At 71.1% G+C, this 56,793-nt stretch carries 54 protein-coding genes and 1 tRNA gene (2 of these 55 running past the window's edge); 21 read left to right on the top strand and 34 right to left on the bottom strand.

What is annotated here, in order from left to right; all coding sequences use genetic code 11:
- The 3 genes from ahcY to ACX80F_RS04300 form a co-directional block, all read right to left on the bottom strand.
- Positions 1–696, bottom strand: the beginning of a protein-coding gene (ahcY, locus tag ACX80F_RS04310) for an adenosylhomocysteinase (RefSeq protein ID WP_459335151.1). 804 nt of this gene lie to the left of the window's left edge; only the first 696 of its 1,500 coding nucleotides appear in the window; the start codon lies at positions 694–696; its stop codon lies off the left edge, out of view.
- Positions 697–754: 58 nt separating this feature from the next.
- Complete coding sequence (locus ACX80F_RS04305; RefSeq protein WP_459335150.1) at positions 755–943, bottom strand: Trm112 family protein; 189 nt, start codon at positions 941–943, stop codon at positions 755–757.
- A 112-nt stretch (positions 944–1,055) separates the two neighbouring features.
- Complete coding sequence (locus tag ACX80F_RS04300) at positions 1,056–1,442, bottom strand: DUF3499 domain-containing protein (protein WP_459335149.1); 387 nt, start codon at positions 1,440–1,442, stop codon at positions 1,056–1,058.
- Between the two features lie 137 nt (positions 1,443–1,579).
- On the opposite strand from ACX80F_RS04300, the gene ACX80F_RS04295 reads away from it, so the two are divergent.
- Positions 1,580–2,074: a metallopeptidase family protein gene (locus ACX80F_RS04295; protein WP_459335148.1), complete on the top strand. Its 495-nt coding sequence runs from the start codon at positions 1,580–1,582 to the stop codon at positions 2,072–2,074.
- Between the two features lie 24 nt (positions 2,075–2,098).
- On the opposite strand, the gene ACX80F_RS04290 is transcribed toward ACX80F_RS04295, so the two are convergent.
- The 3 genes from ACX80F_RS04290 to ACX80F_RS04280 are packed head-to-tail and all read right to left on the bottom strand — an operon-like array spanning position 2,099 to position 7,853.
- Positions 2,099–3,796: a DUF5719 family protein gene (locus ACX80F_RS04290; protein ID WP_459335147.1), complete on the bottom strand. Its 1,698-nt coding sequence runs from the start codon at positions 3,794–3,796 to the stop codon at positions 2,099–2,101.
- On the bottom strand, positions 3,793–7,284 hold the full coding sequence (locus ACX80F_RS04285) for a glycosyltransferase (RefSeq protein WP_459335364.1): 3,492 nt from the start codon (positions 7,282–7,284) through the stop codon (positions 3,793–3,795). The genes ACX80F_RS04290 and ACX80F_RS04285 overlap by 4 nt, the downstream gene beginning before the upstream one ends.
- The gene (locus ACX80F_RS04280) at positions 7,284–7,853 is read right to left on the bottom strand and encodes a WhiB family transcriptional regulator (protein ID WP_459335146.1); all 570 of its coding nucleotides are present in this window, start codon (positions 7,851–7,853) and stop codon (positions 7,284–7,286) included. The genes ACX80F_RS04285 and ACX80F_RS04280 overlap by 1 nt, the downstream gene beginning before the upstream one ends.
- Before the next feature lie 260 nt (positions 7,854–8,113).
- Between ACX80F_RS04280 and ACX80F_RS04275 the strand changes: the two genes are divergently transcribed.
- Complete coding sequence (locus ACX80F_RS04275) at positions 8,114–8,881, top strand: TIGR03089 family protein (protein ID WP_459335145.1); 768 nt, start codon at positions 8,114–8,116, stop codon at positions 8,879–8,881.
- On the opposite strand, the gene ACX80F_RS04270 is transcribed toward ACX80F_RS04275, so the two are convergent.
- Positions 8,856–9,410 carry a GtrA family protein gene (locus tag ACX80F_RS04270; protein WP_459335363.1) on the bottom strand — a complete coding sequence of 185 codons (555 nt, stop codon included), beginning with the start codon at positions 9,408–9,410 and terminating at the stop codon, positions 8,856–8,858. The genes ACX80F_RS04275 and ACX80F_RS04270 overlap by 26 nt on opposite strands.
- 292 nt (positions 9,411–9,702) lie before the next feature.
- Between ACX80F_RS04270 and ACX80F_RS04265 the strand changes: the two genes are divergently transcribed.
- The 4 genes from ACX80F_RS04265 to manA all read left to right on the top strand — a co-directional run bounded on the left by ACX80F_RS04265 (position 9,703) and on the right by manA (position 14,436).
- Positions 9,703–10,875 (top strand): 5-(carboxyamino)imidazole ribonucleotide synthase, encoded by a 1,173-nt coding sequence (locus ACX80F_RS04265; RefSeq protein ID WP_459335144.1) that lies wholly within the window; start codon positions 9,703–9,705, stop codon positions 10,873–10,875.
- A 41-nt stretch (positions 10,876–10,916) separates the two neighbouring features.
- On the top strand, positions 10,917–11,420 hold the full coding sequence (gene purE, locus ACX80F_RS04260) for a 5-(carboxyamino)imidazole ribonucleotide mutase (RefSeq protein ID WP_459335362.1): 504 nt from the start codon (positions 10,917–10,919) through the stop codon (positions 11,418–11,420).
- Positions 11,420–13,006 (top strand): LCP family protein, encoded by a 1,587-nt coding sequence (locus ACX80F_RS04255; protein ID WP_459335361.1) that lies wholly within the window; start codon positions 11,420–11,422, stop codon positions 13,004–13,006. The genes purE and ACX80F_RS04255 overlap by 1 nt, the downstream gene beginning before the upstream one ends.
- Before the next feature lie 62 nt (positions 13,007–13,068).
- Positions 13,069–14,436 (top strand): mannose-6-phosphate isomerase, class I, encoded by a 1,368-nt coding sequence (gene manA, locus ACX80F_RS04250; protein WP_459335360.1) that lies wholly within the window; start codon positions 13,069–13,071, stop codon positions 14,434–14,436.
- 35 nt (positions 14,437–14,471) lie between these two features.
- Here the strand turns inward: manA and ACX80F_RS04245 are convergent, their stop codons facing one another.
- Both ACX80F_RS04245 and glpX read right to left on the bottom strand, forming a co-directional pair.
- Complete coding sequence (locus ACX80F_RS04245) at positions 14,472–15,521, bottom strand: lipid II:glycine glycyltransferase FemX (protein WP_459335143.1); 1,050 nt, start codon at positions 15,519–15,521, stop codon at positions 14,472–14,474.
- Positions 15,522–15,570: 49 nt separating this feature from the next.
- Complete coding sequence (gene glpX / locus ACX80F_RS04240; RefSeq protein WP_459335142.1) at positions 15,571–16,623, bottom strand: class II fructose-bisphosphatase; 1,053 nt, start codon at positions 16,621–16,623, stop codon at positions 15,571–15,573.
- 153 nt (positions 16,624–16,776) lie between these two features.
- Between glpX and ACX80F_RS04235 the strand changes: the two genes are divergently transcribed.
- The 3 genes from ACX80F_RS04235 to ACX80F_RS04225 are packed head-to-tail and all read left to right on the top strand — an operon-like array spanning position 16,777 to position 19,667.
- A complete protein-coding gene (locus tag ACX80F_RS04235) occupies positions 16,777–17,529 on the top strand; it encodes a DUF4245 domain-containing protein (protein WP_459335141.1) in 753 nt (250 codons plus the stop codon).
- Between the two features lie 26 nt (positions 17,530–17,555).
- A complete protein-coding gene (locus ACX80F_RS04230; RefSeq protein WP_459335140.1) occupies positions 17,556–18,170 on the top strand; it encodes a carbonic anhydrase in 615 nt (204 codons plus the stop codon).
- 21 nt (positions 18,171–18,191) lie between these two features.
- Positions 18,192–19,667 (top strand): class II fumarate hydratase, encoded by a 1,476-nt coding sequence (locus ACX80F_RS04225; protein WP_459335139.1) that lies wholly within the window; start codon positions 18,192–18,194, stop codon positions 19,665–19,667.
- A gap of 81 nt (positions 19,668–19,748) precedes the next feature.
- Here the strand turns inward: ACX80F_RS04225 and ACX80F_RS04220 are convergent, their stop codons facing one another.
- Both ACX80F_RS04220 and ACX80F_RS04215 read right to left on the bottom strand, forming a co-directional pair.
- A complete protein-coding gene (locus tag ACX80F_RS04220; protein ID WP_459335138.1) occupies positions 19,749–20,228 on the bottom strand; it encodes an NUDIX hydrolase in 480 nt (159 codons plus the stop codon).
- Between the two features lie 5 nt (positions 20,229–20,233).
- Complete coding sequence (locus tag ACX80F_RS04215) at positions 20,234–20,740, bottom strand: prepilin peptidase (protein ID WP_459335137.1); 507 nt, start codon at positions 20,738–20,740, stop codon at positions 20,234–20,236.
- Positions 20,741–20,798: 58 nt separating this feature from the next.
- Between ACX80F_RS04215 and ACX80F_RS04210 the strand changes: the two genes are divergently transcribed.
- Entirely contained in the window at positions 20,799–21,554 is a 756-nt protein-coding gene (locus tag ACX80F_RS04210) for a hypothetical protein (protein ID WP_459335136.1), read from the top strand.
- Position 21,555: 1 nt separating this feature from the next.
- On the opposite strand, the gene ACX80F_RS04205 is transcribed toward ACX80F_RS04210, so the two are convergent.
- Both ACX80F_RS04205 and ACX80F_RS04200 read right to left on the bottom strand, forming a co-directional pair.
- Positions 21,556–22,881, bottom strand: coding sequence for a PhoH family protein (locus ACX80F_RS04205; protein ID WP_459335135.1), 1,326 nt, complete (start codon positions 22,879–22,881; stop codon positions 21,556–21,558).
- Positions 22,882–23,029: 148 nt separating this feature from the next.
- Complete coding sequence (locus tag ACX80F_RS04200; protein WP_459335134.1) at positions 23,030–23,797, bottom strand: isoprenyl transferase; 768 nt, start codon at positions 23,795–23,797, stop codon at positions 23,030–23,032.
- Between the two features lie 300 nt (positions 23,798–24,097).
- Here ACX80F_RS04200 and trhA point away from each other — a divergent pair, with 300 nt between their 5' ends.
- Positions 24,098–24,739 carry a PAQR family membrane homeostasis protein TrhA gene (trhA, locus tag ACX80F_RS04195; RefSeq protein ID WP_459335359.1) on the top strand — a complete coding sequence of 214 codons (642 nt, stop codon included), beginning with the start codon at positions 24,098–24,100 and terminating at the stop codon, positions 24,737–24,739.
- Here trhA and ACX80F_RS04190 read toward each other — a convergent pair.
- Together ACX80F_RS04190 and mca are read right to left on the bottom strand one after the other, a co-directional pair.
- Positions 24,736–25,098 carry a hypothetical protein gene (locus ACX80F_RS04190; protein ID WP_459335133.1) on the bottom strand — a complete coding sequence of 121 codons (363 nt, stop codon included), beginning with the start codon at positions 25,096–25,098 and terminating at the stop codon, positions 24,736–24,738. The two genes, trhA and ACX80F_RS04190, sit on opposite strands and share 4 nt — an antisense overlap.
- Positions 25,099–25,188: 90 nt before the next feature.
- Complete coding sequence (mca, locus tag ACX80F_RS04185) at positions 25,189–26,112, bottom strand: mycothiol conjugate amidase Mca (RefSeq protein ID WP_459335132.1); 924 nt, start codon at positions 26,110–26,112, stop codon at positions 25,189–25,191.
- A gap of 87 nt (positions 26,113–26,199) precedes the next feature.
- Between mca and ACX80F_RS04180 the strand changes: the two genes are divergently transcribed.
- Entirely contained in the window at positions 26,200–26,634 is a 435-nt protein-coding gene (locus tag ACX80F_RS04180; RefSeq protein ID WP_459335131.1) for a DUF4307 domain-containing protein, read from the top strand.
- 204 nt (positions 26,635–26,838) lie between these two features.
- Positions 26,839–27,330: a transcription elongation factor GreA gene (gene greA, locus ACX80F_RS04175; RefSeq protein ID WP_459335130.1), complete on the top strand. Its 492-nt coding sequence runs from the start codon at positions 26,839–26,841 to the stop codon at positions 27,328–27,330.
- Positions 27,331–27,351: 21 nt separating this feature from the next.
- On the opposite strand, the gene ACX80F_RS04170 is transcribed toward greA, so the two are convergent.
- Genes ACX80F_RS04170 through ACX80F_RS04155 form a run of 4 tightly spaced genes read right to left on the bottom strand, consistent with a single transcriptional unit; the run spans position 27,352 to position 31,511 of the window.
- Positions 27,352–27,951: a rhomboid family intramembrane serine protease gene (locus ACX80F_RS04170; RefSeq protein ID WP_459335129.1), complete on the bottom strand. Its 600-nt coding sequence runs from the start codon at positions 27,949–27,951 to the stop codon at positions 27,352–27,354.
- A gap of 11 nt (positions 27,952–27,962) precedes the next feature.
- Entirely contained in the window at positions 27,963–29,252 is a 1,290-nt protein-coding gene (gene ilvA, locus ACX80F_RS04165) for a threonine ammonia-lyase (RefSeq protein WP_459335128.1), read from the bottom strand.
- Positions 29,249–30,565: an AI-2E family transporter gene (locus tag ACX80F_RS04160; RefSeq protein WP_459335127.1), complete on the bottom strand. Its 1,317-nt coding sequence runs from the start codon at positions 30,563–30,565 to the stop codon at positions 29,249–29,251. Before ACX80F_RS04160 ends, ilvA begins: the two co-directional genes overlap by 4 nt.
- Positions 30,566–30,599: 34 nt before the next feature.
- On the bottom strand, positions 30,600–31,511 hold the full coding sequence (locus ACX80F_RS04155; RefSeq protein WP_459335126.1) for an aldose 1-epimerase family protein: 912 nt from the start codon (positions 31,509–31,511) through the stop codon (positions 30,600–30,602).
- Between the two features lie 132 nt (positions 31,512–31,643).
- Here ACX80F_RS04155 and ACX80F_RS04150 point away from each other — a divergent pair, with 132 nt between their 5' ends.
- Genes ACX80F_RS04150 through galK form a run of 3 tightly spaced genes read left to right on the top strand, consistent with a single transcriptional unit; the run spans position 31,644 to position 34,725 of the window.
- Positions 31,644–32,444: a DeoR/GlpR family DNA-binding transcription regulator gene (locus tag ACX80F_RS04150; RefSeq protein ID WP_459335125.1), complete on the top strand. Its 801-nt coding sequence runs from the start codon at positions 31,644–31,646 to the stop codon at positions 32,442–32,444.
- Positions 32,441–33,571: a galactose-1-phosphate uridylyltransferase gene (gene galT / locus ACX80F_RS04145; protein WP_459335124.1), complete on the top strand. Its 1,131-nt coding sequence runs from the start codon at positions 32,441–32,443 to the stop codon at positions 33,569–33,571. The genes ACX80F_RS04150 and galT overlap by 4 nt, the downstream gene beginning before the upstream one ends.
- On the top strand, positions 33,568–34,725 hold the full coding sequence (gene galK / locus ACX80F_RS04140) for a galactokinase (RefSeq protein WP_459335123.1): 1,158 nt from the start codon (positions 33,568–33,570) through the stop codon (positions 34,723–34,725). The genes galT and galK overlap by 4 nt, the downstream gene beginning before the upstream one ends.
- 153 nt (positions 34,726–34,878) lie before the next feature.
- Here galK and ACX80F_RS04135 read toward each other — a convergent pair whose 3' ends face one another.
- Positions 34,879–35,760 carry a Bax inhibitor-1/YccA family protein gene (locus ACX80F_RS04135; RefSeq protein WP_459335122.1) on the bottom strand — a complete coding sequence of 294 codons (882 nt, stop codon included), beginning with the start codon at positions 35,758–35,760 and terminating at the stop codon, positions 34,879–34,881.
- A gap of 367 nt (positions 35,761–36,127) precedes the next feature.
- Between ACX80F_RS04135 and ACX80F_RS04130 the strand changes: the two genes are divergently transcribed.
- From ACX80F_RS04130 to ACX80F_RS04110, 5 genes are all read left to right on the top strand, one after another.
- Entirely contained in the window at positions 36,128–37,420 is a 1,293-nt protein-coding gene (locus ACX80F_RS04130) for a branched-chain amino acid ABC transporter permease (RefSeq protein ID WP_459335358.1), read from the top strand.
- Between the two features lie 9 nt (positions 37,421–37,429).
- Positions 37,430–38,410, top strand: coding sequence for a branched-chain amino acid ABC transporter permease (locus tag ACX80F_RS04125; RefSeq protein WP_459335121.1), 981 nt, complete (start codon positions 37,430–37,432; stop codon positions 38,408–38,410).
- Between the two features lie 164 nt (positions 38,411–38,574).
- Entirely contained in the window at positions 38,575–39,561 is a 987-nt protein-coding gene (locus ACX80F_RS04120) for an ABC transporter ATP-binding protein (RefSeq protein ID WP_459335357.1), read from the top strand.
- Complete coding sequence (locus tag ACX80F_RS04115) at positions 39,561–40,301, top strand: ABC transporter ATP-binding protein (protein WP_459335120.1); 741 nt, start codon at positions 39,561–39,563, stop codon at positions 40,299–40,301. The genes ACX80F_RS04120 and ACX80F_RS04115 overlap by 1 nt, the downstream gene beginning before the upstream one ends.
- Before the next feature lie 157 nt (positions 40,302–40,458).
- Positions 40,459–41,169, top strand: coding sequence for a hypothetical protein (locus tag ACX80F_RS04110; RefSeq protein WP_459335119.1), 711 nt, complete (start codon positions 40,459–40,461; stop codon positions 41,167–41,169).
- Between the two features lie 130 nt (positions 41,170–41,299).
- Here the strand turns inward: ACX80F_RS04110 and ACX80F_RS04105 are convergent, their stop codons facing one another.
- From ACX80F_RS04105 to ACX80F_RS04040, 14 genes are all read right to left on the bottom strand, one after another.
- Complete coding sequence (locus tag ACX80F_RS04105) at positions 41,300–42,724, bottom strand: ABC transporter substrate-binding protein (protein ID WP_459335118.1); 1,425 nt, start codon at positions 42,722–42,724, stop codon at positions 41,300–41,302.
- A 219-nt stretch (positions 42,725–42,943) separates the two neighbouring features.
- A tRNA-Leu gene (locus ACX80F_RS04100) sits at positions 42,944–43,016 on the bottom strand.
- 128 nt (positions 43,017–43,144) lie between these two features.
- A complete protein-coding gene (locus ACX80F_RS04095) occupies positions 43,145–44,578 on the bottom strand; it encodes an NAD(P)/FAD-dependent oxidoreductase (protein ID WP_459335117.1) in 1,434 nt (477 codons plus the stop codon).
- A gap of 34 nt (positions 44,579–44,612) precedes the next feature.
- Positions 44,613–46,055 carry a S8 family serine peptidase gene (locus ACX80F_RS04090; protein WP_459335116.1) on the bottom strand — a complete coding sequence of 481 codons (1,443 nt, stop codon included), beginning with the start codon at positions 46,053–46,055 and terminating at the stop codon, positions 44,613–44,615.
- A 4-nt stretch (positions 46,056–46,059) separates the two neighbouring features.
- A complete protein-coding gene (locus ACX80F_RS04085) occupies positions 46,060–47,718 on the bottom strand; it encodes a DUF501 domain-containing protein (protein ID WP_459335115.1) in 1,659 nt (552 codons plus the stop codon).
- Positions 47,719–47,806: 88 nt separating this feature from the next.
- Positions 47,807–48,640 (bottom strand): FtsB family cell division protein, encoded by an 834-nt coding sequence (locus ACX80F_RS04080; RefSeq protein WP_459335114.1) that lies wholly within the window; start codon positions 48,638–48,640, stop codon positions 47,807–47,809.
- 84 nt (positions 48,641–48,724) lie between these two features.
- The gene (gene eno / locus ACX80F_RS04075; protein ID WP_459335113.1) at positions 48,725–50,005 is read right to left on the bottom strand and encodes a phosphopyruvate hydratase; all 1,281 of its coding nucleotides are present in this window, start codon (positions 50,003–50,005) and stop codon (positions 48,725–48,727) included.
- A 147-nt stretch (positions 50,006–50,152) separates the two neighbouring features.
- A complete protein-coding gene (locus tag ACX80F_RS04070; RefSeq protein WP_459335112.1) occupies positions 50,153–50,872 on the bottom strand; it encodes a MazG nucleotide pyrophosphohydrolase domain-containing protein in 720 nt (239 codons plus the stop codon).
- Positions 50,873–50,880: 8 nt separating this feature from the next.
- Positions 50,881–52,038 (bottom strand): adenosine deaminase, encoded by a 1,158-nt coding sequence (locus ACX80F_RS04065; RefSeq protein ID WP_459335111.1) that lies wholly within the window; start codon positions 52,036–52,038, stop codon positions 50,881–50,883.
- 24 nt (positions 52,039–52,062) lie between these two features.
- Positions 52,063–52,770: a DedA family protein gene (locus tag ACX80F_RS04060; protein ID WP_459335356.1), complete on the bottom strand. Its 708-nt coding sequence runs from the start codon at positions 52,768–52,770 to the stop codon at positions 52,063–52,065.
- Between the two features lie 213 nt (positions 52,771–52,983).
- A complete protein-coding gene (locus ACX80F_RS04055; RefSeq protein ID WP_459335110.1) occupies positions 52,984–54,270 on the bottom strand; it encodes a thymidine phosphorylase in 1,287 nt (428 codons plus the stop codon).
- 58 nt (positions 54,271–54,328) lie between these two features.
- Entirely contained in the window at positions 54,329–54,736 is a 408-nt protein-coding gene (locus ACX80F_RS04050) for a cytidine deaminase (RefSeq protein WP_459335109.1), read from the bottom strand.
- Positions 54,737–54,748: 12 nt separating this feature from the next.
- Complete coding sequence (locus ACX80F_RS04045) at positions 54,749–56,044, bottom strand: ABC transporter permease (protein ID WP_459335108.1); 1,296 nt, start codon at positions 56,042–56,044, stop codon at positions 54,749–54,751.
- On the bottom strand, positions 56,041–56,793 hold the 3' portion of the coding sequence (locus tag ACX80F_RS04040; protein WP_459335107.1) for an ABC transporter permease. Its footprint extends 645 nt past the window's final position; only the last 753 of its 1,398 coding nucleotides appear in the window; its start codon lies beyond the right edge, outside the window — the gene reads right to left on this strand; the stop codon is at positions 56,041–56,043. The genes ACX80F_RS04045 and ACX80F_RS04040 overlap by 4 nt, the downstream gene beginning before the upstream one ends.

Genomic DNA, 56,793 nt, shown 5'->3' with positions numbered 1-56,793 from the left:
GTTGACGTTGATCGCGGGGAAGAGGAGCTTGCCCTGGGCGGCCAGCTGGTACAGGCGGTGCACGCCGGTGGTCGTCTCCTCGGTGACGCCCTTGATCCCCGCCGCGATCGTCGTCCACTTCTGCGGCTCGGAGGAGATCGTGGAGCGGAGGGTGTCGAGGAACACGGTGTACTCGTGCGAGTAGTCGGCGTCGCCCTCCTGCGGGTTCGCGGGGACCGCTCCGAGCGCCTCGAACTCGGCGCCCTTGTGCACCAGCATGGTGGCGTCACCGCCGTCGTCGAGGATCATGTTCGGGCCGAGGCCGTCGGCCTGGCCGGGCCAGGTGAGGATCTGGGTCGCGGTCCACCAGTAGTCCTCGAGCGACTCGTTCTTCCACGCGAACACGGGCACGCCGGCGGGCTCCTCCACGGTGCCTGTGCCGACGACGACGGCCGCGGCGGCCTCGTCCTGGGTGGAGAAGATGTTGCAGGACGCCCAGCGCACCTCGGCACCGAGGGAGGTCAGGGTCTCGATGAGGACGGCCGTCTGCACGGTCATGTGCAGCGACCCGGCGATGCGTGCTCCCGCGAGGGGCTGGGAGTCGGCGAATTCGCGGCGCAGCGCCATGAGTCCGGGCATCTCGTGCTCGGCCAGGCGGATCTGGTGGCGACCCGCCTCGGCGAGTGAGAGGTCGGCAACTTTGTAGTCGAAGGTCATGGTGTCCTGGTCCTTGGAGGGTCGGAAGGTCGGGGGAACGGCGGTGCGGTCGGCCGGGTCAGGCGCGCGCGCCGTCGAGGGATTCGCGGCGGAGCAGCACGGGGATGCCCTCGTCGATCGTGTAGGTCAGCACGGTGCCGTCGGGTCCCGGCGAGGAGGTCCTGAGGACGCGGCCCTCCTGGACGAGCTTCGACCCGGTGACGGGGCAGCGGAGGACATCGAGCAATCGGGATGGGAGGTTCGCCACGGGAGCACTTTCGCTCGAAAGGGATGGGGATTCTGCTCCCCAGTCTACCGCCGGCGTGTTCGCCGGCCTCAATCGGTGGACGTGCAGGGGCGGTACGGGTCAGGCCGCCCGGTCAGGGTTCGGGCAGGATCCTCAGGTGGCCGCGCCGGGGACCGCTGACGCCGGCGGGCGGCTCCATCGGGGCCCTCGCCCCGCGGGGTCCGACGGGCGGGGTCTGCACGAGAGGTTCGGCTGCGGCCTCCCGGACGGCGTCGGCCAGGGCCAGGAGGTCATCGGAGTTGTGCTCCGGCGGCGTGTCGGGGAGGGTCAGGCGGACAACCTCCCAGCCACGGGGCACCGTGAGGCGTTCGGCGTGGATCGCGCAGAGATCGTAGGTGTGGGGCTCGGCGTAGGTCGCGAGGGGACCCAGGACCGCCGTCGAATCCGCGTAGACATAGGTCAGCGTGGCCATCGCCCGCTGGGGGCAGGCTGATCTGGAGCATTGACGGAGTGATCCCACGCAGCCCAACCCTACCGGGGATCTGCCGGGGAGGCCGCCGTGACGCGCCCCGCCGGGCGCCGGGCGACGCCGGGGCAACCCCGCAGGGCGGAGGCGCGGGAGTGCGAGCGGGGCGGTGGAAGGCTTAGAGTCGTTCCATGCAGGATGCTCCTACACTCTCGGTGAACCTGACTGATCCGGCGGCCGCAGAAGAGCGTCCGGCGCGGTCGTTCTACGAGCGCCGACGCAATCGCCGGGGGCGCGGTATGCGCGGCGATCTGCTCCCGCAGTACCTGCCCGGTTCACGATCGCGGTCGGAGCAGTTCGACGACTGGGTGATGGAATCGGCCCAGCGGCTCGAACGCCTGTGGGGCGAGCGCATGCAGGACGTCCAGATCGTGGTGCAGGAGATCCCCGACGGCCTCGAGGACATGACACCCGAATCCCTGCAGGGGCTCCTCGGATCCTGCTCCCCTGCCTCGCCGAGCCGTCCGGCCATCATCACCATCTACCGGCACCCCGTGCTCATGGCCGCGAGGAACGTCCTGTCCGTCAACGAACTCGTGCACGACGTCGTCGTCGAACAGGCCGCCGAGCTCATGGGCCTCGCGCCCGAGGCCGTCGACCCCGCGTACGGGCGCTCCCAGGCCTGACCCGGCGCTCCGGAGCACCGCCTGCTAGTACCCGAGCTCCACCGCGATGCTCCGGGGGCCCGGGCGCCCGGCCGGGACGGCCGCCACGGAGATCCCGATCTTCTTCCCCGGCAGTGTGCTGACCTGCGCGCCGTACACCGGGTCCCCGGTCGCGTCGACGAGCACCGCGACGGGTGACCGGCCGAGGGACGACGACGGCACCGTCACGGAGGTGCCTCCCGCGATACCGATCACCACGGGCTCCCCCAACGCGCCGTCGGCCAGGACGGGCGTGAGGGTGATCTCCCCCCTGCCACTCGGCGCGCCCAGGACCAGGGAGGTCTCCACGCCCTCGGCGAGTGCCACCACGTGATCGCTGCCCAGGCGGACGGCCGACGGGGCACCCGCGAGGTCCACCGGTCCGGGCGTGCCGATCCCGCGCGTCAGGCGCGCCGCCGCGACCACCGAGACATCGGAGGTGACGGCAACGGTGTAGCTCCCCTCCGGGAGGGCCGCCAGGGGAACGCTCGTGACGGCACCGGCCGCGGCCCGCACCACTCCCCCGCCGGGCAGGTCGATCTCCCCGTCCGGTCCGAACACCCGGACGTCGAGCACGGCGTCGCTCGCTCCGGGGACGAGGACCTGCAGTGCGGGTGCCGCGCTGCCGTCCCCTTTCTGCTCGTGGATGCGACGCGCCGGGTCCTGGACCACGACGCCGGGCACCACCTGGGTCAGGCCCGCGGGGGCACCCGGTGACAGGACGTCCACCCCGCCGGGCGTCAGGCCGCGCAGCACGCTCTGCTGGATGACCCCGCTCACGCGCCCGCCGTCGCTGCGCACGTGCACGGCCACCTGGGCGTGGTTGCCCGCGAGCGCGGCCAGCACGATCCGCCGGGTCTCCCCGGGCGCGACCACCGCGTCGCGCGTCCCGGCCGCCTCGATGGGGCCGTCCGGCCCGTGGAGCTCGAGCGACACGGAGGCGGGCGTGCTCGTGGGGTTGGTCAGGGCGAGGATGGAGGACTGCCCGACGGTGGTCGCCGCGCCGAGGAGCCAGAGCTCGTTCGAGGGCACCTGGCACGCGGTGGCTGCGAGCCCGCGGAGGTCCCCGTCGGTGGCAGTGTAGGTGGTGGTCGCGGCGGCCACCGGGGTGAGCCCGCCCTGCGACTGGGCGCGGAGGACGGTCGGGGCATCGACGACGACACCACGGGCGACCCCCGCGACGCGGTTCGTCACGCCGTCCGCGCTGCTGCCGGCGGGTTGCTCCGAGGCGAGGGAGGTCTCCGGCGCGAACTCCCGGATCTGGGAGACGGGCTCATCGCCGCCGACGGGCAGCAGTCCGCTCCCGGTCACGGTCGCGCTGAGGTCGCTGAGCACCACACCGGACACCGTGGTCCTCGCGCTGGTCGACGCGGGGCCGAACTCGGGGTCCGCGCCGTCCCCGACCGACTCGATCAGTCGGGGCGGCGCAGGGCACACCGCGGCGTAGTTGCCGGCCGGGACCGCCGCCGCCGGGATCTCGAGGTCGGCCCGCGGATCCGCCGACAGGGCGGCAGTCACGCCGCCGGAGGCGATCGCCGCGGTCGCCGCGAGGAGCACGACCCCGGTCGCGACGCCCAGGACGGCGCTGAGGCGTGTGGGTCGGGCAACGCCCGCTGCCCGGTCGCGGGCGACCGCACGCGCCGCGATGGCCGGGTCCGGCGCGGCGTGCTCCACCGACCGGTCGTGCTCCCGTCGCACGCTCACCTGCCACCGCCTCCAGTGGACACCGGCTGCCGGCGGGCCTCGTCCGGCGCGTCGCCGGTCCGGTCGTCCGCCGGGATGGAGGCGGCGTCGTCGGAGGTGCGGAGCGCGGCCTGCCGCGACGCGTGGACGCCGCTCGGCCGCGCTCCCGTGGGCCGGGACGGGATGGGAAGGGCGAGGAGCAGCGTCAGTCCGAGGACGATGGCCTGCAGCGCTTCGGCCCAGGGCTCGTAGGTGCCGGTGAAGGAGACCTCGACCGTCCCGCCGGCGGCGGGCAGCAGGAACGCCTGCTGCCATCCATCGGTCACCGGCTCGAGCCGGCGGCCGTCGAGGACGGCGTGCCAGCCCGGGTCGGCGTCCTCCGCGAGCACGAGTCGCCGGCCCTCGGCGCCTGCAGCGATCGTGCCGGACGCGGACACGTCCGACGACGGAAGGACGGCCTCGGTCCGTCCCGCGGAATCGACGATCCTCGCGCGCGCCGTGAGGTCCCCGGCGGAACCGGCGGTCCCGGTGCCGCCGTCGGCCGTCGCCGGAGCGACGCGCCAGAGGCGTCCCGCCCCGGTGTCACCGACGGCGGTGAGGCCGGGCACGGAGTCGATGCGGCCGCTGAGGAAGTCCCCGGCGGCATCGGACTGCCGGAGGACGACGAAGCCGACGCCGAGCTCGCGCAGGTCGCGGCGCGGATCCGCGCCCGTCGCCCCGACGATCACGGCGACGCTCGTGCGGAGGAGCCGCGCGGATTCCCCGTCCGCCTGCAGTGGAACCTCCCCGGTCCCGTGCAGGGTGCGGGCAGCGTACAGCGGGTTCAGCGCGTCGAGCGTCGTGCCGGCGCCGCGCGTCAGGGCGGCACGCACGTCGTCGTCGTCGTCCCCGACCGTGATGACCAGCGTTCGGGTCCGGTCGGGGCCTGTGCCGCGGTCCGCCGCCGTCGCGGGCAGCGGCCGCTCGGGCACCGGGTCCAGGCGGAGCGCGGTGCCGAAGTCCGCAGTGCCGGGGCTTGTCGCGCCGGGGTCCGGCGTGCCGTCTCCCGCTACGGACAGCTCACCGGCCGGGCCGCCGGGAAGGACGACCGGGTCCGCGACCGCCGCGGGAGGGCCGGTGAATCCGGGGGCGAGCCACAGCCCGAGGCTCAGCAGCGGGCCGACGGCGAGCGCGACGCCTGCGGCGACCCGGAAGAACGGCCGGCCGGGGCGCGCCGGGGGCGCGGGAACGCCCGGGTCCTGGCGGCCCGGCAGGCCCGCGAGGGCCGCCGCGAGCAGGCACAGGGTCACGGCCGAGACGAGGGGGCCCGGGAACACGCCCACCAGTGCGGCGCCGTCCGCCGCAACGGCGATCCGCGGGGCCAGCGTTCCCAGGGCAAGCGCCAGGATCGCCAGGCACCAGAACGCGCGCACCGGGGTGGCTCGCCCGCCGCGCCGGAAGAGCGCGACGGCGGCCAGGGCGATCACCGGGCCGCCGATGATGATCGCGGCGACGAGGGACCAGGGGCCGGGGCCGAGGAGACCTGCTGCAGCGGGCGCGGGCAGAGGGTCGAACCGCACCGGGAACCCGAGGAGCTGCTGCCAGGGTGCGGCCGGGTCGAAGGCGAGCGGGACCCCCGGGTCGCCGAGGACGCCGCGGGGATCCGGGAGGGCCGAGAGGAGGTACGGCAGGTACAGCGCGACGACGGGCAGCAGGGTCCACCACAGCGTGCGCGTCCGCCTGCCGCCGACGATCAGCGCGACGACCACCCCCGCTACCGTGAAGGCGCCGAGGGAGGGCGCCGAGGCCGCGACCACACCGAGGACGAGCCCCGCGGCGGCGCCGGCGGTCCAGCTGCGGGTCCCTGCGATCCCGGGCCGTGCAATGCCGTCCGGTACCGTTCGGACGCTGACCGCGCCGCCGACCGCCCGGACGACCCCCAGCAGGGCCAGGGGAAGGAGGACATGGGCGAGCAGCGCGCCGAACCGGCCCTGCCCGAGGGCGACCTGCAGCGCGGGTGCCGCACCCCAGAAGACAGCGGCCCAAAGACGCAGCGCGCGGGACCGCGTCAGCGCGCCGGCCGCGAACCAGGCGGTCAGGCCGGCCAGCGGCAGCGCGCAGACCACGGTCACGACGACGGCCGTGTTCGCCGAGCCGAGGCCCAGCAACGACAGCAGCCACAGGACGTAGGCGAACGGCGAGCCGTGGGCGGGGAACCCGGTCCCCAGGCCGACCCACGACGCCGTCGCACTGTCCCAGACGGCGCCCGGGGTCGCGGCGACCGGCAGCAGCGCCCCGCCCGCCAGCGCCTGCGCTCCGACGAGGCGATGGAGGCCCAGGATCGCCGCCGTGAACAGCACGCCGACGGCGAGGACCGCCCCGGATCCCACCCAGAGTCGCGTGGGGGTGGACAGCGCCGCGAAGTCGTCGTTGCCGTTCCCCGACGGGATGTACTCCCCCGTCCGGAGCAGGGGGGCCTGCCCGGCGGAGGCTCCGCGTGAAGTGAACGCGTCGAGGACCGACCGCCGGTGCGACCACACCTCCCGGCGGGAGGTGATGAGCGGGCGCACGATCGAGCGCGGGCGGCGCCGGCTCCGGGCGGCGGAGCGGCGGGACCGCCAGAGGTGGAACGGCCTGCCGACACCGGCCAGGCTGCCGAGCAGTTGGCCCGAGCCGTGGCCGGGGTCCTTCGCCAGGAGGCCGAGGACCAGGCGGGCCAGGCCGCCGAGGACGGCGCCGACGGCGAGGAAGGGGACCTTCGGCGCGGTGGCGTGCTTGAGCCGGAGGTACACCTCGGCGGCCCGCGCACCGTGCGGGGTGGACAGCGGGTGGGGCCTGGACCGCGCGTGGCGGAGCACCGCCCGGGGCACCACCACCACGCGGTGGCCGGCGAGCCGGTTCCGCCAGCACAGGTCGACGTCGTCGCCCACGCCGTGGAGGGCCGGGTCGAAGCCTCCGAGGGCGTCGAACACGTCGCGGCGGATCAGCATGCCCGCGGAGTTGACGGCGAAGACGTCGCTCCGTGCGTCGTACTGCCCCTGGTCGTGCTCGTCGACGTCGATCAGCGTGAGCCGTTCGGCCCACCGGCTGATCGACAGTCCGACGTCCACGAGTTCGCGGCGATCGTCCCAGGCGACCTGCTTCGCCCCGGCCACCGTGACCGAGGGGGCGCGCTCGACGGCGAGGAGCAGTTCGGCGAGCGCATCAGGTTCGGGAGCGGAGTCGTCGTGGAGGAGCCACAGCCAGTCATGGCCGTCGCCCGCCCCGGACCCGCTGTACGGCGGGATCTCGGCGACGGCGGTCCGGACGGCGGCGCCGAATCCGGCGCGCGCGGGGGCACCGACCACGGGACTGCCCAGCGGCAGCCGGTGCTGGAGGAGGGACGCCGATCCATCGGTGGACCCGGTGTCGACACCGACGCAGAGATCGGCCGCGCGGCTCTGGCTCCCGAGGGCTTCCAGGGTTCCCGGAAGGTACGCGGCACCGTTGTGGGCTACGACGACGGCGGTGACGCGGAGGTGTTGCCGAATCAGACCGCTCGCTTCCGCACCCTGCGGCGCTCCCGCTCGGAGAGACCACCCCAGATGCCGAAGCGCTCGTCGTTCTCCAGGGCGTATTCGAGGCACTCGGATTTCACGATGCAGGAGCCGCACACCTTCTTGGCGTCGCGGGTCGAGCCGCCCTTCTCCGGGAAGAAGGCCTCAGGGTCGGTCTGCGCGCACAGGGCGTCCGCCTGCCAGGACAGCTCGCCGTCGTCGTCGACATTGCCCGGCGCGAGGGGCTCCTCGATCCAGGCGGGCCGACCGGCAGGCGCCGACCGGGGAGCGGCGATGTCCTGCTCCTCGGGCGCGAGACCGGGAAGAACGAGGAGGCTGTGGGGGCCGTCGACCTCGGGGAGCAGCGTGAGGGTCTGATGGGCACTGAGGAATGCGGTCGCCTGGTCCTCGAGCGAGGAACGCTCGGCCTCGCGGTACCGTTCGCCGGCCAGCGGATCGGCCGGGTCGAGGAACCAGTCGGCGGGAACGCCCCGTGAGCCGTAGCGGGCCGAAGCCTGCGCCGCGATGTCTGGTCGTTCCTGCGTGCGTTCTGCCTGCCCCATAATCAGCCTTCCCGGTGTCGCCCTTCCAGCATCAGCATGGTGCGACCCTCGCGCCCGCCTGCCGGAACAGATCCGTTGCCCTAATTACACGGGTGTAACACGATTCTCGTCAAGCGGCGGGCCGAACCTTATAGAGTCGGGTCTTGACATACACGAGTGCCACGCCGATCAGACTACCTGTCTTTGTCGGCGCGTCGGCGAGTAGTCCTACGCAATGCCGGCGCCCGATCGACCATCCCCCGAGCCGGAAGAGGCCCATCATGCCACAGTCACCAGTGCAGCTCCTGACGAGGATGCGCTCCGTCAGCCCCACGTCCCCCCGCCTCGTCTGGCACGGCCGGGACGGGCGGATCGAGCTGTCGGGGCGTGTCTTCGACAACTGGGTCGCCAAGAGTTCGAACCTCCTCGTCGACGAGCTCGACGCCACCGACGGGACGGTCGTCGCCGTCGACCTGCCGGTGCACTGGAAGAGCCTCGCCCTCGCGTTCGCGTGCTGGCAGGTGGGGGCCGTCGTCGTGCTGGGGGACGACGACCGGCCCGGCACACCCGCCGGAACGACGGCCGACGCCGGGATCGTCCTGTCCTCGCGGGCCGGCATCGAGGTGGATCCGCCGCGCCTGCTGGCCTGCGTGGCCCTCGGCTCGCTCGCGCTCCGGTGGGACGGGCCGCTGCCCCGTGGAGCCGTGGACTTCGCCGCCGAGGTGCGCTCCCACGGCGATGTGTTCCCCGACGCGGCCGACGGCCCCGGGGCGTCGTCCGCTCCCCTGGTCCGCACCGCCGGGCGGACACTGACGGCTGGGGACCTCGCGGGGATGGTGGCGCTGCCGGGCGGTCACGAGCAGGCCGCACCTGCCGGTACGCCACCCACGCTGCTGATGGAACCCGGCGTCGATCTGCTGCGGGCCCTGGCCGCCGCCGTTGCGGTGTGGGAGCGGGACGGGGCGCTCGTGCTCGTGGAGGAGGGCGTCCCGGTCACGGACCGGATGCTCAGCGGCGAGAAGGTCACTGACCGGTTGGGGACTGCCTGACCTTCTCGACGGCGGGATTCGTCGGAGCAGTCACTGTCGCGCCCGCCCGCCGGTCCTGGGGGTGGAGGAGCTCCTGGTCGTGGCTGAACTCCGGGTCCTCGTCGAGTTCCACGTTGAACACCCAGAACCGGTAGGCGATGAAGCGGACGAAGGTGGCGAGCACCGTGCCGAAGACCCCCACGATGAACAGGGGGCTCGGCTCGACGACGTCGAACATGTACTTGGCCACCCACACACAGCCTGCGGCGATGCCCATGCCGATGACGTTGATGAAGACGAACATGGCGAGCTCGCGGGCCGCATTGGGCTGGCGGCGGCGGCGGAAGGTCCAGTAGCGGTTGGCGACCCACGCGAAGACCGTGGCCACGCCGGCCGAGACGAACCGTGCCTTGACCTCGCTGCCGCTCATGGGGCCGTGGATCAGGTACCAGTAGAGACCGTTGTCGATGACGAACGCCACACCGCCGACCGCCCCGAACTTGGCCACTTCGCGCCAGAACAGCGAGGCGAGGCCCCTGATCCGGTCCATGAGTCCTGCCACTGTCAACCTCCGTGGTCCGATACGAACGCCGGCACCGCAGGGCATGCTCCCGGCGTACCTGCAGGACAAACCGCGACGGGGCCAGCAGAGCGAGCAACCCAGGCTGACCTTTGCATGGCGTGTTTCGGTCCATTTTACGGGCTGTTCACGGACCCGCTCCCCGGCGGGGTCGGAAAAACACCTGCTAGCAGGATGGCGGCTTCCTGTGAAACACCACGTTCCCTGCCTCGACGGGCCGCCGGATGGCCGGGACCGGGCGCCCCGTGGGTACCCTGTAGTGGTGACTTTTCCCGTGATAGGCGTCATCGGCGGCGGCCAGCTGGCCCGCATGATGGCCGGTCCCGCCGTCGAACTCGGCCTCGAACTCCACGTCCTGGCGGAGGGCCCCGACGTGTCCGCGGTGGCCGCCGTCGCCCACTCCCACGTGGGTGACTATCGTGACCGCGAGACGCTGCGCGCGTTCGCCGCGGGTGTCGACGTCGTCACCTTCGACCACGAGCACGTCCCCGGTGAGCTCCTCGCGGAGCTGGCGGCCGACGGCGTGCGGCTCCACCCCTCGCCGGCGGCACTCCGACACGCCCAGGACAAACTCGTGATGCGGCAGGCGGTGGACGGACTCGGGTTGCCCAACCCGTCGTGGCGGGCGGTGTCGGACCCCTCCGGTGTCGAGGCCTTCGCGGCGTCGCAGGGGTGGCCGGTGGTCCTCAAGACCCCCCGCGGCGGCTACGACGGCAAGGGTGTCCTCGTGCTGCGCGACGCCGCTGCACTCGACTCGGCGCGGGACTGGTTCACCGGCGGCGAACTGCTGGTGGAGCAGTTCGTCCCGTTCAGCCGCGAACTGTCCGTCCTCGTGGCCCGGCGGCCCTCCGGGGAGGCCGTCGCGTGGCCCGTCGTCGAGTCGATCCAGGTGGACAGCGTGTGCGACGAGGTGATCGCCCCCGCCCCGGCCCTGGCCGACGACCTCGCCCGTGCCGTCACCGCGGCCGCCCTGCGGCTCGCCGAACGCCTCGACGTCACGGGCGTCATGGCGGTCGAACTCTTCGAGACCCCCGGCTCCGGGGCGGGCTACCTCATCAACGAGCTCGCCATGCGCCCGCACAACTCGGGCCACTGGACCATGGACGGCGCCGTGACGGGCCAGTTCGAGCAGCACCTCCGCGCCGTCCTCGACCTCCCCCTGGGATCCACGGCACCCCTGGCGCAGCACGCCGTGATGAAGAACTTCCTCGGCGGGGCGAACACGGACATCTACGCGGCGTATCCGACGGCTTTGTCCTCAGGACCGTCCGCTAAAGTGCACTTCTACGGCAAGGACGTCCGTCCGGGCCGGAAGATCGGCCACGTGAACGCGCTGGCGGCCCCCGGGGAGCCGCTCGCCGACGTCCGCGCCAGGGCAACGAGGGTAGCCGCGACACTCCGCGACGGCACCGGGGATGCCCCCACTCAGGAATGACCGAAGGGAATGCAGTGACGAACGCCCAGGTAGGCCTCGTGATGGGCTCGGACTCCGATTGGCCCGTCATGGAGGCCGCAGCGGCTGCACTGGCCGAGTTCGCCATCCCCTACGAGGCCGACGTCGTGTCCGCGCACCGCATGCCCGAGGCGATGATGGAGTACGGACGGAGCGCCCACGAGCGCGGGCTCCGGGTCATCATCGCCGGCGCCGGCGGGGCCGCGCACCTCCCGGGCATGCTCGCCTCCGTGACGCCGCTGCCGGTGATCGGCGTCCCGGTGCCCCTGCGCTACCTCGATGGCATGGACTCGCTCCTGTCGATCGTGCAGATGCCCGCAGGGGTGCCCGTGGCCACCGTGTCCATCGGCGGTGCCCGCAACGCGGGGCTGCTGGCCGTCAGGATGCTCGCCTCCGGCACGGACGAGCAGGCGGCCACCCTGCGCCGGCAGCTCGTCGAGTTCGCCGGGGCGCTCCGACGGACTGCGGAGGAGAAGGGCAGCGCCCTGCGTTCCCGCATCGCGGAGTCGACGGCGGACAGCGCATGATGACGGACACCCGCACCGGATCCCATGGAGTCGGCACCCTCACCGACCCCGTCCGGTACCCCGAGACCGCCCCGCCCGCGGTCCGCACCAAGCGCGCCTTCGTCCTTCTCGCCCTGACGCTCGTGCTGCCGGGTTCGGCCCAGGTCGTCGCCGGGGACCGTCGCCTCGGGCGCCGGGCGCTGCGTGCCACGTTCGCCTGCTGGGCCCTCCTGCTCGTCGGGATCGTCCTCGCCGTCACGGACCGGACGCTCGTCGTGGGCATCGTCACCCACCAATGGTGGTCGTTGCTGCTGATCGCGGCACTCCTCGGGATCGCCGTCGGGTGGGCCCTGCTCTTCCTGAACACCCTGCGCCTCATCCGCATGCCCCTGCTGGACCGTGGGGCGCGCCCCCTCGTGGCGGGGGCGCTCGCGGTGCTCATGGCGCTCACGAGCGGATCCCTCACCTACGGCGCCTACGTCCTCGGGGTGGGGCGGTCCACGGTCGGCTCCATCTTCCAGTCCGGGCCCGCCTTCGACCCCGTGGACGGCCGGTACAACTTCCTCCTCATGGGCGGCGACGCCGGTGAGGACCGCACGGGCCGCCGGCCCGACAGCATCTCGGTGATCAGCGTCGACGCGAAGACGGGCGCCACCGTCACGTTCAGCATCCCGCGCAACTTCCAGAACGCGCCGTTCTCCGAGGACTCACCGCTCTGGGAGGTCTACCCGGACGGTTACAACTGCGGCGACCCCTGCATCATCAACAGCCTGTACACGACCGTGACCCAGAACTACACGGACCTGTACCCCGACGCCCAGGACCCGGGCGCCGAGGCCATGATGGACGCCGCGAGCGGTGTGCTCGGCATCGAGGTGCAGGCCTACGTCATGGTCGACATGACCGGCTTCGAGCAACTCGTCGACGCCATGGGCGGCATCAGGATCGACGCCGGCGGCTGGGTTCCCATCACCGCCGCCGAGATCCCCGGCACCGATCCGATCCGCCACTACCCGCCGGACGGGTGGATCAAGCCGGGCGTCCAGACCCTCGACGGGTACCACGCCCTCTGGTACGCCAGGAGCCGCGAGTTCGTCACGGACTACGACCGCATCGCCCGCCAGCAGTGCGTGCAGCAGGCCATGATCGCGCAGCTGGACCCGTCCACCCTCCTGACCCGGTTCCAGTCGATCGCCGCGGCCGGCACGCAGATCGTCGAGACGGACATCCCGCAGGACCAGCTGGCCGGCTTCGTCGACCTGGGCCTCAAGGCCCAGGGCCAGGAGACCCGCCGCCTCATCATCGGTCCGCCGGACTTCGGCACACCGGCGGAGAACTTCGTCACCTACCCCGACTTCGATCGCATCCACACCCGCGTGCAGGCGATGCTCGCGGACGCGTCGGGCGACCCGGCCGCCGCCGGCCCGCTGACGCTGGAACGCGCCGGCGTCATCACGCAGGTCCCCTCGCAGACCTACGACGACGGCACCACGGACGGGACGAACAACGGGATCACCGAGGAGTACCTGCAGGAACTGGCCATCATCGGCGACGACCTGACCCTCGGCGACCTGCTGGCCAACAACGGCGAGTGCTCCCCCGCCTGACCGACCCGACCTGCACCGGCGCCGCCCGGCCCGCCATCCCACCAGCCGAAGGATCGATGACGATGTACCTCCTCGACAGTCCCCTCCGTCCGTACGCCTGGGGCTCGGAGCGCGCGATCGCCGACCTCCTCGGCCGTGAACCGTCGGGCGGCCCGGAGGCGGAGCTCTGGGTGGGCGCGCATCCCGACTCCCCCTCCGAAGCCGTGTTCCCGGACGGGAGTCGGCGCAGCCTCCACGAACTCATCGACGAGGATCCGCGGGCGCTGCTCGGCGACGAGGTCGCGGACCGCTTCGACGGGAGACTCCCGTTCCTCCTGAAGGTCCTGGCGGCGGGATCGGCCCTGTCCCTGCAGGTGCATCCGAGCCCGGAGCAGGCGGCGGCGGGCTACGACGCCGAGGAGGCCGACGGCGTCCCCCGCGACGCCCTGCACCGCAACTACCGGGACCGGAACCACAAGCCGGAGTTGATCTTCGCACTCACCCCGTTCGAGGCACTGTGCGGCTTCCGCCCCCTGGGCGACGCCGCACGCATCATCGGGGTCCTCGCCGGCGCCGTCGAGCCCGGTTCGCCGGCGCACCACCTCCTCGACGACGCCGCCGCGCAGCTGGTCACGGGCGGCGAGGCAGGGTTGCGCGGGGCCTTCACGCTGCTGCTCCAGGCGCCCCGCGAGACCGTCGACGCGGTGGTGGCCGCCGCGGAGAGGACCGGGGACGCGACGGGTTCCGGGGACGCGACGGGGTCCGGAGACGCGACGGCACGGGATCTCGCGACCCTCGCCGAGCTGTCCGGCCAGTCCCCGGGCGACCCGGGGCTGCTCGTCGCCCTGCTGCTCAACCGTGTCTCGCTCCGGCCGGGTGAGGCGCTGTACCTGCCCGCCGGGAACATCCATGCCTACCTCGGCGGACTGGGCATCGAGGTCATGGCCTCCTCGGACAACGTGCTGCGCGGCGGGCTGACGCCGAAACACGTGGACACCGGGGAGCTGCTCGCGACCGTGGTCTTCGCGCCGCTCGCCCCGCCGTCGCTCGCACCCGAGTACACGCTGCTCGACCAGGAGCTGTACCGTCCGCCGTTCGAGGAGTTCCAGCTGCAGCGGATCGTGCTGGAGGACGCGGCGGCCGGCCCCGCAGGCGCTGCACCCGATGCCCGCGAGCCGGACAGCGCCCTGCCGGCTGGCGAGAGCCTCACCCCCGCGCACCTTCCGGTGGTGCAGAACGGTCCCGTCATCGTCCTCGCGGTCAGCGCCCCGATCCTGCTGGACACCCCGAACTCGACGCTCCTCGTGCCCCGGGGCAGCAGCGCCTTCGTGGCGGCGTCCGAGGCGCCGCTGATGGTGCGCCCCGCCGCGGACAGCCACGGGGCCACGGACGGCCCGGTGCTGGCCTTCGCCGTCACCGTGGGCGGCGGGATGTCAGCGCTCCAGGTGTAGCGTGCCGGGAGCGTGTCCCGAGGCGACGGCCTGCATCAGGAGGCGCGGCCTGCGCGCACCCGCCGCACGGCGCCCGCAGCCCGGCCGGCCTGACGGCGCGCCACCTGGACGCCGCGCTTCGCGATCGGGAGCGCCCGGCTGAACACCGGGTAGAAGGGCGAGAGCGGGTATTCCCAGGTGCCGGCCAGCTGGTCCTCGTGCTGTGCCCAGCCCATCTTGAAGCGGGACACGCCGTCGTTGAGCAGTCCGTTGAAGTCGTAGCGGTGCACGCCGCGTGCCTTCATCTCCCGGATCGCGAACCACTTCAGCGCGTAGTTGGCCCGGAGCCGCTCGCCCTCGTCGGTCATCCCGCCGTAGAGCTCGAAGGAGGTGGCGTCGGTCGTGGAGAGCCAGAGGAAGGCGACGACGTCGCTCCCCTGGAACGCCGCATAGACCGGGGACGCATCGCCGAGGTTGTCGAAGATGTCCAGGTAGTAGGAGTCCTCGTGGATGCCGAAGCCGGCACGCTCGGCCGTCAGCCGGTACACGTCGAGGCACGCCGGGAGCTCGCTGCGGACCACGCGCCGGAGGTCCAGGGCCTCCCGTCCGGACTTGCGGATGTACTGGCGATGCTTCTTCGTCATGTCGGCCAGGAGATCCTCCTCCGACCGCCGGAGATCGAGGACGAGCGTGTGGCCGATGAGGATCGTGTTCGAGCTCGCCTTCCAGCCCGCTGCCGGCAGGGCGCGGACGACGTCGCTCTCGGCGTCCCAGTCGGGTTCGATCGACAGCGCGACCGACGGGTGGGCCGCCCGGACATACCCGATGACGGCTTCCAGGGCCTCGGCCTCGCGCCCCGGCAGGGTCTGCGGGCCGCGGGGGATGTAGGCGAGGCTCCGCAGCGGGAACGGCAGCGACCGGCACAGCACCTGCGCGGCGGCGACGACGACGCCGTCGTCCTCCCGCAGGATCACGCGGTCCGCGGTCCAGCCGTGCGCGGCTTTCGTCGCACCCCAGCCCCACAGCTGCTGGGGGTGACCTCCCAGCTCGTTGACGATGGTGTCCCAGAGGGCACGGTCGGGGCAGGGCGACACGGAAAGGCTCATCCGACCAGCCTATAGGGGCGCGCCGCCCCGCCCGTTCCGCGGCGGGCGGTCAGTCCCTGACGCGGGCGTACGTCTCCCACTTGTGGGCCTGGTGCTCGCCGTCGACCACGCGGATGGTGCCGGACTTCGAGCGCATGACGATCGACTGCGTGAGGACCTTGTCCTTGCTGTACCGCACCCCGCGCAGCAGGTCGCCGTCGGTGATGCCCGTGGCGGCGAAGTAGCAGTTGTCGCTCGTGACGAGGTCATCGGTCGACAGGACACGGTCGAGGTCGTGTCCGGCGTCGAGCGCCTTCTGCTTCTCGTCGTCACTGGTGGGCCAGAGCCTGCCCTGGATGACGCCGCCGAGGGACTTGATGGCGCAGGCCGCCACGATCCCCTCCGGGGTGCCGCCGATGCCCATCAGGGCGTCGACGTCAGTGCCCACGCGGGCCGCGGCGATCGCGCCGGCGACGTCGCCGTCCATGATGAACTTCGTGCGCGCGCCGGCGGCCCGGATCTCCTCCACGAGCGGTTTGTGGCGGTCGCGGTCCAGGATCATGACGTTGAGCTGGCTGACCTTCTTGTTGTTGGCCTTCGCGATGAGGTGCAGGTTCTGCTTGACGGGCAGGCGCAGGTCCACCATGTCCGCGGCCTCCGGCCCGGTGACGAGCTTCTCCATGTAGAAGACGGCCGACGGGTCGAACATCGAGCCCCGCTCCGCAACCGCGAGCACGGCGAGCGCGTTGTTGATGCCCAGCGCCGTCAGTCGCGTGCCGTCGATGGGGTCGACGGCGACATCGCACTCGGGTCCGCTGCCGTCGCCCACGCGTTCGCCGTTGAACAGCATGGGGGCCTCGTCCTTCTCGCCCTCCCCGATCACCACGATGCCGTTGAAGTGCACGGTCTGCAGGAGCGAGCGCATGGCGTCCACCGCGGCGCCGTCGGCCAGGTTCTTGTCGCCGAACCCGACCCAGTGACCGCCGGCGATGGCCGCGGCCTCCGTGACACGGACGAGTTCGAGGGCGAGGTTCCGGTCCGGTTCCTTGTCCCCGACGGCCAGGGCCGGTGACAGGGTGGAGTACTGGGCATTCGTAGCGTTCTGGGACACGTCTATCCTCATCGTCGAAGGTCATCGGCCGGTACGCGGGCGCACCTGTCCTGTGCTGTCATCATAGGCGCGCCCGCGGCTCCGCGCCCCCTGCCGGCGCCCGCGAGCACCGCCCCGGAGGCCTGTCCGTTAGGCGCAGTGGCCGGTATCAGCGAAAATGGAAGGGTGAGCGACCAAGGCGATGAGCGGATGACCCCCGGGACACGAGAAGGCTCGGCGGGCGGGCCGGGTCCGGCTGCGCGACCGGGCGTGCAGCAGACCCGCCCGCCGGCCGACGGCGCCCGCCCCGCGGTGGACCCGGACGACGACGCCCCACCCATCACGCTGACGCCGAACCAGTCCAAGCGCGCCAGCTCCACGGCCCGCGGCATGCTGATCGCCACCGGTGCGACCCTCGCCGTCATCCTCCCCGTCTACTTCCTGAACCCCACCTACACTGCGGATACGTACCGGCGGGACCTCGACGTCGACACTGTCGCGCGGCAGGCGGCGGGTGACGCCGGCTATCTCCCGGCGTCGCCGGCCCTGCCGGAGGACTGGTCCTCCAACTACGCCCGCTGGGTCAGCGGAACCAGCGACGCGGTGGACTTCTGGGAGGTCGGGTTCCTCACCGCGGACACCGGTTTCATCCAGCTCACCCAGACCGACGACGCCAATCCCACGTGGACCGCACAGCGCGTCGGCGACGCGCAGGTCTCGGGGACGCGGACCATCGGCGGGCTCGAATGGCAGCTCCTCGATGCGTCCAACGGGGACACGGTGCTGACGTCCGAGGTCGACGGCGCCACGGTGATCCTCAACGGGGAGGCGTCGCTCAGCGAGTTCGACGCCGTGGGCGAGGCCGTCGTCGAGGACGTCCGGCAGAACGCGGTGGAAGAGGCCGAGCGCCTGTCATCTTCCGACACGGACGGGTCCTGACCGCCGGAGACAGTACAGTGGGCGGCGTGACCCAGCAACTGACTCCCGCCGCCGCCTGGCAGCGACTGCAGGAGGGCAACGCGCGCTTCGTGGCCTCCGACGTCTCGCACCCCAACCAGGACGCCTCCCGGCGCACCGCACTCGTGAACAACCAGCACCCGTTCGCCGTCATCTTCGGGTGCTCGGATTCGCGGCTGGCCGCGGAGATCATCTTCGACCTCGGCCTCGGCGACATCTTCGTGGTCCGCACGGCCGGGCAGGTGATCGACGACGCCGTCCTCGGCTCGCTCGAGTACAGCGTGAGCGTTCTCGGCGTCCCCCTGATCGTGATCCTCGGCCATGACAGCTGCGGCGCCGTCACGGCGACGATGAACGCGATCGAGACCGGGGACATGCCCACGGGGTTCCTCCGCGACCTCGTCGAGCGGATCACGCCGTCCGTCCTGACGGCACGGCGGGCAGGCGTCACCGACGTCAACTCGACCGTCATCGAGCACACGAAGCAGACCGCGCAGCGACTGGTCGACAGCTCCCGCGTCATCTCCGATGCCGTCGAGGCCGGGTCGGTCGCCGTCATCGGCGTCTCCTACCGGCTGGACGAGGGCAACGCCGTGCTGGTGTCAGGATTTGGCGCACTGTAGAGCAGCGGTGAGAATTGCGGCATGACTCCAACGCCTGCAGCCAGCCCTGAATCCACCTCGACGACGGGCGCTGCGCCCGGCGCGGAGGCCGTGGAATACCGCATCGAACACGACACCATGGGCGAGGTGCGCGTTCCCGTGAACGCCCTGTACCGGGCGCAGACGCAGCGGGCGGTCGAGAACTTCCCGATCTCCGGCACGACCCTCGAGCGCGCGCACATCGAGGCGCTCGCCCGCATCAAGAAGGCCGCCGCGACGGCCAACGCCGAACTCGGCGTGCTCGACGAGGAGCGCGCGCGGGCCATCGAGGCGGCGGCGGAGGACGTCGCGTCGGGCCGGTACGACGGCGACTTCCCGGTGGACATCTACCAGACGGGCTCGGGGACGTCATCGAACATGAATGCGAACGAGGTCATCGCGACCCTCGCGACCCGCGCACTCGAGGCTGCGGGCAGCTCCACCTCCGTGCACCCGAACGACCACGTCAACGCGTCGCAGTCCTCGAACGACGTCTTCCCCACCTCCGTCCACGTCGCCGCGACGTCGGCCCTCGTCAAGGATCTGATCCCGGCGCTGGCACACCTCGCCGAGGCGCTCGAGCGCAAGGCGGAGGAGTTCAGGACGGTCGTCAAGTCCGGCCGCACGCACCTCATGGACGCCACCCCGGTCACGCTGGGCCAGGAGTTCGGCGGCTACGCGGCCCAGGTGCGCTACGGCATCGAGCGCATCGAGGCATCGCTCGCCCGGGTGGCCGAGGTGCCGCTGGGCGGCACCGCCGTCGGCACCGGGATCAACACCCCGGCCGGCTTCTCCGCGCGCGTCATCGAACTGCTCGCCGCGGACACCGGGCTCCCCCTCACCGAGGCGCGCGACCACTTCGAGGCGCAGGCCAACCGCGACTCCCTCGTGGAGATCTCCGGCATGCTGCGGACCATCGCCGTGTCCCTCACGAAGATCCACAACGACCTGCGCTGGCTCGGGTCCGGCCCGAACACCGGCCTCGGCGAGATCGCCCTGCCGGACCTGCAGCCCGGGTCCTCCATCATGCCCGGCAAGGTGAACCCCGTGATCGCGGAGGCCGTCATCATGGTCTGCGCGCAGGTGGTGGGCAACGACGCCACCGTGGCATGGTCCGGCACGAACGGCGCGTTCGAGCTCAATGTGGGCATCCCGGTGATCGCCCGGAACGTCCTGGAATCCATCCGCCTGCTGAGCAACTCCACACGCGTCTCCGCGGACCGGATGATCGACGGCATCACGGCGAACGTGGAGCGCGCGCGGTTCCTCGCCGAGGCGTCCCCCTCGATCGTGACGCCGCTGAACAAGCACATCGGGTACGAGAACGCCGCGAAGATCGCGAAGAAGGCCGTGGCGGAGGGGCTCACCGTCCGCGAGGCCGTCGTCGCCCTCGGCTTCGTGGAGCGCGGCGAGCTGACCGAGGAGCAGCTGGACTCGGCGCTCGACGTCCTCTCGATGACGCGGCCCCCGCAGGCCTGACCCGCAGGAAGTCCTCGGATCCCGGACAGGGGCGCACCCGGCGGGTGCGCCCCTGTCCGTGTCCGGTGCGCGCGCCCGGCGTCAGGGTGGGTCAGGAACGAAGCGTGCGACGCCGTCGAAGGACGCCGCGCCCTGCACCAGCGCCAGATGGCGGGCACTCAGGTCCGGCAGGGCGTCCAGCGGGAACCAGCGGACGTCCGTCGACTCGTCGTCGTTGACGCGGGCGGTGCCGCTGACCCACCGGCAGCGGAAGTCGAGGTTCAGGAACGTCACCACATCCCCGTTCGGGAAGGTGATCGGCCCCACCACGTTCGTCCCCAGCAGGTACTCGACCTCGACGATCACCCCCGTCTCCTCCTCGACCTCGCGGCGCAGGGCGACCGCCGGCTCCTCGCCGGGGTCCACCATGCCGGTGATGAGGGCCCAGGCGCCGTTGTCGGCCCGCCGACCGAGGAGCACGCGCCCGTCGTCGTCGAGGACGACGCCGCTGACCCCCGGGAGCCAGAGCGGGTCGTGGCCGATCGCGCGGCGGAGGGCGAGAACGAAGTCCGGGGTAGGCATGATTTTCAGGGTAGCCCAGCGAGGCCGAGTGCTGCCCCGGCGATGAGGAACGGCCCGAAGGCCACCGATGTGCGCAGCGTCGCCCGCCGTGCCGCCAGGAGCAGCAGGCTCCACGCACCGCCGAGCACGACGGCGAGGAACGGGCCCCACCAGAGCCCGGCCCACCCCGCGAACCCCAGGTACAGGCCGAGGAGCCCCGCGAGCTTCACGTCCCCGAACCCCAGCCCCTGCGGATGGACCAGATGGAGCGCCGCGAAGGCGACCAGCAGGATCACTCCCCCGCCCAGCATCCCCTGGATCCGCTGCCAGTCCCCCGCGGTCCCGGCGGCCGCTCCGAGGAGCAGGATCGCCGCGGGGTAGGACGGCAGGACGATGCGGTCCGGGAGCCGGTGGGTGCGCCAGTCGATAATGCTCAGGCGGAGCCCGACGACGGCGAACCCTGCCAGCGCGGCGGCAAGGAGCACGAACGCCACGGGCTCCCTGCCCAGGTAGTCGGCGAGCGCTGCGGTCACGGCTCCAACCTACGTGACAGCCCTGATCCGGCCGCGCAGCGGCGGTTACACTGTGGAAATGTCGGCCCAGCACAGTTCCAGCCCGGAGGAGACGTTCCGGTCGCTCTGCCGCTCCTCACCGTGGCGCTGGGAGAGCCTTCGCTTCACGATCTCCTGGCGCGCGCCGTCGGCGTCGGGCGCCGACACGGCACCCCCGCTCTCGGCCTGGCTGCGCAGGCCCGCTGCGCTCCGCGTGGAGGCAGCGGACGGGGCGCTGCTGCATTCCACCACCGGCAACGAGACCTCCCGCGACACGATGTACGTGAGCGCCACCCGGAAGTCCTGGCTCCTCGCACCGCGCCTCGTGACCCCCGTGTACGACGACGCCGGGCTCGTGCGGCGCCGGCCCGAGGCTGCCTACGGCGAGGCGGTCTTCGGCGATCCGCGCTGGTCCTCGATGCTGGACCCCGTGGAACTCGCGGGGAACGCACCCGTCGCGATGCTGTTCCCCGGCGCCAATCGGGTGGAGGTCGAGCAGCTCGCGGAGGAGGTGTTCGCCGGTCGCCCGGTGCTCGCCGCGACGCTCACCCCCAATGCCGTCTACACTCCGACGGCGCCCGGCCACCCCCTCATCGGCGAGGGCAGGACGCGTGTGCTCATCGACGTGGGCACGGCGGTCTGCGTGTCGACGACGGCGCTCGACGGCCCGACGCAGGGCGCCGGCCACGACCTGCAGATCCTCGGCGTGGACGAGTACCTGACCGACGACTACTTCCGGGCGGCGCCGCCGGACCTGAGCGACGTGAGCCGGCACGTGCCGTGGATCGTCGAGTGACCTAGGGCTCCGTCCCCTCCAGCAGGTCCGCCACGAGGGCCGCGATGGGCGAGCGTTCCGACCGCGTGAGGGTCACGTGCCCGAAGAGCGGGTGCCCCTTGAGGATCTCGACGACGGCGGCGATGCCGTCATGGCGGCCGACGCGCAGATTGTCGCGCTGGGCGACGTCGTGCGTGAGGACGACCCTGGACTGCTGCCCGATGCGGCTCATGACCGTCAGGAGCACGTTCTTCTCGAGGGACTGCGCCTCGTCGACGATCACGAACGAGTCGTGGAGGCTGCGGCCCCGGATGTGGGTGAGCGGCAGCACCTCCAGCATGCCGCGGTCCAGGACCTCCTCGACGACCTCCTGCGACACGAGCGCGCCGAGGGTGTCGAAGACCGCCTGGGCCCAGGGATTCATCTTCTCGTTCTCGCCCCCGGGCAGGTACCCGAGTTCCTGGCCGCCCACGGCGAAGAGCGGCCGGAAGACCACCACCTTGCGGTGCTCCCGGCGTTCGAGGACCGCCTCGAGGCCCGCGCACAGGGCGAGGGCGGACTTGCCGGTGCCGGCGCGTCCGCCGAGCGAGACGATCCCCACCGCCGGATCCAGGAGGAGGTCGATGGCCAGTCGCTGCTCGGCGGAGCGGCCGTGCAGCCCGAAGACGTCGCGGTCACCCCGCACGAGGCGGACGTGCTTGTCCGCCCCGACGCGTCCCAGCGCCGATCCCCGCGGCGAGAGCATGACGACACCGGTGTTGACCGGTTGCTCGGCCGCACCCGGCGTGAACACCGCCTCGTGGGCGTACAGCGCGTCGACCTCCTCGACCGTCGCGTCGAGTTCCACGACGCCCGTCCAGCCGGAATCCCGGACGAACTCGCTGCGGTACTCCTCGGCCTGGAGGCCCATCGCGGAGGCCTTCAGGCGAAGCGGCAGGTCCTTCGAGACCACCGTGACGTTCCGTCCCCCGGCGGCGAGGCTCTTCGCGACCGCGAGGATGCGCGCATCGTTGCCGCCGCTCCGGAAGCCGACAGGGAGCACATCCGGGGACACATGGTTCAGCTCGACGAGGAGCGTTCCCCCGCCCCCGAGGGGGACATCCCGGTGGAGTCCGCCGTGGGCCACCCGCAGTTCGTCGAGCAGCCTGAGCGCCGTCCGTGCGAAGTACCCCAGATCGGGGTCGTGCCGCTTGGCCTCGAGTTCGGAGATCACGACGACGGGCAGGACCACCTCGTGTTCCTCGAACCTCAGGATGGCGCGGGGGTCCGAGAGCAGTACCGAGGTGTCGATGACGTAGCTGCGACGGTCGGACGATGCTTCGGGTGATGGGGTGCTGGTCGTTGCCACATGGACTCCGCTCCGGGGTGGGTACGCCCCGACGTCGTAGGTTGGCGCGGGTCCCGGTCCGGTCCCCGTCGATGGCTCGACCCTACGCCCCGCGTTCGCTCGGAGCCCGCCGGATCCGTCGTGTCGGAGCTGAAGGAACGGTGAACTCTCAGGAGCCGAAGCGGCGCTGGCGTCGGCCGAAGTCGCGCAGCGCCCGCAGGAAATCCACGCGGCGGAAATCGGGCCACAGCGCCTCGCAGAAGTAGAACTCGCTGTAGGCGCTCTGCCACATGAGGAACCCGGAGAGACGCTGTTCCCCGGAGGTGCGGATGACGAGGTCGGGGTCCTGCTGGCCGCGCGTGTAGAGGCGGGAGGAGATGTGCTGGTCCGACAGCTCCTCGGCGAGCGTCTCCAGCGACACGCCGCGGGCCGCGGCGTCCCGCATGAGCTCCTTGACGGCGTCGACGATCTCGCGCCGACCCCCGTACCCGACGGCGACGTTCACGTGGATCCCGTCGATCTTCTCCGTGGAGGCGGCGAGATCCACGAGCTTGCCGCTGAGGTCCTCCGGCAGCAGGTCGAGGGCGCCGACGGGCTGCACGCGGACCCGGTTGCTCTCGCCCAGCCGGTCCAGGGTGTTCGCGATGATGTCGAGGAGCTGGTCGATCTCCTCCTGAGGCCGGCCCATGTTGTCGGTGGAGAGCATGTAGAGGGTGACGACGTCGACGCCGAGTTCCTCGCACCAGCCCAGGAACTCGTGGATCTTGTCCGCACCGGCCTGGTGGCCGTGGCTCGTGGGAGCCCCGGCGAGCTTCGCCCACCGGCGGTTCCCGTCCACCATGACGCCGATGTGGTGGGGAATCCGCTCGGGCGAGAGGGCGCGTTGCAGCCTGCGCTCGTAGAAGCTGTAGCCGACTGCGGGGATTCTCCACGTCACGCCCGGCCACACCTCCTCGGTGCTCCGGCGGTCCGGAGCGTCGTCGCGACGGAGCGCCCGGCGCTCCGCATACCTCTTCCTACCGTACCGGCAGTCGCCTCACAAAGACCCGCGTCGACGCCGTCGCGGGGTTGCGCATGCCGTGCCCGCCGCGCTCCGGGCGCGCCGCCGTGGGCTAGAATCCGGGCTATGACCTCGCGCGACCAGGCCCCCCACCCCCGTCCGTCGGACCCGGCCGGCAGCGGCGGCGCGGGGTTCGAGGACACGGTCGATGCGGTGGCGGGACCCCTCGCGGACGCCATGGCGACCAAGCCGCTCTGGCGCGGCTGGATCCACGCGGTGGCGACCCCCCTGGCGGTGGCGGCCGGGATCGTGCTCGTTTCGCTGGCGCCGACGCCGGCACTGAAGATCGCCTCCGCCATCTACGCGTTCACCGGCGTGCTGCTCTTCGGGGTGAGCGCCGTCTACCACCGCGGCAACTGGAGCCCCGGGGTGAGGGTGGTGCTGAAGCGCCTCGACCACACCAACATCATGCTGGTCATCGCGGGGTCCTACACGCCGCTCGCCTGGGCGCTGCTCGAGCCGGAGAAGGCCAGGACACTGCTATGGATCATCTGGGGCGGCGCGATCGCCGGCGTGCTGTTCCGCAATCTCTGGGTGGATGCCCCACGCTGGCTCTACGTCCCCATCTACGTGGCACTGGGCCTGGCCTCGGTGTTCTACCTGCCCGATTTCTTCAGGGCCGACGTCGCCGCTGCCGTCCTGATCTGCGTGGGGGGTGCGCTCTACATCGCGGGGGCCGTGTTCTACGGGATCAAGCGTCCCAACTTCTCGCTCCGGGTGTTCGGGTTCCACGAACTCTTCCACGCCTTCACCGTCGCGGCCTTCGCGGCGCACTTCGTCGCGATCGTGCTGGCCGTCCTGGACCCGATCGGGACCTAGCGGTTGTCCGGGCCGTGCTTCCCCCCGGGCATGGGGCGGGTGGCATCGTCCGGGCCCTGGGCGCCCGGCCGGCGGACGTCGTCGGGCGCTTCGGGGGACGCGCCGTCAGTGGCGGTGCCGGGGACGGCGCCGGCGGCGTCGCGCCGGGCGCGTGCCTGATCCACCTCTGCGGTGTAGCGGACACGGCGGATGCGCTTGGCCATGTCGCGGATGAGCAGGATGACCATCACGACGACGAAGAGGGTCGCCAGGAATCCGAGCGTCCCGGGCGTCACGGAGGCGGGGTCCAGTCCGGGTTTCAGCGTGGGATCGCCGGACGGCGTCATCGTCGTTGCAGCCAGGCTGAGGTCAAGGAACACGCATGCACCACTTTCGGGACTCGCAGCGGGTCACGGTGACCGCCGCCCCGATTCTACGCGGGATAGAACGGGTACCGGGACCGGGAGTCGCTACACGTGGGCGGTGATCCCCGCGAAGAAGTCGTCCTCCGGCAACGGCGACTCCACCCGTGAGGCGATGAGCGAGTAGTCCTCCCACGGCCACACCTTCTGCTGCATCTCGATCGAGACGGCGAAGAAGAAGCCCTCGGGGTCCACCTGGGTGCGGTGCGCGAGGAGCGCCCGCTCGCGGTGCCCGAAGAAGTCCGCGCAATGGATCTGCGTGGTGGTCGGGTGGGTGGGGGCGGGCGGCTGGTGCCCCTCGGCATCCGACTCGAGCCACTGGGCGATGCGCTCCGCGAACGGTGACTGCAGGCCGGCCTCCTCGAGGGCGAAGTGCAGGGCGCGGAGGCGCTCGGGGCTGAACGCGCGGTCGTAGTAGAGCTTCGAGGCGCTCCAGGCCTCACCCGTCCCGGGGTAGCGTTCCGCGTCGGCCGCGGCCTCGAATGCCTCCACGGCGACCCGGTGGGCCATGATGTGGTCGGGGTGCGGGTAGCCGCCGTTCTCGTCATAGCTGATGATCACGTGGGGGCGGAACTCCCGCACGAGCTTCACGAGGGGCGCGGCGGCCCGCTCGAGCGGCTGCAGCGCGAAGCAGCCAGGAGGCAGGTCGGGCAGGGGGTCACCCTCGGGCAGCCCCGAGTCCTCGAAGCCGAGCCACCGGTGCTGGACGCCGAGCTCGGCCGCGGCACGGTCCATCTCGAGCCTGCGGAGGCCCGGGAGGTCGCGCTTGCCGTGGGGATCGTCGTTCATCGCCGCGTTCAGGATGTCGCCGCGCTCACCGCCGGTGCAGGTGGCGACCATCACCTCGGCCCCTGCTGCCACGTAGCCGGCCATGGTGGCCGCACCCTTGCTCGACTCGTCGTCCGGGTGGGCGTGGACGGCGAGGAGGCGGAGTCCCCTGCGGGACTCTCCGGGCTGATCCTGGGCTGGCAACACGCGCTCCTGGCTTTTCGGGGGATGTCTGGGGGCGAACTGATGGGGCCGGAAGTGGCCGCCGTCGACGGACGGTAAAATGGGAGGGTGAGCTCCGCCGGAACACCAACATCCAGAGTAGCCAATCGCTACGGCACCCCCAAGCCGAAGAAACCCATGGGGCGCGTGCGGATGCTGGTCCTCGCCCTGATCATCGCCGCGGTGGCGGCCGTCGGCGCGGTCGCCCTCACCGCCGGCAGTCCCCCGGTGTCCTCGAAGGACGTCGGCTTCTCACTCGCCTCGGACGAGCGGGCCAGCGTCGACTTCGAAGTGACGAAGGAGCGCACGGCAACCGCGCAGTGCGCCGTGCAGGTGCTCAGCGAGAACTATGCGGTGGTCGGCTGGAGGGTCGTCACCATCGGCCCGAACAGCGCCGAGGAGGGCGCCAACGACGGTGGCACGACGGCTCACCGGACCGATGTCCGCCTCGATTCGCCCGGCGTGTCCGGCGGTGTCAACGCCTGCTGGATCGTGGAGGACTGAGCCGGGCGGACGCACTGCTTGGGTTATGGCACTCCCCCCTCTAGAATGGGAGAACACGTATCGCCCCGCTTCACCGGCGTACCGGCCACCCGGTCCCACGAGGCGGGGTGTTTGCTTGCCGGTGACACAAGGCTGCACTGCCGGCCCGTCGAGCGACCATGAGCCCCGCCGTCCCGGCGGCGGCCGTACCGAAGGAGTTATCCCGTGTCCACGAACAGTGCCCCCGTCGCCTGGCTCACGCAGGAGTCCTACGACCGCCTCAAGAGCGAACTGGACCACCTGTCCGGTCCCGGTCGCACCGAGATCGTCGCCCGTATCGAACAGGCCCGCTCCGAGGGCGACCTCAAGGAGAACGGCGGCTACCACGCCGCCAAGGAGGAGCAGGGCAAGGCAGAGGCCAGGATCCGCCAGCTCACCCACCTGCTGGACAACGCGCACGTGGGCGAGTCCCCGGCGGACGACGGCGTCGTCGAGCCCGGCATGATGGTGTCCGCGAAGATCGCCGGCGACGTCGAGAACTTCCTCCTGGGCAGCCGCGAGGTGGCCGGGGACACGGACATCGACGTCTACAGCGAGAAGTCACCCCTGGGTGCCGCCATCCAGGGGACCAAGGCCGGCGACACCGTCACCTACGTGGCGCCCAACGGCAAGCAGATCACCGTCGAGATCATCTCGGCCACCCCCTACGTGGGCTGATCGGCCTCCTGCACCGACCGGCTACGAGCCGATCCCGAAGCGGTCCGCCCTCCCCGGGGCGGGCCGCTTCCGTTTGAGCAGGAACGCCGCGAGAATCCCGCCGAGAGCCCCGAAGAGGTGCGCCTGCCAGGAGATGTTCGAGCCGGCGGTGGGCAGGACCCCCCACAGGATGGAGCCGTAGGCGATGAACAGGACGACGGCGAGCAGGATCTGCTTCCAGTCCCGGTTGTAGAAGCCGCGGGTGATCAGGTAGGTGAAGAGTCCGAACACCACGCCCGAAGCGCCGACTGTCAGTCCGCCACCGAAGAGCCAGGTGCCGAGGCCGGACGCGAGCCAGCTGATGCCGATCGCCACGGCGAAGCGCCGGGCGCCTTCCAGAAAGGCCACGAACCCGAGGACGAGCAGGGGCAGGGTGTTGCTGGCCAGGTGCTGGACGCCGCTGTGCAGGAACGGTGAGAACACGACGCCGTCGAGTCCGTCCACGCGCCGGGGACCGATCCCGAGGGTCCTCACGAGCAGGTCCCCCAGGACGGCGTTGACCAGGAACACCGCCCACATCGCCGCGACGAGACCGACGACGGTGATCAGTCCGGCCTGGGCCCGGCGGGCGAGGGGCTGCACGTCCTCGTCCCTCACCCCTGGACGACCACGGGCTGGAAGCCCTCCGCGCGCAGGTTGCTGAGGACCTGCTCGCAGTGCTCGTCGCCCTTGGTCTCCATGTTGATGGTGATCGCCACGTCCCCCATGCTGATGGACCCGCCCACCCTCGTGTGGTCGACCCCCGTCACGTTCGCGTCCGACTCCGCGATGATCCGGGAGATGGTCGCGAGGGAGCCGGGCCGGTCGTCGAGGAGCATGCGCACCACGAGGAAGCGTCCCGCCGCGGCGAGACCGCGCTGGATGACCTTCAGCATGAGCATCGGGTCGATGTTGCCGCCCGAGAGCACCACCACGGTGTTGCCGGGGTCGGCCCCGCCCTCCGTCAGCTTCCCGTCGAGCAGGGCCGCCACGCCGACGGCGCCGGCCGGCTCGACGACCATCTTCGAGCGCTCCAGCAGGAAGATGAGGGCGCGCGCGAGGGAATCCTCGCTCACCGTCACGACATCGTCCACGAGCTCCCGGATGATCGAGAACGGCAGCTGGCCCGGCCGGCCGACGGCGATGCCGTCCGCCATGGTCGAGACCTTGGTGAGGGGCACGAGGGCGTCGGCGGCGAGGGACGGCGGGTAGGCGGCTGCGTTCTCCGCCTGCACGCCGATGATGCGGATGTCCCGCCCGAGCTCCTTCGCGCGCGCCTTGACGGCGACCGCCACCCCGGCGAGGAGCCCGCCGCCGCCCACGCCGATGAGGATCGTGTCGACGTCGGGCACCTGCTCGAGGACCTCGAGGCCGAGGGTCCCCTGACCGGCCACCACGTCGACGTCGTCGAAGGGATGGACGAACACCGCACCGGTGTCGTCCGCGTACCTCCTGGCCTCGGCGAGGGCCTCGTCGACATTGTGTCCGTGCAGCACCACCTCGGCGCCGTGCCCGCGCGTCGCGGCGAGCTTCGGGAGGGCGACGCCGAGGGGCATGTAGATGCGGGCAGCGATCCCCAGCCGCGCGGCCGCGACCGCGACGCCCTGCGCGTGGTTGCCGGCGGACGCCGCGACGACGCCGCGGGCGCGCTCGGCGTCGGTCAGCTTCGACATCCGGTTGTAGGCACCGCGCACCTTGAAGGAGCCGGCGCGCTGCAGGTTCTCACATTTGAAGGACACGGTGGACCCGGTGAGCCGTCCGAGGGCCCGCGACTGCTCGATCGGGGTGCGGGCGATGACTCCCTCGAGTGTGCGGTGCGCTGCTTCGACGTCGGCGAGGGTCACGGCGAGGTCGGTGGCGGGATCGGTGGCGAAGTGCGTGGATGATGCGGTCTGCTCGGTCACAGGGATGTCTCTTTCCGGGGTGCTGGCGTGGCGGGAGGGTCCGGGGTGCTGGCCGGTGCCGACGGAGACTCCTGCTCCGCCGGAACCGGCCCGCTAATGCCGGACCCTCCCCCCTCGGGCCAGCCCTGCCGGAGCACGATCTCGTCGTGCTCCCACGCCCTGCGCGAGATGTAGCGGACCGACGCGTTGACGACCGCCAGGATCGGGACGGAGAACAGGGCGCCGGCGATGCCGGCGACGATCGTGCCACCGGCGACGGCGAGGACCACCGCGAGCGGGTGGAGGGCGACGGCCGGGCCCATGACGAGCGGCTGGAGCACCTGTCCCTCGATCTGCTGCACGAGGAGGACGATCGCGAGCATGATCAGGGCATTGACCCACCCGTTGGCGACGAGCGCGAGCAGGACGGCGACGGAGCCGGTGGCCAGCGCACCCACGACGGGAATGAACGAGCCGAAGAACACGAGGACGCCGAGCGGCAGGGCCAGGGGCACCCCGATGATGGCGGCTCCGACCCCGATGCCGATGGCGTCCACGGCCGCGACGAGGATCTGGACGCGCACGTACCGCGCCATCGACAGCCACCCGGTGCGCCCGGCACCGTCGACTGCCGCCCGGGCGCGGACCGGCGCGAGTCCGACGACGAACCGCCAGATCCGGGGGCCGTCGAGCAGGAAGAAGATCAGCGCGAACACCGTGAGGAAGATGCCGGCGGCGACGTGCCCCGCGGTGGAGCCCAGGGAGAGGGCGCCACTGAGGATGGAGGCGCTGTTGTTCTGGACGGCTCCGCCGAGCTCCTGCAGGTACTGGTCGACCTGCGTCGCGGTGAGCTGCAGGGGCCCCCGCGCCAGCCAGTCCAGCAGTTGCTGCACCCCGGCCACGGCCTCGCCCCACAGGCTCGCCATACCGACCACGAGCTGCTGGCCGACGAGCGCGAGGGCGCCCGCGATGACGCCCAGGAAGCCGACGAGCGTGAGGGCCACCGCGAGCCCGTTCGGGACGCTCCGGCGATGCAGCGCGACCTTGAGCGGCATGAGCAGTGCGGCGAGCAGGCCGGCGACCATCAGCGGGATGATCAGGACCGAGATGGAGGTGAACAGGTAGACCAGCACGCCCCCGACCACGAGGACGAGTCCCAGCCGCCAGGCCCAGGACGCCGCGACGCGGAGGGCATAGGGGACATCCGAGCGGTCATTTGTCCGGAGGGGCAGGGCGCCGGCCCGGTGCTGCGGCGCTTCGGGGAGGATCACAGCACCACGGCTCACGGCACGCTGCAGGGCGCGCTGGGGGTTCGCTCCGCGGAGACGCTGCATGGACCAATCTTTCCATAGAACCCGCGCGCGCCCGCTACCCGAGAGCCGGGACGATGCCCCACCGGGCCGAGAAGGACGCCCCCGCCTCGAGCCACCGGAGGCCCTCCCCCGAGTTGAAGGCATCGGCCGGGGCCGTCATCGGCTCGATGGCCACCGCCTTGTCCACTCCGGGATAGATGGTACTCACGTACACATGGGCGTACGCGAAGGCCGGGTCGGCCCAGAGTGTGACGCTGCGACCGTCCGGGGCGGCGAGGACGTGCTCGTAGCGCCCTCCGACCGTGCGGAGGGACGCGAAGGCCGTGTCGAACCGGAGGTCACCGACCCTCCGGCCGTTCCGCAGGTCGTGTTGCCCGGTGACGCCCACGGTTCCGGTGGGGATCGACCGGTCGTCGGTCTCGATCATCTCGTCCGCCAGCAGGGTCAGCGTCAGCTCCTCCGTGGGCACGTCGGAGATCTTGAGGTAGGGATGGGCGCCCAGCGCGAAGGGCGCGGCATCCGGGGAGAGGTTCGTCAGCTCCTGCGTGACCGTGAGCTGCTCTTCCGTGAGCTCGTAGGCGGCGCGGTGGAGGAGGTGGAACGGATAGCCGTGCTGGGGGAAGATCTCGGCTTCGAGGACGGCGTGGGCGGGTCCGACGTCGACCGCCCGGTACCCGGTGTTGCGGAGCAGCCCGTGGATGGCGTTGCCCTTGGACGGTTCCGTGATGTCGAGGCGTTGTTCCCGGCCGTGCAGCGACCAGCGACCGTCGGCCACGCGGTTCGCCCATGGGGCGAGGAGGATGCCACCGCCTCCGGCGGGGATGTCGCCGTCGCCCCAGGTCTCGGTGACCGCGACGCCGTCGCACTCGTAGGAGCGCAGGGCCGCCGCGAGGCTGGTGACCACGACCGTCGAGGTGCCCGCCCGCAGGGTGTGGTTGATGCCGCTTGCCAGTCGTGGAGTCGCCATGCAGCGATGCTACCTGTGCGCCGACTTTTCCTGCCGCGCAGAGGGATCGACCCGTATGATGGATTTTGTTCGTTTCAGTGCGGACTCGTTCGTTTCCATCTCGTCTCCGTCTCGTTCCCGGCAGGAGGGGCCATGCTCGCAGCAGAACGCCATGCGGCGATCCTTGAACGCCTCTCCGGGCAGCCGGCCGTGCGGGTGAGCGGCCTCGCCATCGCACTCGGGGTCTCGGAGATGACCGTCCGCCGCGACATCGACACCCTGGAGGCCCGCGGCGCACTGGTCCGGGTCCATGGCGGAGCCGTCCGCGCGGGTAGCCTCAGCTCGGTCGAAGCGGGCTTCGACGCCAACCGGACACGGGCCGGCGACGCGAAGCAGCAGATCGCGGCCACCGCCGTGTCCCTCCTGGCCCCCGGCATGACGGTCTCCGTCACGGGGGGCACCACCACCTTCGCCCTCGCCCCGCTCCTCCGCCGGGTCCGGGGACTGACGGTGATCACCAACTCCCTGCCCCTCGCCGATGAGCTGTTCAGGCTCAGCGCGTCCCCGCTCTCCGACGGCGCTCCCCGGGTGCTGCTCTCCGGCGGCGAGCTCACCCCGTCGAAGGCCCTCGTCGGTCCGCTCGCGACCAGCACGATCGGCTCCCTCCGGGCCGACCTGTGCTTCATGGGTGCCCACGGCGTCGATGCCACCGCCGGCATCACCACGCCCAACCTCGCCGAGGCGGACACCAACCAGGCATTCGCTCGCACCTGCGGGCGGCTCGTGGTGCTCGCCGACGCCGGCAAGATCGGCGTCGTGAGCCTCGCGCGCGTCGCGGCACTCGACGCCGCGGCCACCCTCGTCACCGACCGGCACCCCGGTGCCGACTACGCCGCCCACACGCGGATCCTCTGCGACCCCGCCACCGACCCCCACCTGGAAGAGCGCCCATGACCATCGTCACCCCCACCCGCCTGTCCGACGGGCGCGACCTGATCTACTTCGACGCGCACGAGTCCGGTGCCGCACGGCATCGCGACCCGGCCGCCACGCGGGACGCCCGCGACCTGCCCCCGCGCGGGCCCGCAGGGACCGCCCGGTACGACGCCCTGACCGGCGAGTGGATCGCGGTCGCCGCCCACCGCCAGTCGCGCACCCACCTGCCCCCTGCGGACCAGTGCCCGCTGTGCCCGACCACGGCGTCGAACCTCTCGGAGATCCCGGCCTCCGACTACGAGGTCGTCGTGTTCGAGAACCGTTTCTCCTCCTTCGGCCCCGACCTCGGCGACCTTCCGGCGGATCCCGCCTGGGGTACGACGACGACGGCGTACGGCCGGTGCGAGGTCGTCGCGTTCGACTCCGCGCACGAGGGATCCTTCGGGTCCCTGCAGCCCGAGCGCGCCCGGACCGTGATCGATGCCTGGGCCCAGCGCACCGAGGCGTTGTCGGCGATGCCCGGCATCAAGCAGGTCTTCTGCTTCGAGAACCGCGGGGCGGACATCGGCGTCACGTTGCTGCATCCACACGGGCAGATCTACGCCTATCCGTTCATCCCACCGCGCGCCGCGGCCCTCGCCGGGAAGGCCTCCGAGTTCTTCGAGGCCTCCGACGGACGGCAGACCCTCATGGGGCACGCCCTCGCCGCCGAACGGCAGTCCGGCGACCGCATGGTCATCGAGGGTGAGCACTTCAGCGCCTTCGTGCCCTTCGCCGCCCGCTGGCCGCTCGAGGTGCATCTGGTCCCCCACCGGCAGGTCGCGGACATCGCGGGCCTGACGGGCGAGGAACGCGACGAGCTCACGACGGTCTACCTCGAGCTCCTCGGCCGGCTCGACGCCCTCTACCCCACGCCCACGCCGTACATCGCCGCCTGGCAGCAGGCGCCCATCGACGCGGCGCTCCGCCCTGCGAGCTACCTCCACCTCCAGCTCACCTCCCCCCGCCGCGCCGCCGACAAGCTGAAGTTCCTGGCGGGTTCCGAAGCAGCCATGGGCGCCTTCATCAACGACACCACCCCGGAGAAGGTGGCGGAGGCCCTCCGCACCGCCACTCCCGCCCCAGCCCGGAAGGACCAGGCATGAACACCTCTCCCCACGATCTCGCGGCCGCCTTCACCGACCGCTTCGGTTCCGAACCGGACGGCCTCTGGTCCGCCCCCGGCCGCGTCAACGTCATCGGCGAACACACCGACTACAACGACGGCTTCGTCCTCCCCTTCGCCATCAAGCACTCGACGACGGTCGCCGTGGCGGTGCGCCCGAGCCGGGTGGTGCGGGTCGCCTCGACCTTCGCCCCGGACGAGGACCCCGTGACCGCGGATCTCGACACGCTCGAGGAGGGTAGCGTCAAGGGCTGGGCGGCCTACCCCCTGGGCGTGCTGTGGGCCATGGAGCAGTCCGGCTACCGCTGCCCCGGGATGGACATCCTGGTCGACTCGTCGGTCCCCGTCGGGGCCGGGCTCTCCTCCTCCGCGGCGCTCGAGTGCGCCGTCGCCGTGGCAGCGAACGATCTCTCGGAGGCCGGGATCTCCCGGCGGGAACTGGCCACCATCGGGCAGTTCGCCGAGAATCGCATGGTCGGAGCACCCACCGGCGTCATGGACCAGTCCGCGTCGCTGTTCGGTGAGGTGGGTCACGCCGTCTTCCTGGACTGCCGATCCGGGGAGTCCCGGCTGGTGCCCCTCGACCTCGAGGGTGCGGGGCTCGAACTCATGGTCATCGACACCCGCGTCAGCCATTCCCACTCCACCGGGGGGTACGCGGCCCGCCGGCGGTCCTGCGAGCTCGGCGCGGAGCTCATGGGCGTACCGGCCCTGCGTGACCTCTCGGTCAAGGACCTCGCCGAGGCGGCGGGCGTCCTGGACGAGGAGACGTTCCGGCGCGTGCGCCACGTCGTCACCGAGAACGCGCGGGTCGAGGACACCGTGGACGTCCTCTCCCGGAAGGGCCCCGCCGACCTCGGCCCCCTCCTCGTAGCCAGTCATGCCTCCATGCGGGACGACTTCGAGATCTCCTGCCCCGAGCTGGACACCGCGGTGGACGCCGCCCTGGACGCCGGAGCGATCGGTGCGCGGATGACCGGCGGCGGTTTCGGTGGCGCCGCGATTGCGCTGGCACGCGTCGACGACGTCGCCGCCATCCGGGCCGCCGTCGAGGCGGCGTTCTCCTCCGCGGGCTTCCCGGCGCCGGTCATCTTCGGCGTCCTGCCCGGGTCGGGCGCGGCACGCGTCGCCTGAGCCAGCCACAGCAGCCGCCGGACGGCCCAGGAACGACGAAGGACCCGCACCCCGGAGGGTGCGGGTCCTTCCCGTCACGACCGCGGATCCTCAGCGGTCGGCTACTGCTGTTCGGTACTGCTCTTCGGTACTGCTGTGCGGTACCGCTTCCTGCTAGTCGCTGCCGCGCAGGATCGCGAGCAGGCGCAGGATCTCGACGTACAGCCAGATCAGCGTCACAGTCAGGCCGAAGGCCGCCGTCCACGAGTACTTCTGGGGGGCGCCGTTGCGGACGCCCTCGCTGATCGAGGTGAAGTCGATGATGAGGGAGAAGGCCGCGAGGCAGATGGCGAAGAGACCGATCACGAGGCCGAACGGGATCCCGTTCTCGAACCCGAACATCTCCTCCGTGCCAGGGATGCCGCTGCTCCGCAGACCGAACATGCCCTCGGTTGCGCCGAAGAGCATGAGCCCGAGGTTCACCAGCGAGAAGGCCAGGTAGCTGATGATCGCGATCATGAAGAACTTCATGGCCTTCGGCGTCGCACGCACCTTGCCGCTCTTGAACAGCGCCAGCGTGACACCGAAGACGACGAGCGTCCCGAGGACGGCCTGCACGGCGATGCCCGGGAACTGCGCCTCGAGGATCATGGTGATCCCGCCGACGAACAGCCCTTCCAGGCCGGCGTAGGCGAGGATCAGCGCCGGCGACGGCTCACGCCGGAACGCGTTGACGAGGCCGAGGACGAAGCCGCCGAGCGCACCGATGACCATGAGGGGCACTGCGAGGCCGGGCAGGACGAAGGCAGGGATCGCCGCGCCGACCAGGACGACGCCGATGCAGAGCAGTGTCTTCACGATCACGTCGTCGAAGGTCATGCGCCCCGTCTGGGCAGGCCCGGCGGACGGCTGGTTGTACATGTACTCCAGCTGCTGCTGGTTCGCCATGGTCTGGCCCGCGTACATCGTGGTGCCGGCTCCCGCCGCCGGGTTGCCGCCCCGGGTCGCGGAACGGAAGGTCTTCCCGTTGAATACCGGATTACCGCCAAGTGCCATTTCTGTAGTCCTCCATCAGGGGGCTGGGTGTTCTCTGTACCTTACCAAGAGCAACGGTCCGGCCCGGGGTTCGTTCCCGACCGGCGAACGGTCACGCCCCGTCGTGGCGCGTAGCGAACTGAATCACGACGGGCAGGAAATTCAATACCAAGGAGCCTTGGTAAAACTTTCGTTATCGAATCGCTATCTTCGGCGGATGCTTTTGCGGAGACGTGAAACAAGCCCCTAGTAACATGATCCACACGTCCGTGACACTCGTCACAACTATTGCTCCCGGTGGTTCTCCGCCGGGCCTGCCCCCACCGCGGAGGTTCCCATCTTGTTCACCCTATTCACGCCTGCACGGATCAGGAGACCGCTGCTGCTGATGCTCGGTCTCCTGACGCTCGTGCTGCTCGGCGCCCCTGCCGCGCAGGCGTCCCTGCAGTCGTCCGTCGTCGCGGCCCACCAGACGCAGACCGGCACCACCATCCAGGCCCAGGAATTCGACTACAGGATCGGCGGCGTGCTCCGCGGCGCCGACGGACCCATCGCGGATGTGACGGTCACCGCGGAGGGCAACGGCTTCGAAGGCGAAGCGACGTCCGGCCCCAACGGCGCCTGGAGCATCGGCATTCCCGAGCAGGGCACCTACGAGGTCGAGGTCGACGAGGAGACACTGCCCGAGGGCATCGCCCTCGCGGAGGGCCAGGAGAACCCCCGTCAGGTGACCCTCGCCAACACGTCGAGCGCCACGACCCTCTTCCTGTTCGGCGAGGGCATCGTGTCGCAGCAGGCGTCGTTCCTCGACACCCTCGCCGAGCGCGCGCTCGCCGGGTTCAGCTTCGGCCTCCTCCTGGCACTCAGCGCCGTCGGACTCTCCCTGATCTTCGGCACCACGGGGCTCACCAACTTCGCCCACGGCGAGATGGTGACCGTCGGCGCGGTCCTCGCGTTCGCCTTCTCCGCCGTGGGGCTCCCGATCGCCGCGGCGATCGTCCTGGCCGTCATCGGTGGCGGTCTTCTCGGCTACGTGCAGGATGCCGGCCTCTGGAAGCCGCTGCGCCGCCGCGGGACCGGACTGGTTCCCATGATGATCGTGAGCATCGGCCTCGCCCTCGCGCTGCGGTACATCATCCAGTTCTTCTTCGGCGGGGCCACCCAGCAGCTGCCGGGGTCGCAGAGCGAGATCCTCACCTTCGGCTCGGTCTCGATCTCCCGCAACAACCTCACCTCGCTGATCGTGAGCCTCGTGATCATCCTCGTGGTCGCCTTCCTGCTCCTGCGCACGCGCATCGGCAAGGCCACCCGCGCCGTCGCGGACAACCCCGCCCTCGCCGCGGCGTCGGGCATCGACGTCGACCGCGTCATCAGGATCGTCTGGGTCACGGGCGGCATGCTGGCCGCCCTCGGCGGGATCCTGTGGGCCTACTACCGTCCCGGGGTCTCCTACAACATGGGGCAGCAGATCCTGCTGCTCATCTTCGCGGGAGTCACGCTCGGCGGCCTGGGCACGGTCTTCGGTGCCCTCATCGGTTCCATCATCGTCGGCCTGTTCGTGGAGATCTCCACGATCTGGCTGGAGGCAGACCTCAAGTACGTCGGGGCGCTGCTCATTCTGATTCTCGTGCTCCTCTTCCGGCCACAGGGCATCCTCGGTCGCCGTGAGCGCATAGGTTAGGGGCTCTTCATGGACTTCGGAAACATCCTCATCAACGCTTTCGGCGAGATGATCAGCCCGACCACGGCTGCGTACGCCCTCGCGGCCCTCGGCCTCGCGGTGCACTTCGGCTACTCGGGTCTCCTGAACTTCGGGCAGGCCGGTTTCATGGCCGTCGGTGCCTACGGGTATGCCATCTCGACCCTCACCTTCGACGCGCCGCTGCCGGTAGCCGTCCTGGTGGCCATCACCGCCTCCGTGATCTTCGCGATCATCCTCGGCATACCGACCCTGCGCCTGCGGGCGGACTATCTGGCGATCGTGACCATCGCGGCCGCGGAGATCATCCGCTACATCGTGACCACGAACGGACTCACGCGCGTCACCGGCTCGGCCAACGGGCTCGCGGCCTTCGAGGGCGGTTTCTTCGGGCTCAATCCCTTCCCCCCGGGGAGGTACAACATCGGACCGCTCGGGATGAACGAGCGCGACCTGTGGATCCGGATCGTCGCATGGAGCGTCGTCACCATCGCGTGCATCCTGGTCTGGCTCCTCATGCGCAGCCCCTGGGGCCGCGTGCTGAAGGGCATCCGCGAGGACGAGAACGCCGTGCGCTCGCTCGGCAAGAACGTGTACGCCTACAAGATGCAGGCCCTGATCATCGGAGGTGTCCTCGGATCGATCGCGGGCATCATCTTCACGCTGCCGCGCGGGGCCGTCCAGCCCGCGAACTACGCGACGGAGCTGACGTTCTTCCTCTACACCTGCCTCCTGCTGGGTGGCATGGCCACTGTCCTCGGACCGGTCGTCGGGGCGATGATCTTCTGGGTGGTGCTCTCGTTGACGCAGGGAATCCTGTACGGGCTGATCGAGATCGGTGCCATCACGTTCCTGACCAACTCACAGGCGGGTCAGCTCCGCTACATCCTCGTGGGTGTGGCGCTGATGCTGCTCATGATCTTCAGGCCCCAGGGCGTCCTGGGCAACAAGAAGGAGCTGGCGTTCGCATGAGCGGCAACCACAGCGAGAACCACAACGACAACGACCCCGGCAGCACCCCCGGTGACGCCGCTCCGGTGGCGTCCGGCGCCCATGCTGCGGGAGCCCCGGGCGACGCCGTCGCGGGGGGCCCGGCCGCCGGTGCCGCCGGTGCCGCCGCGTCGGGCCAGGACTACATGACCGACTCCGAGCCGATCGCCGTCGGGGAGACGGGGCCGGGATGCAGCAAGCGCGACCCCATCGTCGTCGCCCGGAAGGTGACCCGCAGCTTCGGTGGCATCAACGCCGTCGACGTCGAGCACCTCGAGATCCCGCGGCACAAGATCACCGCCCTGATCGGCCCCAACGGGGCCGGCAAGACGACACTGTTCAACCTGCTCACCGGGTTCGACACACCGAACAGCGGCGAGTGGGAGTTCGACGGCAAGCCACTGGCCAAGGTCGCCTCGCACCGGGTGGCGCGGATGGGCATGGTGCGCACGTTCCAGCTCACGAAGGTCATGGGCAAGCTGACCGTCCTGGAGAACATGCGCCTCGGAGCCTCGAACCAGCCCGGCGAGAGCCTTGCACGGGCTCTGTTCAAAGGCGTCTGGGGCGGCAGGGAACGCGAGATCACGCAGCAGGCCGAGGTGTTGCTGGCGAAGTTCAAACTCGACACCAAGCGCGACGACTACGCGGCGTCCCTCTCCGGCGGGCAGCGGAAGCTCCTCGAGATGGCTCGCGCCCTCATGGTCCGGCCGCGGCTCGTGATGCTCGACGAGCCGATGGCCGGTGTCAATCCGGCCCTGACACAATCGCTGCTGGAACACATCAAGAACCTGAAGGCGGAGGGCATGACCGTCCTGTTCGTCGAACACGACATGCAGATGGTCCGTCACATCGCCGACTGGGTCGTGGTGATGGCCGAGGGCAGGGTCGTCGCGGAGGGTCCGCCCGCCGTCGTCATGAAGGACCAGGCCGTGATCGACGCCTACCTGGGCGCCCATCACGACGTGGACCTCGGCGACGCCGAGGGCATCGAGCGGCTCGAGGCGGAGCTCGCCCATGACGAGGAATCGGTCATCGGCACCGAGGACGAAGGGCTGCTCGGCCACGGCGTGGTCGAGCTCGGAGGGGAGCCGCACGCGGCACACCCCCCGCACAAGGATGAGGAGACGAAGTAATGGCTGAATTCACGGGCGACTCGGTCGTCAAGGTCACCGATCTCGTCGCGGGCTACCTGCCGGGCGTGAACATCCTCAACGGGTGCAGCATCGAGGCACGTCGCGGTGAGCTCATCGGGATCATCGGCCCCAACGGTGCGGGCAAGTCGACGCTGCTGAAGGCGATGTTCGGGCTCGTGAAGGTGCATTCGGGCACGGTCATCGTCCGCGGCCAGGACCTCACCGGGCTGAAGGCCAACAAGCTGGTCAGCCTGGGCGTCGGGTTCGTGCCGCAGAACAACAACGTCTTCTCCACCCTGACCATCGAGGAGAACCTCCAGATGGGCATGTACCAGAGGCCGAAGGACTTCAAGGAGCGCTTCGACTTCGTGGCGAGCCTCTTCCCGGAACTCGCGAAGCGCCGGGCGCAGCGAGCAGGATCGCTCTCCGGCGGCGAGCGCCAGATGGTGGCGATGGGGCGGGCCCTGATGATGGATCCCGCGGTCCTGCTGCTGGACGAGCCCTCGGCCGGCCTCTCACCCGTGAAACAGGACGAGACGTTCCTGCGCGTGCACGAGATCAACAGGGCCGGGGTCTCGGTGATCATGGTGGAGCAGAATGCACGCCGCTGCCTGCAGATCTGCGACCGCGCCTACGTGCTGGACCAGGGCAAGGACGCCTACACGGGTTCCGGTCGCGAACTGATGAAGGACCCGAAGGTCATCCAGCTGTATCTCGGCACGCTGGCCGACACCGCCTGATCGCCTCGCCTGGAGCCGGACACCGGCCTGGCACCGGGCACCATCCTGACCCGAACGCAAGCGAGGGCGGAACCGCCGTCGGTTCCGCCCTCGCCCGCGTGCGCCCCGTTACCGTTGGTCGGGACAGCAGGGCACGGGCAGCGGACGGGGACGGCGGATGGCAGGACGGGTCAGCGGCGCGATCGGCGCGGGGTTCGAGGGAGTGTTCCGGGCGATCAAGCAGATCCGACGGCACCGCCCCATCCACGCGCGCGGTCTGCGGCTCGACGGGACGGTCGTGATCCACGAGCACGGCCTGCGCAGCGGCATCGCCTGGATCGACCGGCCCGGCCGCTCCCCCGCGACGGCCCGTGTCTCCCGCTCGGTGGGCACTCCGGACGGACTGCCGGACATCATGGGACTGGCGGTACGGGTCCATCACCCAGGGAACGGGTCCGCCCCCTCGACGTTCTCGGACATCCTGTTCTCCTCGACCGGCTGGTCCTTCCCCGGTCGCTTCGTCCTCGTCCCGAGGCTCTCGGTCTCCCGAGCACCCTTCAGCACGATGATGCCCTACCGCGGCGAGGACGGCCCCGTGCTGCTCGGTGCGCGCACGCTCAGCCCGACCGACCTCCCCGCCTCGCTCGGTGCCCTGGAGCGCGCCCTCGGACCTTCCGCCTGGCAGCTCGGCCTCTTCTTCGCGACGCCTGTCGGGTCCTGGCAGCACTTCGGCACCCTCACGCTCGCCCTGGACCCGGACGCCGAGGAGGAGGATCTCCGCTTCGACGCCGTCCTCCACCCCCTGGCAGGGGCCGCGACGTACGAATGGTCCCGCCGCGTCCGTGAACCCTCCTACGCCCTCGCCCGGCGCGATCCCGGCGACACCTGACCCCGGACCTCTCCGTCCTCCAGCGCCCGGACGGACAGCACAAGGCCCCGGTCGCTCCTTCGGAGGAAGGGCGGCCGGGGCCTTGTGCGTGGTGCTGCGTCACCGACCGGGGTGGTACCCCGGGCAGTCCCTAGAGCTGACCGACCTCGGAACGGCTCGGCTGGGGCTTGTTGTCGGCGTCGTACTTGTAGATACCGATGGCTGCCTCCGTGGGATCACCGTTCTCGTCGAAGGAGACGGGACCGGAGATGCCGTCGTAGTCGATGTCCTCGCCCTCGCGCAGGAGCGTCACGCACCCGGCGAAGTCGAAGCACTTGGTGCCGTCCTTCGACACTGCCGCGAGCTGCTCGGCGATCGCCGTCCCCTCGACACTTCCCGCCGCCTCGGAGGCGAGCGCGATGAGGTTCACGGCGTCGTAGCTCTCGCCAGAGTAGGCGAAGCTGTCCAGGTTGGGATCGATCGTGGCGAGGGCCTCCTGGAATCCGGTCCCGGTGAAGGGGCCGGGGATGGTGCCCTGGGCTCCTTCGAGGGTGCCCGGGTCGAGGTCCTTGCTGTAGTCGGTGGTGTTGCCGTCGACCATGAAGATCGAGGAGGCATCGATGCCCTTGGCGACCAGCAGCGGGACGATGCTCTTGGCCTCGTCGAAGCTGATCAGGACGATCGCATCGGGCTTGGCCGCAGCGATGGCGTCCACCTGGCTGGAGAACTGGGAATCACCGGTGTTGAACATCTCGTTGCCGACGACCTGCCCTCCAGCGCCCTCGACGACCTCCTGGATGTTGCTCTGCAGGCCGGTGCCGTAGGAGTCGTTCAGCGTGATCATGCCGACGGTCTGCGCACCGCACTCCATGATGTAGTTGCCGAGCGTGCGTCCCTGGAGCACGTCCGAGGGGGCGGTGCGGAAGTACAGACCCTTGTCGTCCCAGGTGGTGAACTCCGGGGAGGTGTTGGCGGGCGAGAACTGCACGACGCCGGCGCCGGTGATCTGGTTGATGACCGTCTTCGAGACGCCCGAGGATGCAGCACCGATGATGGCGCTGACATCCTGGGACAGGAGGTCCGTCACGGACTGCGTCGCGATGTCGGTGGTGGTGTCGCCGGAATCGCGATGCGTGATCGAGATGTCCTGCCCCAGCACGCCGCCGGCCTCGTTGACCTCCTTGACGGCGAGGTCGACGCCCGCGATCTCCGGCGGGCCGAGGAACGCGAGCGTCCCGGTGGTCGGCAGGATGGATCCGAGCTTCAGGGGCTGGGGGCTCGTGGTCTCGCTGGCGGGTACGGCGGCAGGATCGCCCTTCTCGCCCTGCTCCTCACCGGTGGCACCCTCGCCCTCGGGGCACGCCAGGGCGGATCCGCCGGCGGCCGCCGTGGTCTCCGTGGTCTCAGTGGTCTCCGTGCTGCCGCTGTCGGCGCCGTCGCCTTCGGACCCCGTCGTCCCTCCGCCGCCGCAGCCGGAGGCGAAGAGCGCGACGCCCAGGCTCAGGGCAGCGATCTTCGCCGCGCGCGGGGCATTTTCCCCAATGCCGAAACGCGCGTAGTTGCGTGTTGCAGTCATGAATTAGTCTCCTCGACCGAAAGGCTATTGCTGCCTTTGATGCGTGTCGCCAGGTGTTCCTGGCCTATGGGAAAAGCTAATCCAATTTCGTGTCCGAGATAAGAGAATAGGGTTACATCCTTGTAACGCTCATCACATGCGGGATATCGGGCCCTTGACAGGCGGCACTGATCAGTATCCTGCCGATCGGTGGGAACAAGATGCTTTCCGCGGGAGAAGTGCCCCAGCAGGGACTCGAACCCTGACTGAACAGATTTTAAGTCTGCTGCCTCTGCCATTGGGCTACTGGGGCGAACCGGACGCTCCAGCCTACCGGACAGCACCCGGCTCACCTGAGGGGGAATGCAGAACGACGGCGACCCGGTGGGGGTCGCCGTCGTTCCGGCTACGCGTGCTGCGCGTGCTTCGTGCTGCGAGCGCTCAGGCGGATGCCTTCGCGGCCTTGCCCGCCGGGGTGGGCGGCGAGCTCTGCAGGGCGGTGTCCTTCTTCGGCGGCGGCGTGGCCGCTTCGCGGAACTGGCGCTGCGGGGTCTGCAGGTCCGAGATCGGGGCGAGGTCACGGCCGAACAGGAAGCTCATGCTCCAGTTGACGATGACGCGGGCCTTGCGCTCGTACATGGGCATGGCGAAGCCGTGGTAGCCGCGGTGCGCGAGCCAGGCCGGGAATCCCTTCATGCCGAAGCCCATGATGTTCGCGACGCCCTTGAACTGGCCGAAGCCGGCGACGGCGCCCAGGTTGGTGTGGCGGTACTCCTTGACCTCGTCCACACCGTAGTTCGCGGCGAGGATGTTGGCGGCCAGCAGCTTGGCCTGGCGGACGGCGTGCTGGGCGTTGGGGACGCAGAACCCTCCCACCCCGCCTCCGGTGAGGTCGGGCACGGCCGCGACGTCGCCCGCGGTCCAGGCATGCTCGATGGGCCCGTCGTCGCCCGTGATGCGGAGTTCGGCGGAGGCACGGACGCGGCCGCGCTCGTCGACGGGGAAGTCCGTAGAGCGGACCACGGGGTTCGCCTGCACGCCAGCGGTCCAGATGAGGGTGTCGGTGTCGAACTCGTCGGCCGGCGTCTTGTCCGGCATGTTGATGAGCTTGAGCGTGCCGTCCACCGCACTGGCGAGCGAGGTGTTGAGGAGGACCTCGATCTCGCGGGAGCGGAGGTGCTCCACGACCCACTCGGCCTGCTCTGCCGTGACCTCGGGCATGATGCGGCCCATGGCCTCGACCAGGACGAAGCGCAGGTCGCTGCGGCTCAGGCGCGGGTTGGCCTTGACGGCGTCGCGGGCCGCGTCCTCCATCTCCGTGATGGTCTCGATGCCCGCGAAGCCACCGCCGACGACGACGAAGGTCAGGGCACGGTCCCGCTCGGGGCCCTCGGGGAGGACGGAGCCGGTCTCGATGCGCTCGAGCATGCGGTCGCGGAGGGCGACGGCTTCCTCGATCGTCTTCAGGCCGATGCCCTGGTCCTTCAGGCCGTCGATCGGGAAGGTGCGCGTGATGGACCCCGCGGCGACGACGACGTCCGTGTAGCCGAGCTCGAAGGAGTCCCCGCCGCCCGACGGGGCGATCGTCGCGGTGCGGCCCGCGTGATCGATCGACGTGACCTTGCCCGAGATGAGCTCGGTCTTCTTGAGGTGCTTGCGGTGCGACACGATGGCGTGGCGCGGCTCGATGCTTCCGGCGGCCACCTCGGGAAGGAACGGCTGGTAGGTCATGTAGGGCAGGGGATCCACGAGCGTCACGATGCCGCCGTGGTCCTTGACCTTTTTCTGGAGCCTGTGCGCGACGTAGAGGCCGACGTAGCCACCGCCGACGACGAGGATGCGCGGGCGATCAGAGAAGTGTGGGTTCGATGCCATGCCCCGATGCTACCGGACTTTGTGAAAATCTTCACTAGCTCGGTGGGCGCCCCGGAACCTCTCCCCCGCGCTGATCGTTGCCGGCCACCCCCTGCTCGTCGCCGACCGATGCCTCCGCGACAGCCGTCCGGCGTCGCACGCGGGCGACGTGCACGGCACCCCCGACGAGCAGGGCCAGCAGCACGCCGCCGAAGCCGAGCACCACCACGGCCGGGGCGGTATGGACCGAGACGAGGGGGTCCTCCGCCTGCGGCGCGGGCGGTACGGGAATGACCTCCGGCGTCGGGCCGGGAGATTCGGGCGACGGCGCCGGCGTCTGTCCGCCCCTCCGGTAGAGCTCGATCCACTCGGCCATGCTGCCCAGCCGGTTCTCCTCCGGCACGGAGATGTCGCTGTTCACTGCCGCGGCCACATCCAGGACCCCGTGGCCGTACAGCGTGTCGAAGCCCGGCGCTCCGGCGTCCCTCGCGGTGCCCACGATGCGGTTGACGACCTGCGCTGCCGTGAGGTCCGGGTAGCGGGACCGGATCAGGGCCGCGACCCCGGAGACGAGGGGTGCTGCGCCGGAGGTCCCGGACCAGTCGGCATAGAACCCGCCGGGGAGTCCGCCCACGAGGTTCTCGGACGGCGCCGCGACCGCGATGCTGATGCCTTCGCTGGAGGCCTCGTCACTGGCCGTGCCGGCCCGGTCGAGTCCTGCCACCGCGAGGACACCGGGAATCGTCGCCGGGGCGCCGACCTGCGTCAGTCCGCCCGCCCGGTTGCCGGCCGCGGCGACGATCACGACGTCGTTCTGCTCAGCGTGGAGGAAGGCGTCGTCCCAACTCTCGGGCCACGCCGTGCTGGTGCTGCCGAGGGACATGTTGATGACGTCCGCGCCGTTGTCCACGGCCCAGCGGACGGCGTTGGGCACCTGCTCGTCGACGGAGATCCCTGCCGGGTTCGGGCCGCCGTTCGGGCCCTCGATCCAGACGGACACCGCGAGCAGGTCGGCCTTCGGCGCGACCCCGACGATGCCGTCGGGGCCCTCCCCGTACTGGGAGAACGGCCCGCCCTCCGCCGGCGGTACCGCGTCCGCGGTGGTCCCGGCGGACGGACCGGGGGCGGGCGCGACGGACCCCTCCGTATCGGTGTGGCCGCGGCCGGCCAGCAGGGTGCTGACCAGGGTCCCGTGGCTGGGGACCTCGCCGATGCCGCGCAGTCCGCCCGGGTCGCCGGCGCCGGAGGCGTCCGTGCCGCCGACCACGGCACCGACGAGGTCGGGGTGGGTCGCGTCCACGCCGCTGTCGATCACCGCGACCGTGACGCCCTCGCCCTGCGTGGTCTCCCATGCCTCGGCGATGCCGTACTCCTCGAGCCAGTACTCCTTGGGGCGCACCTGGTCGGCGGCTGCGGGCAGGGCCGCCTGCAGCAGGACCGTGAGGGCGACGACGAGGGCCGTCCCCGTCCGGGCGGCCGCGCGGCGGGGCATGGGCATCAGCTCACGAGCCCCGCCGGGCCACGCTCAACGCGATCCCGTCGAGGATGTCGTGTTCGCTCGTGATCGCGGTGGCGACCCGTCCACCTGTCAGGACCGCCACGCGCTCGAGGATCGTCGCCCAGATGAGCGCCCCGGCGCCGATCACGTCCACGCGGCCGGGGTGCATGTAGGGCAGCGCCGCCCGCGCCGCCCTCGGCCGGTGGAGGAGGTCCGATGCCGCAGCGGCAATCGCCGCGATCGGCAGTTCCGTGCCGTGAATGCGATCGGCCTGGTACTCGGGCAGCTCGAGGGCATGCGCGGTCACCGTGGTCACGCTGCCCGCCACGCCGACGATCTTCGTGACCCGGTCCAACGGCACCTCGTCCGCCGCACGGTCGATGAGGCGCCGGACCTCGGCCGTCATCGCCGTGATCTGCTCCTCCGAGGGCGGATCGTCCCGGAGGAAGCGCTCCGTGAAGCGCACGCAGCCCATGTCCGTGCTCAGCGATCCGATGAGGCCCTGCTCGGTGCCCGCGACGAACTCCGTGCTGCCGCCGCCGAGGTCGATCACGAGGACGGTCTCGTCCTCGTCCGTCGCCAGCACGCTCACGGCCCCGTCGAAGGACAGCCGGGCCTCCTCGTCCCCGGTGACGACCTCGGGCTCCACGCCCAGGCGCGCCCGGATGCCGTCCACGAAGTCCTGCCGGTTCTCGGCGTCCCGCGAGGCGGATGTCGCCACGAACCGCACAGGCGGGTTGCCGTGCTGCGCGATCAGCGCCGCGTACTCCTCCGCGGCCGCGAAGGTGCGCTCGAGGGCGGCCTCGGACAGGCGCCCGGTCGCGTCGACGCCTTCCCCCAGGCGCACCACGCGCATCAGGCGCACGACGTCGGTGAGTTCGCCGTCCCGGATGTCGGCGATCAGCAGGCGGATCGAATTGGTGCCGCAGTCGATGGCAGCGGTGCGCATGGTGTCTCCTCGCAGGGGGTCGGTCGTGGTCGCGTCGGCCGCTCCGCGACGGCGTGCCGCCCGCTTCGCCTCGAGCTCACCCGCGCTGAGTCCCTGGGTCCGGGTGTGTCGGCTCAGGTCGGCGTGCGGTGCCTGGCCGGTGGTGTCCCACGCTCCCTCACAGGAGCAGCGATCCGCCGTCCACCACGGGGCGATACGGCTGATCGCCTCGTCGCCGAGCGGATTCACGCCGGCGCCGGCCGCGAGAGCGTGGCCCACGAGCACGTGCAGGCATTTGACGCGTGCGGGCATCCCCCCGGCGGAGACACCGTCGATCTCGGGGACCGGGCCGGTGCCGGCGCGCTCACCGACGGCGTCGCGTGCCGCCAGGTACGCGCGGTGCGCCCGCCGGTAGTGGTCGGCGAGGTCGGGATCGTGGGAGAGCCGGTCGCTCATCGCGGTCATCACGCCGTCGGCCTCGAGGCGGGACACCGCCGCGGTGATGACGGGGTGCGTGAGGTAGTAGGTGGTGGGGAACGGGATGCCGTTGGACAGGCGCGGGGCCGTGGTGGCGACGAGCGGATTGCCGCAGACGCACCGGGCGCCGATCTCGACGACGTCGCGGACGGGTCGGCCCAGCTGGCGGCTGAGGACATCGAGGTCGCGCCCCGTCGGAGTCCTGCGATCCGTTGCCCGGCGCTCCTCGGGTCCGTCGTGGTGGTCGTGCTCGGTCACGCTGTTCCTTCCTTGGTTCGCAGCGGGCGTGCGGTGGGACGCAGCACCCGGTGCGGCACAGCCCGCCCCGGTGGCGGGGCCGCGTCGCTCAGTCCGTCGCCGCGCGGGCGACGGAGTTCCACAGGGAGTCCACCCAGGGCAGATCGGTGGGCTCTGCGGTGGACCCCTCCCCCGTGCTCTCCTCGATGCCGTCGCTGCCCTTGACGAGGTAGCGGGTCTCACCCGGCATCACGAGGAAGATCCGCTCGCGGGCCTGCTGCTTCACGTAGGCGGGATCGTCCCAGCGTGCGAGTTCCGACGTGTAGTCCGCCTGCTGCTGCTGCAGCTGGGCGATGTCCGCCCGGAGGGCCTCGAGTTCGGTCTGCTGCTGCAGGTAGCGGCTCACGGACGGCGCCAGCAGCACGATCACCGCGACGAGGACGACGGCGAGGGCGAGCAGGCGTCCGGAGAACGCCTTCGCCGGGATGGGGGTGGCTTCCTCGGCCGGTTCGATGACCGAGTCGGCCCGCCGGGACCCGAGCCGCCCGCGCCGGATGCTGCCGGCCAGCTGGGATCGTTCAGCAGCCCTGGCCGCGGAGGCCGACGCCGACCCGGCACCCTTCGGGCGGGCCGGCGTCGTCCCGGACGTCCCTGCGGCGGCGCGTGGGCCGGCACCGGATCCCTGCGCGGTGCGCGGATCCTTCGTCGCCGAGGGACCCGCGGCGCGCGCGGTGGACGGCTTCCGCGGTGAGGACCCGGCGGGCCGGGATGGCGCCGACGCGTGGCCGGCGCCCCGGGTGCCCGCACCGGATCCGGCCGGGGCGTTCGGGGCGGTACGGGAACCGTGGGCGGGCTGGCCCTTGGACGTCCCGGGAGCCGGCCGCTCCTCCGCCGTCGGCGTCGGGCGGCCGGCTCGCGGCACGTTAGGGCGGCGGACGGTCATGGAGCTCCTCGTCAATGCTGTCGCGTGGGTCTCGCGGGACCCGTCCAACGAGGGTAACCGCCCTTTCGATCAACTGCCGATCAACTAGGCCGTGAAACGCGGGAAGGCGCTGCGACCGGCGTAGCGTGCGGCGTCGTCGAGCTCCTCCTCGATGCGGAGCAGCTGGTTGTACTTCGCGACGCGCTCGCTCCGGGCGGGGGCGCCGGTCTTGATCTGGCCTGCGTTGGTGGCCACGCAGATGTCGGCGATCGTGGTGTCCTCGGTCTCGCCGGAGCGGTGCGAGGTGATCGTGGTGTAGCCGGCGCGCTGGGCCATCGAGATGGCGTCGAGCGTCTCGGTCAGCGTACCGATCTGGTTGACCTTGACCAGCAGCGAGTTCGCCGTTCCGGTGGAGATCCCCTTGGCGAGGCGCTTGGGGTTCGTGACGAAGAGATCGTCGCCGACGATCTGCACCTTGTCGCCGAGGACCTCGGTGAGGTGCTTCCAGCCCTCCCAGTCGTCCTCGTCGAGGGGGTCCTCGATGGAGACGAGCGGGTAGTCGCGGACGAGCTCCTCGTAGTAGGCGCTCATCTCCGCGGTGCTGAGGGACTTGCTCTCGAACTGGTACGCGCCGTCCTTGTAGAACTCGGACGCAGCCACGTCGAGTGCGAAGGCGATGTCGGTACCGGGCGTGTAGCCGGCGCGCTCGATCGCGGTGGTGATGAGGTCGAGTGCGTCGCGGTTGGACGGCAGGTTCGGGGCGAAGCCGCCCTCGTCGCCGAGGCCCGTGGCGAGGCCCTTCTCCTTGAGCACCGACTTCAGCTCGTGGTACACCTCGACGCCCCAGCGGAGCCCCTCGGAGTAGGTCTGCGCGCCGAGCGGCACGATCATGAACTCCTGGATGTCGACGTCGGAGTCCGCGTGGGATCCACCGTTGAGGATGTTCATGAGGGGAACGGGCAGCACGTGCGCGTTCGGGCCACCGAGGTAGCGGTACAGCGGGAGCGTCGAGGACTCGGCGGCGGCGCGGGCGATGGCGAGGGACACACCGAGCATCGCGTTGGCGCCCAGGTTGGACTTGTTCTCGCTGCCGTCCAGGTCGATCATCGCCTGGTCGATCGCCCGCTGGTCGGCGGCGTCGAACCCGAGGAGGGCAGGCTGGATCTGCTCGATCACGGCTTCGACGGCCTGCAGGACGCCCTTCCCGAGGTAGCGGTCCTTCTCGCCGTCGCGGCGCTCGTTGGCTTCGAATGCACCGGTGGACGCGCCGGAGGGGACGGCCGCGCGGCCGAAGGTGTCGTCGTCGAGCAGTACCTCGACCTCGACCGTGGGATTTCCGCGGGAGTCGAGGATCTCCCTCGCGTGGATGGCATCGATGATGGCCATGGAATAGCTCCTCTTCGTTGGAGTGTAGGGGTCACATCTTGTTGGGACGTCTTTGTCGTAAGCAACGGAGGTGTTGCTCCCAGCCTAGTTCACATGCGTCCCGCCCATGCCGCGCCCCCCGCCATTTGTGACGGTGGCTGTCCGGGCTCACGCCCCGTCGAGGGCGTTCCGCTGGTAGTCCAGCACCGCCCGGCGCAGGGCGCGTTCCGGGTCCAGGCCCGCACCGGCCGCCCGGCGGACGAGGGCGAGCAGTTCCCGGCCGAGCTCGGCCTCACTGCAGGCTCCACTCCCTGCTACCTGCCGGCCCTCCCCCGCGCGCCCGAGGGTCTTCGCCGCGAAGGCCAGCGCCGGGAGGTGGTGGGGGATGCCGTCGAACGGCGACGTGCGGGCGGGCCGCTCCTGCGCCTTCACGGCCTGCCATGCCGCGACGATCCCGTCGACCGACGGCGGCGCAGGGTCGTTCCCGTCCGCGGGCGTCGCCGTCCGGAGACTGCCGTCCGCCGTGAACACGTGCGGGTTCCGGCGTACCAGCTTGTCGGTGAGTCCTGCTGCGACCTCCGCGAAGCCGAAGGATCCTGCTTCGGCCTGGAGCTGTGCGTGCAGCACCACCTGGAACAGGACGTCGCCGAGCTCGCCGCGGAGTTCGTCGAGGAGTTCGCGGTCCGGCGCCCCGGCACGGACGACGTCGTCGACCGCCTCGTAGAGCTCGTACGTCTCCTCCACGAGGTACTCGAGCAGCGCGGCATGGTCCAGGGCCGCCGTCCACGGGCACCGGCGGCGCAGCTGGGCGACCACCTCCACGAGGCGCTCCACCGCCGCGCCCGGCGGACTCCCGGGCGCGACACCCGATGCTGCCGTGTCCGTCACGGGGAGGCTCAGGCGGAGGCCAGCCCGGCTGCGTGGTCGAACCGTTGCGCCACGTACTCGGCGAGGGCTTCACGGTCCTCGAGCGGCAGGAACGCGGCGTCGACGGCGTTCAGGGTCAGCGCGAGGAGGTCCCCGAGGTCGTAACCGAAGGTGTCGACGAGCAACTCGAACTCACCGGTCAGGGTGACCCCGCTCATGAGGCGGTTGTCGGTGTTCACGGTGACCTTGAAACCCAGCTGGTACAGCAGGTCGAAGGGGTGCGCGTCGATGGTGGTGCCGAAGGCCTCGATGGCCCCGGTCTGCAGGTTGGAGGACGGGCACAGTTCGAGCGCGATCCCCCGGTCCCGCACCCACGAGGCGACCAGGCCGAGGTTCGCGATCCCCACCTCCTCGCCGTCCGCGGCCTGCTCGTCCTCCGACTCCTCGATCTCGATGTCCTCCGCGATGCGGACGCCGTGCCCGAGGCGCAGGGCGCGGCCGGCGACGAGCGCATCCCGGATGCTGTCCAGGCCTGCCGCCTCGCCGGCGTGGACGGTCACGGGGAACTGCTCGGAGGCGAGGAAGGTGAAGGCGTCGGTGAAGCGGGAGGCCGGGAAGCCGGCCTCCGCTCCGGCGATGTCGAAGCCGACGGCGCCGCGGTCGCGGTGGCGGAGGGCGAGCTCGGCGATCTCCTGGCCGCGGTCGGCGTGCCGCATCGCGGTGATGAGCTGGCCCACCTGGATGACGCGGCCGGCGGCGATGGCCGCAGCGGCTCCCGCCTCGAGCCCCTCCTGCACGGCCTCGACGGCCTCGTCGAGGCTCAGGCCCTGCTGCGTGTGCTGCTCGGGGGCCCAGCGGACCTCACCGTAGACGACGCCGTCGAGCGCGAGGTCCTCGACGAACTCCCGTGCCACCCGGATGAGCCCGTCACGGGTCTGCATGACGGCGATCGTGTGGTCGAACGTCTCGAGGTACCGCTCGAGGGACCCCGAGTCCGCGGATTCGCGGAACCAGGTGCCGAGCGACTCGGCGTCGGAGGCCGGCAGCTCGTGGCCGATTGCCGCGGCGAGCTCGAGGATGGTGGCCGGCCGCAACCCGCCGTCGAGATGGTCGTGAAGGGACACCTTGGGGAGGGTCCGGATGTCGATGGCGGCGTCGGGGAGGGCGTCGTTCTGGGTCTGGGTCACGCTGCCAAGCCTACGCGATGCGCATCAGCGCGGGCTCGTCCCGTGCACCGGTCGGGGCCGGTCCCCGGGGACACCGGCGGACGCCCCGCCCGGCTCCCCGGACGCGGGCTGCAGCGGGGTCGAGCCACGGAGGAGCGTGATCAGACGGTCCATGCCGACGCCGATCACGACGGCGATCCCGATGGCCACGGCGACCCCGAGCAGGTGGTTGTGCTGGAACCACGTACCGGCCACCGCCCCGATCCCGACGGAGTACCCTGCCCACACCACCCCGGACAGCGCCGTCAGGGCGACGAAGCGGCGCCGCGGGTAGCCGGTCGCGCCGGCGGTGAGATTCACCGCGACCCGCCCGATCGGGATGAAGCGCGCTACCAGGATGAGCGACGCCGCGCGCCGGGCGAGCTCCCTGCCCGCCCAGGCGAAGGAGTGTCGCATCCGTGGCCCACGCATCCACCGGAACCGTGTGGTGCCGATCCATCGGCCGAGGAGGAAGGCGAGATTGTCGCCGAGGAATGCACCGAGCGCCGCCACCAGGATCAGGAGCCAGGGATCGGGCACCCCCTGCGTGATGACGAGGGACGCCAGGCCGACGACGACGGACTCGCTGGGGACGGGCGGGAAGAAACCGTCGACGAGGCAGCAGGCGAGGACGAGGAGATACACCCAGGGCTGTCCTGCGGCTGCGAGGACGGCGTCGCCGATGCCGTCGACCGCGGTGATGATCACGTCCATCGTCCGCTCCTGCCGTCGTCGCCCGAGCGAGCGGCCGGCCGCCGCTGCGAGCATCGCCGCGACCGCGCTTCCCGGGCCCGCGTGTGGTTCCGACGCTACCGGCGGGCCGGTGGCCGGGTCGTCGGCCTTCCGGGCGAGATGCGCAACGGCCGGCCTCACCCCGAGGGATGAGACCGGCCGCGCCTACCCCTAGGGGATCCTGCGGGACCCGCCTCAGGCGATACGGTCGATGATGAGCCGCTGCGCCGGTCGGGAACCCTCGGGCGCGATCACGACGGCGTCCGCCAGCGCCTCGCGGGCGCGCTCGAACCTGTCCGGGGTGTCGGTGAGCAGCGTCATCAGGGGCTCCCCCGCCCGCACCGTGGCCCCGGGCTTCGCGTGCATCCGCACCCCGGCCCCCGCCTGCACCTGGTCCTCCTTGCGGGCACGACCGGCTCCGAGGCGCCACGCGGCGACACCGACGGACAGCGCGTCCAGGCCCACGAGCACGCCGTCGGCCGGGGCGAGGATGACCTCGGACTCCCTCGCGACCGGCAGGGCCGCGCGCGGGTCGCCGCCCTGCGCCTCGATCATCCGGTTCCACACGTCCATGGCGCGGCCGTCCTTCAGGGCAGCGGCGGGATCGGCGTCGTGCACGCCGGCGCAGGCGAGCATCTCCTCGGCGAGGCGCACGGTGAGCTCGACGACGTCGGACGGCCCGCCGCCGGCGAGGACCTCGATGGACTCCTCGACCTCGATCGCGTTACCGGCGGTGAGCCCGAGCGGGGTGCTCATGTCGGTCAGGAGCGCCACGGTGTTCACGCCGGCGTCCTTGCCGAGCGCCACCATGGTCTCGGCGAGCTCGCGGGCGCGGGTCTCGTCCTTCATGAACGCGCCGCTGCCCACCTTGACGTCGAGGACCAGCGAGCCGGTGCCCTCGGCGATCTTCTTGCTCATGATCGAGGACGCGATGAGGGGGATGGCCTCGACGGTGCCGGTGACGTCGCGCAGGGCGTAGAGCTTCTTGTCGGCCGGCGCGAGGCCCGTGCCGGCCGCGCAGATGACCGCGCCCACCTCGGCGAGCTGGCGCAGCATGTCCTCGTTGCTGAGGTGCGCCTGCCAGCCGGGGATGGACTCCAGCTTGTCGAGGGTCCCGCCGGTGTGGCCGAGGCCCCGGCCGGACAGCTGCGGCACGGCGACGCCGAACACGGCGACCAGGGGCGCGAGCGGCAGGGTGATCTTGTCGCCCACCCCGCCCGTGGAGTGCTTGTCGCTCGTCGGGCGGCCGAGCGAGGAGAAATCCATCCGCTCCCCCGAGGCGATCATGGCGGCCGTCCAGCGGGAGATCTCGGCGCGGTCCATGCCGTTGAGGAGGATCGCCATGTTGAGGGCGGCCATCTGCTCGTCGGCGATGGTCCCGCGCGTGTAGGCGTCGATGGTCCAGTCGATCTGCTCGGGTGAGAGCGTGCCGCGGTCGCGCTTGATGCGGATGATGTCGACGGCGTCGAAGGCTTCGGTCATGGAGGATCCTCGGATCTGTTCGGCGGGGCGGGATGGCTGTCGGGGAGGGGGCGGGTGTTCAGGCGAGGTGCTGGGGGCCGAAGGCGTCCGGCAGGACCTCGTCCATGGTGCGGATGCCGCTGACGGTCAGGAGCACCATGTCGGGTGCCCGGAACTCGTACAGCAGCTGGCGGCAGCGCCCGCACGGCATGAGGGTGTTGCCCTCGCCGTCCACGCAGCTGAAGGCGCGGATGCGCCCTCCGCCGCTCATGGCGAGCGCGCTGACGAGCGCGCACTCGGCGCACAGCGTCAGCCCGTAGGACGCGTTCTCCACGTTGCAGCCGGAGACGATCCGGCCGTCGTCGAGGAGCGCAGCCGCACCGACGGGGAACTTCGAGTAGGGCACGTAGGCGTGCCTCATCGCCTCCGTGGCGGCGGCGGTGAGCGTCTCCCAGGGGATTCCGTCCGCGGTGGTGGTGTCGGTCATGGCGGGTTCCTCCTAGCCCTTGATGTACGGGATGCCGCTGGCTCCCCGCGCCCTCGAGCGGCCCACGAGGCCGGCGACGGCGAAGACCGTCACCACATAGGGCAGCATGCGCAGGAACTGGTCGGGCACCGGGGTGCCGAGCAGGCTGAGCACGTTGGACAGGTTCGTCGCGAACCCGAACAGCAGCGCCGCGAAGAACGCTCCGATCGGATTCCAGCGGCCGAAGATCATGGCCGCCAGGGCGATGTAGCCCGCGCCCGCCGTCATGTCGCGCCCGAAGCCCGAGACGGCGACGAGCGTGAAGAACGACCCGCCGATCCCCGCGACGACGCCAGCCAGCAGCACGTTCCTGAACCGCATCCGGTTCACGTTGACGCCCAGGGTGTCGGCGGCCTTCGGGTGTTCCCCGACGGCCCGGGTCCGCAGGCCCCACCGGGTGCGGAAGAGCGCCACGTAGATGACGGCGACGGCCACGTACATCAGGTAGCCGACGATGGTCTGCTCGAAGAGGATCGGCCCGATCACCGGGATGTCCGAGAGCAGGGGGATCTGGATGATGGGCAGGCGCGGTGGGGAGTTCCACCGCTGCGGGTCCTCGGTCAGCACGGCGGAGAACAGGAAGCCGGTGAGCCCGGAGACCAGCACGTTCAGCACGACGCCGACGATCACCTGGTTGACGACGTACCGGATGCTGAAGACGGCGAGGACGAGCGACACGAGGACGCCGGCGACGGCCGCGGCGACGAGGCCGACGAACGCGTTGCCGGACAGCGACGCCGCGACCGCTGCCGCGAAGGCGCCGAACAGCAGCTGCCCCTCGATCGCGATGTTGACGACGCCGGAACGCTCGCACAGGATGCCCGAGAGCGAACCGAAGATCAGCGGGACCGCGAGGGTCACGGACCCGGCGAGGAGGCCGTAGAGGGCCACGTTCGGTGTGCGGGCGCTGCCCACCACCCAGGTCAGGAAGGCGATGAGGAACAGGAGGGCGAACATGGCCGGCACCCAGGTGGGGATCCTCCGACCGGAGCGCGTCCGCAGGAACGCGACGACGGCCAGGGCGACCATCCCGAGGGCGGCGATCCAGCCGATGACGGGCGCCGACACCACGATCGGGGGCAGGACGATCGCGTCGCCGTCCTGCGAGAGACGGAACGTGACGTCGTTGCCCGGGGCGCCGACGGCGAAGACCAGGAGGGAGAAGAGCGCGACGACGCCGAGGATGATCGGGGTCTTCCAGCTCCGCACTCCGGTGTCACCGGTGCCGCTGGCGCCGCGGGCGGGCGCTTCGGTGGTTGCTGTGCTCATGCTGCTGCTCCGGTCGAGGCTGGCGTGGGGGTCGTGGAGCCGCCCTTGCCGGCGCGGGGCGCGCCGGGTGCGGGGAGGCGGAACAGCGCGCGGACGAGCGGAGGCGCTGCGATGAAGAGGACGATGAGCGACTGCACCACGAGGACGATGTCGATGCTGGTCCCGGTCGACGCCTGCATGGTCACGCCTCCGGCACGGAACGCACCGAACAGGATGCCCGCCGCGAAGGTGCCCCACGGCGTGGAACGCCCGAGCAGGGCGACGGTGATCGCGTCGAAGCCGAAGCTCGCCGCGACGCCCGAGGTCAGCACCTTCTCGGTGCCGGACACCTGCGCCACGCCTGCAAGTCCCGCGAGGGCGCCGGCGATGGCCATCGCCAGGATGTAGCCCTTGCTCACGTTGATGCCCGCGGTTCGGGCGGCGCTCGCGTTGGCACCGATGGCGCGCAGCTCGAAGCCGACCGTCGAGCGGTTGAGCAGCCAGGCCACGAACACGGTCGCCAGCACGGCGACGACGAAGCCCCAGTGCAGACGGAACCCGGAGCCGAGCAGCGGCGGGTAGAGCGCCGTCGTGTCGAGCTGGGGGCTGATCGGGTTCGTGGATCCCGGCCGCTGGAACGCCGGGGTGCTCAGCAGGTAGAGGACCAGGTTCACGGCGATGTAGTTGAACATGATGGTCAGGATGACCTCGTGGGCGCCGGTGCGCGCTTTGAGGACGCCGACGATCCCCGCCCAGATCGCGCCGCCGAT

The sequence above is a fragment of the Arthrobacter sp. TMS2-4 genome (assembly GCF_054511075.1).
Note: the sequence above shows the minus strand (reverse complement) of the source record. Positions and strands in the feature narration are given on the sequence as shown.

Excerpts from the sequence above, each read along its gene's own strand:
- ACX80F_RS04125 (WP_459335121.1), top strand. The coding sequence starts at position 37,430 with ATGGACTTCGGAAACATCCTCATCAACGCTTTCGGCGAGATGATCAGC.
- ACX80F_RS04130 (WP_459335358.1), top strand. The coding sequence starts at position 36,128 with ATGCTCGGTCTCCTGACGCTCGTGCTGCTCGGCGCCCCTGCCGCGCAG.
- ACX80F_RS04150 (WP_459335125.1), top strand. The coding sequence starts at position 31,644 with ATGCTCGCAGCAGAACGCCATGCGGCGATCCTTGAACGCCTCTCCGGG.
- eno (WP_459335113.1), bottom strand. The coding sequence starts at position 50,005 with ATGGCCATCATCGATGCCATCCACGCGAGGGAGATCCTCGACTCCCGC.
- ACX80F_RS04055 (WP_459335110.1), bottom strand. The coding sequence starts at position 54,270 with ATGACCGAAGCCTTCGACGCCGTCGACATCATCCGCATCAAGCGCGAC.
- ACX80F_RS04120 (WP_459335357.1), top strand. The coding sequence starts at position 38,575 with ATGACCGACTCCGAGCCGATCGCCGTCGGGGAGACGGGGCCGGGATGC.
- ACX80F_RS04105 (WP_459335118.1), bottom strand. The coding sequence starts at position 42,724 with ATGACTGCAACACGCAACTACGCGCGTTTCGGCATTGGGGAAAATGCC.
- galK (WP_459335123.1), top strand. The coding sequence starts at position 33,568 with ATGAACACCTCTCCCCACGATCTCGCGGCCGCCTTCACCGACCGCTTC.
- ACX80F_RS04280 (WP_459335146.1), bottom strand. The coding sequence starts at position 7,853 with ATGGGGCAGGCAGAACGCACGCAGGAACGACCAGACATCGCGGCGCAG.
- ACX80F_RS04210 (WP_459335136.1), top strand. The coding sequence starts at position 20,799 with ATGTCGGCCCAGCACAGTTCCAGCCCGGAGGAGACGTTCCGGTCGCTC.
- ACX80F_RS04245 (WP_459335143.1), bottom strand. The coding sequence starts at position 15,521 with ATGAGCCTTTCCGTGTCGCCCTGCCCCGACCGTGCCCTCTGGGACACC.
- ACX80F_RS04090 (WP_459335116.1), bottom strand. The coding sequence starts at position 46,055 with ATGCCCATGCCCCGCCGCGCGGCCGCCCGGACGGGGACGGCCCTCGTC.
- ACX80F_RS04095 (WP_459335117.1), bottom strand. The coding sequence starts at position 44,578 with ATGGCATCGAACCCACACTTCTCTGATCGCCCGCGCATCCTCGTCGTC.
- ACX80F_RS04225 (WP_459335139.1), top strand. The coding sequence starts at position 18,192 with ATGACTCCAACGCCTGCAGCCAGCCCTGAATCCACCTCGACGACGGGC.
- ACX80F_RS04115 (WP_459335120.1), top strand. The coding sequence starts at position 39,561 with ATGGCTGAATTCACGGGCGACTCGGTCGTCAAGGTCACCGATCTCGTC.
- ACX80F_RS04270 (WP_459335363.1), bottom strand. The coding sequence starts at position 9,410 with ATGGACCGGATCAGGGGCCTCGCCTCGCTGTTCTGGCGCGAAGTGGCC.
- ACX80F_RS04220 (WP_459335138.1), bottom strand. The coding sequence starts at position 20,228 with ATGCCTACCCCGGACTTCGTTCTCGCCCTCCGCCGCGCGATCGGCCAC.
- ACX80F_RS04160 (WP_459335127.1), bottom strand. The coding sequence starts at position 30,565 with ATGCAGCGTCTCCGCGGAGCGAACCCCCAGCGCGCCCTGCAGCGTGCC.
- galT (WP_459335124.1), top strand. The coding sequence starts at position 32,441 with ATGACCATCGTCACCCCCACCCGCCTGTCCGACGGGCGCGACCTGATC.
- manA (WP_459335360.1), top strand. The coding sequence starts at position 13,069 with ATGTACCTCCTCGACAGTCCCCTCCGTCCGTACGCCTGGGGCTCGGAG.
- glpX (WP_459335142.1), bottom strand. The coding sequence starts at position 16,623 with ATGAGGATAGACGTGTCCCAGAACGCTACGAATGCCCAGTACTCCACC.
- trhA (WP_459335359.1), top strand. The coding sequence starts at position 24,098 with ATGGCGACCAAGCCGCTCTGGCGCGGCTGGATCCACGCGGTGGCGACC.
- purE (WP_459335362.1), top strand. The coding sequence starts at position 10,917 with ATGGGCTCGGACTCCGATTGGCCCGTCATGGAGGCCGCAGCGGCTGCA.
- ACX80F_RS04275 (WP_459335145.1), top strand. The coding sequence starts at position 8,114 with ATGCCACAGTCACCAGTGCAGCTCCTGACGAGGATGCGCTCCGTCAGC.
- ACX80F_RS04110 (WP_459335119.1), top strand. The coding sequence starts at position 40,459 with ATGGCAGGACGGGTCAGCGGCGCGATCGGCGCGGGGTTCGAGGGAGTG.
- ACX80F_RS04080 (WP_459335114.1), bottom strand. The coding sequence starts at position 48,640 with ATGACCGTCCGCCGCCCTAACGTGCCGCGAGCCGGCCGCCCGACGCCG.
- ACX80F_RS04295 (WP_459335148.1), top strand. The coding sequence starts at position 1,580 with ATGCAGGATGCTCCTACACTCTCGGTGAACCTGACTGATCCGGCGGCC.
- ACX80F_RS04050 (WP_459335109.1), bottom strand. The coding sequence starts at position 54,736 with ATGACCGACACCACCACCGCGGACGGAATCCCCTGGGAGACGCTCACC.
- ACX80F_RS04255 (WP_459335361.1), top strand. The coding sequence starts at position 11,420 with ATGACGGACACCCGCACCGGATCCCATGGAGTCGGCACCCTCACCGAC.
- ACX80F_RS04135 (WP_459335122.1), bottom strand. The coding sequence starts at position 35,760 with ATGGCACTTGGCGGTAATCCGGTATTCAACGGGAAGACCTTCCGTTCC.
- ACX80F_RS04155 (WP_459335126.1), bottom strand. The coding sequence starts at position 31,511 with ATGGCGACTCCACGACTGGCAAGCGGCATCAACCACACCCTGCGGGCG.
- ACX80F_RS04060 (WP_459335356.1), bottom strand. The coding sequence starts at position 52,770 with ATGGACGTGATCATCACCGCGGTCGACGGCATCGGCGACGCCGTCCTC.
- ACX80F_RS04045 (WP_459335108.1), bottom strand. The coding sequence starts at position 56,044 with ATGAGCACAGCAACCACCGAAGCGCCCGCCCGCGGCGCCAGCGGCACC.